The organism is Candidatus Halocynthiibacter alkanivorans, assembly GCF_003333265.1.
GTDB lineage: Bacteria > Pseudomonadota > Alphaproteobacteria > Rhodobacterales > Rhodobacteraceae > Halocyntiibacter_A > Halocyntiibacter_A alkanivorans.
This window is the reverse complement of record NZ_QOLB01000077.1, coordinates 1-57,671: the sequence shown is the minus strand read 5'-3', so window position 1 is coordinate 57,671 and position 57,671 is coordinate 1. Positions and strand designations below refer to the sequence as shown.

Annotated in this window: 46 protein-coding genes, 1 tRNA gene and 3 pseudogenes (1 of these 50 running past the window's edge); 29 read left to right on the top strand and 21 right to left on the bottom strand. The window is 57.9% G+C overall.

The window, feature by feature from the left end; genetic code table 11:
* The 5 genes from pstC to DWA01_RS08230 form a co-directional block, all read right to left on the bottom strand.
* Nucleotides 1-335 carry the beginning of a phosphate ABC transporter permease subunit PstC gene (gene pstC / locus DWA01_RS08255; protein WP_114285368.1) on the bottom strand. 616 nt of this gene lie to the left of the window's left edge, so only the first 335 of its 951 coding nucleotides appear in the window; the start codon lies at nt 333-335; the stop codon falls past the left edge of the window.
* A gap of 62 nt (nt 336-397) precedes the next feature.
* Entirely contained in the window at nt 398-1,435 is a 1,038-nt protein-coding gene (locus tag DWA01_RS08250; RefSeq protein WP_114285367.1) for a substrate-binding domain-containing protein, read from the bottom strand.
* A 111-nt stretch (nt 1,436-1,546) separates the two neighbouring features.
* A complete protein-coding gene (locus DWA01_RS08245; RefSeq protein WP_160115982.1) occupies nt 1,547-2,587 on the bottom strand; it encodes a sensor histidine kinase in 1,041 nt (346 codons plus the stop codon).
* A 206-nt stretch (nt 2,588-2,793) separates the two neighbouring features.
* Complete coding sequence (locus tag DWA01_RS08240; RefSeq protein ID WP_114285365.1) at nt 2,794-5,634, bottom strand: DUF2339 domain-containing protein; 2,841 nt, start codon at nt 5,632-5,634, stop codon at nt 2,794-2,796.
* Nucleotides 5,635-6,404: 770 nt separating this feature from the next.
* The gene (locus DWA01_RS08230) at nt 6,405-7,226 is read right to left on the bottom strand and encodes a LuxR C-terminal-related transcriptional regulator (protein WP_114285363.1); all 822 of its coding nucleotides are present in this window, start codon (nt 7,224-7,226) and stop codon (nt 6,405-6,407) included.
* A 121-nt stretch (nt 7,227-7,347) separates the two neighbouring features.
* Between DWA01_RS08230 and DWA01_RS08225 the strand changes: the two genes are divergently transcribed.
* From DWA01_RS08225 to DWA01_RS08200, 6 genes are read left to right on the top strand one after another with little or no spacing between them, the layout of a single operon-like run.
* Nucleotides 7,348-8,469, top strand: coding sequence for an ABC transporter ATP-binding protein (locus DWA01_RS08225; protein ID WP_114285362.1), 1,122 nt, complete (start codon nt 7,348-7,350; stop codon nt 8,467-8,469).
* Between the two features lie 33 nt (nt 8,470-8,502).
* Entirely contained in the window at nt 8,503-9,666 is a 1,164-nt protein-coding gene (locus DWA01_RS08220) for an ABC transporter substrate-binding protein (RefSeq protein ID WP_114285361.1), read from the top strand.
* 33 nt (nt 9,667-9,699) lie between these two features.
* Nucleotides 9,700-10,551, top strand: a complete 852-nt coding sequence (locus DWA01_RS08215; protein ID WP_114285360.1) for an ABC transporter permease — start codon at nt 9,700-9,702, stop codon at nt 10,549-10,551.
* Between the two features lie 10 nt (nt 10,552-10,561).
* Nucleotides 10,562-11,380, top strand: coding sequence for an ABC transporter permease (locus tag DWA01_RS08210; RefSeq protein ID WP_114285359.1), 819 nt, complete (start codon nt 10,562-10,564; stop codon nt 11,378-11,380).
* A 35-nt stretch (nt 11,381-11,415) separates the two neighbouring features.
* Entirely contained in the window at nt 11,416-12,195 is a 780-nt protein-coding gene (locus DWA01_RS08205; protein ID WP_114285424.1) for an SDR family NAD(P)-dependent oxidoreductase, read from the top strand.
* Nucleotides 12,196-12,217: 22 nt separating this feature from the next.
* Nucleotides 12,218-13,009 (top strand): SDR family NAD(P)-dependent oxidoreductase, encoded by a 792-nt coding sequence (locus DWA01_RS08200; protein WP_200832524.1) that lies wholly within the window; start codon nt 12,218-12,220, stop codon nt 13,007-13,009.
* A 72-nt stretch (nt 13,010-13,081) separates the two neighbouring features.
* Here DWA01_RS08200 and DWA01_RS08195 read toward each other — a convergent pair whose 3' ends face one another.
* From DWA01_RS08195 to DWA01_RS08170, 7 genes and pseudogenes are all read right to left on the bottom strand, one after another.
* A complete protein-coding gene (locus tag DWA01_RS08195; protein WP_114285423.1) occupies nt 13,082-13,387 on the bottom strand; it encodes a DUF1330 domain-containing protein in 306 nt (101 codons plus the stop codon).
* A gap of 24 nt (nt 13,388-13,411) precedes the next feature.
* Nucleotides 13,412-14,767 (bottom strand): TRAP transporter large permease, encoded by a 1,356-nt coding sequence (locus DWA01_RS08190; protein ID WP_235008471.1) that lies wholly within the window; start codon nt 14,765-14,767, stop codon nt 13,412-13,414.
* 15 nt (nt 14,768-14,782) lie between these two features.
* The gene (locus DWA01_RS08185) at nt 14,783-15,283 is read right to left on the bottom strand and encodes a TRAP transporter small permease (RefSeq protein ID WP_114285357.1); all 501 of its coding nucleotides are present in this window, start codon (nt 15,281-15,283) and stop codon (nt 14,783-14,785) included.
* 56 nt (nt 15,284-15,339) lie between these two features.
* Nucleotides 15,340-16,404 (bottom strand): type 2 periplasmic-binding domain-containing protein, encoded by a 1,065-nt coding sequence (locus tag DWA01_RS08180; RefSeq protein ID WP_160115981.1) that lies wholly within the window; start codon nt 16,402-16,404, stop codon nt 15,340-15,342.
* 921 nt (nt 16,405-17,325) lie between these two features.
* Nucleotides 17,326-17,616 (bottom strand): annotated as a pseudogene (locus DWA01_RS08175) (substrate-binding domain-containing protein); the annotation flags it as partial.
* Nucleotides 17,617-17,807: 191 nt separating this feature from the next.
* Entirely contained in the window at nt 17,808-17,951 is a 144-nt protein-coding gene (locus DWA01_RS23095) for a hypothetical protein (RefSeq protein ID WP_160115980.1), read from the bottom strand.
* 179 nt (nt 17,952-18,130) lie between these two features.
* The gene (locus DWA01_RS08170; protein ID WP_114285354.1) at nt 18,131-18,793 is read right to left on the bottom strand and encodes a GntR family transcriptional regulator; all 663 of its coding nucleotides are present in this window, start codon (nt 18,791-18,793) and stop codon (nt 18,131-18,133) included.
* Between the two features lie 143 nt (nt 18,794-18,936).
* Here DWA01_RS08170 and dctP point away from each other — a divergent pair, with 143 nt between their 5' ends.
* The 3 genes from dctP (at nt 18,937) to DWA01_RS08155 (ending at nt 21,865) form a co-directional block, all read left to right on the top strand.
* Nucleotides 18,937-19,932: a TRAP transporter substrate-binding protein DctP gene (gene dctP / locus DWA01_RS08165; RefSeq protein ID WP_114285353.1), complete on the top strand. Its 996-nt coding sequence runs from the start codon at nt 18,937-18,939 to the stop codon at nt 19,930-19,932.
* Nucleotides 19,933-20,000: 68 nt separating this feature from the next.
* Nucleotides 20,001-20,549 (top strand): TRAP transporter small permease, encoded by a 549-nt coding sequence (locus tag DWA01_RS08160; RefSeq protein ID WP_114285352.1) that lies wholly within the window; start codon nt 20,001-20,003, stop codon nt 20,547-20,549.
* On the top strand, nt 20,549-21,865 hold the full coding sequence (locus DWA01_RS08155) for a TRAP transporter large permease (protein ID WP_114285351.1): 1,317 nt from the start codon (nt 20,549-20,551) through the stop codon (nt 21,863-21,865). Before DWA01_RS08160 ends, DWA01_RS08155 begins: the two co-directional genes overlap by 1 nt.
* Nucleotides 21,866-21,947: 82 nt before the next feature.
* On the opposite strand, the gene DWA01_RS08150 is transcribed toward DWA01_RS08155, so the two are convergent.
* The 4 genes and pseudogenes from DWA01_RS08150 to DWA01_RS08135 form a co-directional block, all read right to left on the bottom strand.
* Complete coding sequence (locus tag DWA01_RS08150; protein WP_114285350.1) at nt 21,948-22,373, bottom strand: universal stress protein; 426 nt, start codon at nt 22,371-22,373, stop codon at nt 21,948-21,950.
* Nucleotides 22,370-24,973 carry a TRAP transporter permease gene (locus DWA01_RS08145; protein ID WP_419186989.1) on the bottom strand — a complete coding sequence of 868 codons (2,604 nt, stop codon included), beginning with the start codon at nt 24,971-24,973 and terminating at the stop codon, nt 22,370-22,372. The genes DWA01_RS08150 and DWA01_RS08145 overlap by 4 nt, the downstream gene beginning before the upstream one ends.
* Nucleotides 24,974-25,068: 95 nt before the next feature.
* Nucleotides 25,069-26,018: pseudogene (locus tag DWA01_RS08140) on the bottom strand (TAXI family TRAP transporter solute-binding subunit).
* 96 nt (nt 26,019-26,114) lie between these two features.
* The gene (locus DWA01_RS08135; RefSeq protein WP_114285348.1) at nt 26,115-27,002 is read right to left on the bottom strand and encodes a MurR/RpiR family transcriptional regulator; all 888 of its coding nucleotides are present in this window, start codon (nt 27,000-27,002) and stop codon (nt 26,115-26,117) included.
* Between the two features lie 229 nt (nt 27,003-27,231).
* On the opposite strand from DWA01_RS08135, the gene DWA01_RS08130 reads away from it, so the two are divergent.
* The 3 genes from DWA01_RS08130 to DWA01_RS08120 are packed head-to-tail and all read left to right on the top strand — an operon-like array spanning nt 27,232 to nt 31,787.
* Entirely contained in the window at nt 27,232-29,646 is a 2,415-nt protein-coding gene (locus DWA01_RS08130; protein WP_114285347.1) for a GcvT family protein, read from the top strand.
* A gap of 4 nt (nt 29,647-29,650) precedes the next feature.
* On the top strand, nt 29,651-30,466 hold the full coding sequence (locus DWA01_RS08125; protein ID WP_114285346.1) for a 3-keto-5-aminohexanoate cleavage protein: 816 nt from the start codon (nt 29,651-29,653) through the stop codon (nt 30,464-30,466).
* Nucleotide 30,467: 1 nt separating this feature from the next.
* Nucleotides 30,468-31,787: an aspartate aminotransferase family protein gene (locus DWA01_RS08120; protein ID WP_114285345.1), complete on the top strand. Its 1,320-nt coding sequence runs from the start codon at nt 30,468-30,470 to the stop codon at nt 31,785-31,787.
* Between the two features lie 406 nt (nt 31,788-32,193).
* Here DWA01_RS08120 and DWA01_RS08115 read toward each other — a convergent pair whose 3' ends face one another.
* Together DWA01_RS08115 and DWA01_RS08110 are read right to left on the bottom strand one after the other, a co-directional pair.
* Nucleotides 32,194-32,901 (bottom strand): SDR family NAD(P)-dependent oxidoreductase, encoded by a 708-nt coding sequence (locus tag DWA01_RS08115; protein ID WP_114285344.1) that lies wholly within the window; start codon nt 32,899-32,901, stop codon nt 32,194-32,196.
* Nucleotides 32,902-33,631: 730 nt separating this feature from the next.
* Complete coding sequence (locus DWA01_RS08110) at nt 33,632-34,570, bottom strand: carbon-nitrogen hydrolase family protein (protein WP_114285343.1); 939 nt, start codon at nt 34,568-34,570, stop codon at nt 33,632-33,634.
* A gap of 654 nt (nt 34,571-35,224) precedes the next feature.
* On the opposite strand from DWA01_RS08110, the gene dusA reads away from it, so the two are divergent.
* Entirely contained in the window at nt 35,225-36,232 is a 1,008-nt protein-coding gene (gene dusA / locus DWA01_RS08105) for a tRNA dihydrouridine(20/20a) synthase DusA (protein ID WP_114285342.1), read from the top strand.
* A 198-nt stretch (nt 36,233-36,430) separates the two neighbouring features.
* Nucleotides 36,431-37,255, top strand: a complete 825-nt coding sequence (locus DWA01_RS08100) for a sulfite exporter TauE/SafE family protein (protein ID WP_114285341.1) — start codon at nt 36,431-36,433, stop codon at nt 37,253-37,255.
* 4 nt (nt 37,256-37,259) lie between these two features.
* Here DWA01_RS08100 and DWA01_RS08095 read toward each other — a convergent pair whose 3' ends face one another.
* Together DWA01_RS08095 and ruvX are read right to left on the bottom strand one after the other, a co-directional pair.
* Entirely contained in the window at nt 37,260-37,484 is a 225-nt protein-coding gene (locus tag DWA01_RS08095) for a DUF1289 domain-containing protein (protein ID WP_114285340.1), read from the bottom strand.
* Nucleotides 37,481-37,957 (bottom strand): Holliday junction resolvase RuvX, encoded by a 477-nt coding sequence (ruvX, locus tag DWA01_RS08090; protein WP_114285339.1) that lies wholly within the window; start codon nt 37,955-37,957, stop codon nt 37,481-37,483. The genes DWA01_RS08095 and ruvX overlap by 4 nt, the downstream gene beginning before the upstream one ends.
* 583 nt (nt 37,958-38,540) lie before the next feature.
* Here ruvX and DWA01_RS08085 point away from each other — a divergent pair.
* From DWA01_RS08085 to rarD, 7 genes are all read left to right on the top strand, one after another.
* On the top strand, nt 38,541-39,788 hold the full coding sequence (locus DWA01_RS08085) for a sarcosine oxidase subunit beta family protein (protein WP_114285338.1): 1,248 nt from the start codon (nt 38,541-38,543) through the stop codon (nt 39,786-39,788).
* A 118-nt stretch (nt 39,789-39,906) separates the two neighbouring features.
* Nucleotides 39,907-40,230 (top strand): sarcosine oxidase subunit delta, encoded by a 324-nt coding sequence (locus DWA01_RS08080; RefSeq protein ID WP_114285337.1) that lies wholly within the window; start codon nt 39,907-39,909, stop codon nt 40,228-40,230.
* Nucleotides 40,227-43,244, top strand: a complete 3,018-nt coding sequence (locus DWA01_RS08075) for a sarcosine oxidase subunit alpha family protein (RefSeq protein ID WP_114285336.1) — start codon at nt 40,227-40,229, stop codon at nt 43,242-43,244. Before DWA01_RS08080 ends, DWA01_RS08075 begins: the two co-directional genes overlap by 4 nt.
* Nucleotides 43,237-43,800 carry a sarcosine oxidase subunit gamma gene (locus DWA01_RS08070; protein ID WP_114285335.1) on the top strand — a complete coding sequence of 188 codons (564 nt, stop codon included), beginning with the start codon at nt 43,237-43,239 and terminating at the stop codon, nt 43,798-43,800. Before DWA01_RS08075 ends, DWA01_RS08070 begins: the two co-directional genes overlap by 8 nt.
* Before the next feature lie 198 nt (nt 43,801-43,998).
* Nucleotides 43,999-44,601 (top strand): superoxide dismutase, encoded by a 603-nt coding sequence (locus DWA01_RS08065; protein ID WP_114285334.1) that lies wholly within the window; start codon nt 43,999-44,001, stop codon nt 44,599-44,601.
* Nucleotides 44,602-44,721: 120 nt separating this feature from the next.
* A complete protein-coding gene (locus DWA01_RS08060) occupies nt 44,722-45,468 on the top strand; it encodes an SDR family NAD(P)-dependent oxidoreductase (protein ID WP_114285333.1) in 747 nt (248 codons plus the stop codon).
* A 48-nt stretch (nt 45,469-45,516) separates the two neighbouring features.
* Nucleotides 45,517-46,437, top strand: coding sequence for an EamA family transporter RarD (gene rarD / locus DWA01_RS08055; protein ID WP_114285332.1), 921 nt, complete (start codon nt 45,517-45,519; stop codon nt 46,435-46,437).
* Here rarD and DWA01_RS08050 read toward each other — a convergent pair.
* Nucleotides 46,407-46,964 (bottom strand): TIGR00730 family Rossman fold protein, encoded by a 558-nt coding sequence (locus DWA01_RS08050; protein ID WP_114285331.1) that lies wholly within the window; start codon nt 46,962-46,964, stop codon nt 46,407-46,409. The genes rarD and DWA01_RS08050 overlap by 31 nt on opposite strands.
* Before the next feature lie 286 nt (nt 46,965-47,250).
* Here DWA01_RS08050 and DWA01_RS08045 point away from each other — a divergent pair, with 286 nt between their 5' ends.
* From DWA01_RS08045 to DWA01_RS08005, 8 genes and pseudogenes are all read left to right on the top strand, one after another.
* Complete coding sequence (locus DWA01_RS08045; RefSeq protein WP_160115979.1) at nt 47,251-49,038, top strand: LysM peptidoglycan-binding domain-containing protein; 1,788 nt, start codon at nt 47,251-47,253, stop codon at nt 49,036-49,038.
* Nucleotides 49,039-49,146: 108 nt separating this feature from the next.
* On the top strand, nt 49,147-50,970 hold the full coding sequence (locus tag DWA01_RS08040) for an ABCB family ABC transporter ATP-binding protein/permease (protein WP_114285329.1): 1,824 nt from the start codon (nt 49,147-49,149) through the stop codon (nt 50,968-50,970).
* A 110-nt stretch (nt 50,971-51,080) separates the two neighbouring features.
* The gene (locus DWA01_RS08035) at nt 51,081-51,530 is read left to right on the top strand and encodes a TrgA family protein (RefSeq protein ID WP_136057694.1); all 450 of its coding nucleotides are present in this window, start codon (nt 51,081-51,083) and stop codon (nt 51,528-51,530) included.
* A gap of 252 nt (nt 51,531-51,782) precedes the next feature.
* Nucleotides 51,783-52,814: a cysteine synthase A gene (locus DWA01_RS08030; protein ID WP_114285327.1), complete on the top strand. Its 1,032-nt coding sequence runs from the start codon at nt 51,783-51,785 to the stop codon at nt 52,812-52,814.
* Nucleotides 52,814-55,297: a DUF3772 domain-containing protein gene (locus DWA01_RS08025; protein WP_114285326.1), complete on the top strand. Its 2,484-nt coding sequence runs from the start codon at nt 52,814-52,816 to the stop codon at nt 55,295-55,297. Before DWA01_RS08030 ends, DWA01_RS08025 begins: the two co-directional genes overlap by 1 nt.
* Complete coding sequence (locus DWA01_RS08020) at nt 55,294-56,013, top strand: alanyl-tRNA editing protein (RefSeq protein ID WP_114285325.1); 720 nt, start codon at nt 55,294-55,296, stop codon at nt 56,011-56,013. Before DWA01_RS08025 ends, DWA01_RS08020 begins: the two co-directional genes overlap by 4 nt.
* A gap of 459 nt (nt 56,014-56,472) precedes the next feature.
* Nucleotides 56,473-56,562, top strand: a tRNA-Ser gene (locus DWA01_RS08010).
* A gap of 55 nt (nt 56,563-56,617) precedes the next feature.
* Nucleotides 56,618-57,538 (top strand): annotated as a pseudogene (locus tag DWA01_RS08005) (tyrosine-type recombinase/integrase); the annotation flags it as partial.
* Nucleotides 57,539-57,671 lie beyond the last annotated feature (133 nt).

The window sequence follows — 57,671 nt, the reverse complement described above, 5'->3', positions numbered from 1 at the left end:
TAGACAGCCGAGGCGAGGCCAAGCGGCGTCGCCACCGCCATCGCAATCGCGCTGATCAACAGCGTGCCATTGATCAGAGGGATGGCGCCAAAACTACCTGCAGCGCCGACCTGATCCGCCCGGATCGCGGTTTGCGGGCTCCAGTTCAGTCCAAACAGAAAATCCGCGACCGGGACCTTTTTGAAAAACTGAATTGTTTCAAATACCAGCGATAATACAATGCCGCCGGTCACCAGAATGGCCACCCCGGCGGCTGCCGCCAGCAGCGAAACAACCATCCGGTCCCGCCAGCCGCTGCGTGCCGGTCTTGTCAGAATTAGTGTTTGATCAGCCATCGGCCTGATCTTCCTTCAAATGGTGTCCCGACCCGGCGGGTGCCGGACCGGGTCTGCAGCAGTTACATGTTGAGCAGGCTGAGGCCGTTGATCCGGTTCGCCTGGATCTTCCGTTCTTCTGCGCTCAGCGGGATCAGCCCCTTGTCGGCCAGATACCCGTCGTCACCCCAGGCGTCTTCTGAGGTGAATTCCCTCAGAAACGCTTTGAGGCCGGGCACCACGCCGACATGCGCCTTTTTGATGTAGAAATAGAGCGAGCGGGCGATCGGATAATTGCCGACGGCGATCTCTTCAAATTCGGGCTCCACATCGTTTACAACAGAGCCCTGAAGCACATCGCTGTTCTGCTCCAGAAAACTGTAGCCAAAGATGCCCATAGCGTCAGGGTTTGCCAGCAGCTTCAAAACGATCAGATTGTCGTTCTCGCCGGCCTCAATATAGGCGCCGTCTTCGCGGATGGTGTGGCACAGCGATTTATAGGTGGGCTTGTCCGATTTTTTCAGCGCCTTGACCCAGTCAAATGTCTTGCATCCACCTTCCATCGCCAGTTCAGCGAAGGCGTCACGTGTTCCCGAGGTCGGCGGTGGCCCAAGGACCTCGATTTTGATCTCGGGCAGGGCAGGATTGACCTGGTTCCAGGTCTCATAAGGGTTGGGACGGGTGCCGCCATCCTCATCGGGCACATCCCTGGCCAGAGCGAGGAAAATATCACGCAGGGACAGGTCCAACTGCGTCGCGGTCATGGAATTGGCCATCACGATGCCGTCAAAGCCGATCATGGCTTCGACAATCTCGCTCACCCCATTTTCCGCGCAGAGCGCGACTTCTGAGGCTTTGATCCGGCGCGAGGCATTGGCAATATCAGGCGTGTTGCTGCCGGTGCCGGCGCAGAACAGTTTCAGCCCGCCACCGGAGCCGGTGCTTTCCACAATCGGTGTCTTGAAGTCGGTGGATTTGCCGAACCGTTCAGCAACCGTTGTTGCAAAGGGAAACACGGTGGAGGATCCCACGATGTTGATTTGTTCCTGCGCCATCGCGGGCGTTGTGGCGGCAACAACAAGCAGCGCGGCGGCTGCGGTGGACATTAAGCGAACAGGCATTTCAGAGTGTCTCCTTAAGTGTCTTATGGGTTCCGGATGGAACAAGACTTCAATCACCCGGGATTGATTCAGGAGTACGACAGCTCTGTAACAGTTGTGTGACAGCTTAATTTAATTGGAATTTACCAGTGGCAGACAGACTTTGAACGTTGAGCCATGGCCAGGGGTGCTGTCGATCAGCAGGTGGCCGCGGTGACGCACCAGAATGTGTTTCACAATGGCCAGCCCCAGGCCGGTGCCGCCCACATTGCGCGACCGGCTCTTGTCGACACGGTAAAATCGTTCTGTCAGGCGCGGTATTTCATCCGCAGGGATGCCAATGCCTTCGTCCCGGATGCAGATGCATACCGCCGGCTTGCCCAGCGGATTACCGGTTTGTTCAACGCAGGTGCTGAGCGTCACTTTGCTGCCGTCGCGGCTGTAGTTTATCGCGTTTTCAAGCAGGTTTATGAACATTCGCACCAGATCATCATGTTTGCCCAGCAGGCCGGGCAGGCGCTGTACCGCCCCCGTATCTACCGTCATACGCCGTTTTTGCGCCAAAGGGACCACCGCTTCCCGGGCCTGATCCAGGATCAGGTTCATATCCACAATCTTCTTTATTGCACGCTGCTCTTTGACTTCGACCTGAGACAGCGACAGAAGACCGGTCACCAGGTTGGTCATCCGCGCCACTTCTTTCGCCATCAATTCCAAAAACAGTTCGCGCGCTTCAGCGTCCTCACTGGCCGGACCCTGCAATGTCTCTACAAACCCCGAAATCGAGGTCAGCGGCGAGCGGATCTCATGGCTGACATTGGCGACAAAATCGCTGCGCATGGTCTTGGCGTCGCGCAGCGGCGAGCGGTCCTCAAATGTCAGCACAAGCGAGGCTACACGGCTGTTATCTGCGGGTTCGATCTCCCTGGCGGTAACAAGATACTCCTGTCGGAATCCGTCTTTGGCCTTGAAACTGGTGGTCGTTTCACGAGATGTGTGCAGGGTCTCTTGCAGATGATTAATAAATTTGCGTTTTTCTGAAACAGCCTTTTCGACGCTGAGGCCGATATCCAGATCAGGAAAGGCTTGTCGGGCCTTCCGGTTCGCAAAGCGAACTTTCAGGTCCTTATCCAACCCGATCACCGGAACAGACACGCCATCCATAATATTCATCAGGTTTCTCATCTGTGTTTTGGCCAGCTGCGGTTGCCAGGTTTTGGATTGCAATCGCTGGCTTTTACACCGCTGACCACATCCCGTGAAGAAAAATGTCTTACTGGCTCAGTGCTGCTCAGAGGCGATGGTCCATCCGCCGGAAACGGGTAGACCGTCGCCAATATTGGCGACGGTCAGTTCCTGTCAGGGAACGGGTCTGGCGCTCAGACTTCACTGTCCACTGGAGCCGCGCTGCCAGGCCCGCCCCTGTTCCATTGCTCCGTCATCACCCGGTTCAGCCAGGCCAGGGCAACCAGGGTCAGCCCCAGTCCCATAAAGGAAAACACCCGTGTCAGCCCCGACAACCCGTTCATATCAATCAAAAAGACCTTGGCGATTGTCAGAGCAACACCCGCCATCGCCAGTTTGCGCAAAACCAGGGCGCGCCGTGAGAACGCCAGGAACAAAATGACGACCGATGTGATCAGCATGGCAAGCGTGTAGGAATACAGTTCGGGATCGGTCACGCCAGGAACCGACAGATCATTGCCGCGCCAAAGGCGGCGAATTTCCTGTGTTACATACCAGGCCGTCAACGCACTTGCCAAACCTGCAAAGAAAATGCGGAGCCAGCGGGTAAAATGCGCCAGTTTCCACGCCGCCACTGCAAAGACAACTGCCAGCGGCAGATAGGCCACCGCAAGCGTGTCCAGTATCAGCGGGCCGACAACCAGTTCGGAGCGGTTGATCAGCGGGTTTGAAAAGAGAAACAGAACCGCCAGCAGTGCCAATACCATCAGCGTGAACAGTGTCGCCAGAGCGCCACGAAGCAGCAAAGTGAACCGGTTGCTGGCCTGCATCCGGTAGAGCTGGTTCGCCAATGACGCCGCCCAGACAGTTGCCAGCAGCCCGACAGACCAGTGCGAGCCAAGATTGGCCTCTGGCACGGCGCGGAAGATTAAAACACAGATGAATACGGCGGCGATGGTCCATATGCCACTTTCCAGGATCAGCGCGGTTTTGGTTCTGTTGTCCCGCGCCAGACGCCAGGCACCGGCCAGCAGCAACAACGTGCCGCCATAGGCCAGCACCACCTGTAAGATCTGAGGCTGCAGTGACAGAGAAAAGCTGAAACCGGTGGCCCAGATAAATCCGGGATCAACCACCAGACGATAGGTGATCACCGCGACTCCCAGTTGCACAAACCAGCTCAGGGCTGACAGATCGTACCTGCGGTCCAGCACCACCACCAACAACGTCATCACTGCCAGCGCCAGTGTCAGTGCGGTTTCGCTCAGCAGCAAAAAGAACGCCAGCGCGATCAGCGTCAGGGCTGCAACCGCAAAAAGCCCGACACGCAGGCGGCGTTGCGCGACATTTTCGCCCCGTGCCGTACGCTCAGCCAACACCGTCATCAATCCGGCAACCGCGATGGTGGCAAGCGCCCAGGGGTAGGCGCCGACAACCGAACCCGGATCCCAGAAAAACTCAAGCAACAGCACCAGGACCGGTGCATAGACCGCCGCCGCCAAGGCCCAGAAGACCGGGGTGTTGTCTTGTTCGTCACCGGCCGGAAGCGACAGTTTCATCCGATAAAAGGCCAGTACGGAGCCAAGCGCGCCGATCGCGGTCAGAACCCAGGCGGTTATTGGTGCCGCTGTTTCCGGTGCGCGCAGGGCACCGGCGCGAAACGCACTGTACAGCGGGCCGTTGAAATCCGCCTCGATCAGCAACACCGTCAAAATGGCCAGCCCGGGCAATAAAGCATGATCATAAAGCGCCGGTGCCTGCCGCATCCAGACCAGCGTTGCGATAAGCAGCAAGACCAGCGTGAACAAGCCAAGATACACCGTGTCAGACGTGGCCGCATCCGACACCACAAGCAGTGCCGCCCCGGTAACAACACCGGTGACAGCGACAGACAACCGGGTGGGGAACTCCGGAAACAGCGTTTTCCCACGTTTGGCGCGCAGCAGATCCAGCACGGCGGTACCTCCGTGGCGCGGGATCAGACTGCGCTCGGGAATGATGATCGCTGCCGCTGCAATCAGCAGCACAGCCACCAGGAAATGTTGTGCAGCAGCGCCAGAAAGATACAGCAGTCCGCTTGCGGACAGGGTGGCGATCAGCACCAAAACCGACATCCATGCCCAGCGTTTAACCGCATCCACTGCAAGCCCCGCCACCGCAATCAGGGTGAAATAATAATACAGAATCCACGGGTCCTGTGCGCTGCCGCCGACCAGAAAAGGGGCGCCGCTGGCCCCGATAATCCCAACCGCACTGAGCAATGGCCCGTAGAACCAGCCCAGGATCATCGCAACTGCCGAGACAAAGCTAAGCCCCGCCAGTGCCGCTCCGGGTCCGATAAGATCGTACATCACCCGCGCCGACAGCACGCCGGCGAACAGCACGATCAGACCTGCGCCGGCCAGAGCTGAGGGCAGGTATTGCATGCTCCCGGTGGTTTCATCGCCAAACCGGCGGCGGATCACTTCTCCACCTCCGATCAGAGCCGAGCCAAACCCCAGCGTGGCCATTACCCGCCAGAACGGGGTTAAAAAACCGCGTTCTGCCCCGTATTGCACCATGAAAATGCCTGCCAAAGCCAGTGATGCCGCCCCGGCTACCAGCACCCAGTTTTCGCGTGCCCACTGGATCAGCCTGTCCACGCTGTCCCGTCTGAACACAAATGCGCGGGGCGCAATCCGGGGCGCCCCTGCCGGTGCAGCGGTCGGCCCGGTGTCGGGTTCAGTGTCAGCTCCGATGTCAGCTCCGATGTCTGCACCGGTGTCTGCTCCGCTGTCTGGCGGCGGGGCCGGACTAACGTCCCCGGTTATGTCAGCTTTGCGAATGGTGGATGTTGCCTGTCGCGCCGCTTTCGCAATCTGCCTGTAGGGAGGGCGCCCGGTCTCATCCTCAACTGCTGTATCTTCAGCCGGGCCTTGCAGGTTTTTAAGATTGCTTTCCAGTGCCAGCACCCGCGCCTTCAGCCGCGTGTGAGACACCAACAAATACGGCACCCCAAGCACGATGACCAGGCCGATAAGTCCAAGAAATACCATAATGAAAATTGCCCTAAACACATATTCTGTAAACTTTCCCAAAGGCTAGGGGCATTCATAAGGTCTGGCAAGCGTCGCGTCTTTGCCGTCAACAGGGCTTTTCCCCGAATGTCCGGTGTCCGCGCTGACGCCGGCGTGGGTATTTGTCACCCCGGGATGCATTGCTTTAACCGGGCAATTCTCGCCGACGTCGCAACCGATTCTCCCGGGGCAAATCCTTGGCGATTCCGGCGCTTTCATCCGACTCCGGATCACAAGACTGGAAACGCCGGCGGGGAGCGTCGCGTGTTTGCTCGTGAGTATATTCTGACGTTTCATAGGAAATTCGTTTAACAGTTGTCGCAACGTTGCGTCCTTGCGAGCTCGATGCCGACAAATCGGTTGCGGTCAGGGCGACCTGGTGCAACTGGCGATCAGAGCGCCAGGCTGTCGGCTGTCTGGCGCGTGCGGCAACACCCCGTTGGTCTCTCCGCACCGGATGGCAGGCAGCTGAACGTCATTTCCCGCAGCCAGGAGCTGAAAAACCTGCCCGAAAGCGGTGCGCTGAGGCTGAACAGGGCCGCTGAGCAGCCGGTTTCGCCCGATGCCTGAGTGATCGCACCCTAAGAACACTTCAGTGCGGATGATGCTCCGGCGGGTTGATCAGATTGCCGCCGGCTTGTGCGGCGCAAGATGTTGTTGTCGTGAGGGAATATCCGCACAGCGACCACGTCGGGGGTAATTCGTCCAAAACAGCAGGTGTTTGCGCAGGATGAGTGTTTCAAGTGCAGTCAGATATCTGACACACCCGGTGTTTCGGTGTCATCGTTCTCCTCCGTCAGAGTCCGCATGAATTTTGAAAACAATTCCCCCTGCGAGCGGATGCGCAGTTTGGAATAGATGTTGCGGCGGTGAATTCTGACGGTGCCCTGAGAAATTTTCATGATCCGGCCAACCGCTTCTGCCGAATGCCCTTTCAGAGTAAATTCAACCACCTCACGCTCGCGAGGGGTCAGAACACCCTCGCCAAACTTCAGCAGCGCCAGTTCGACCGTCTGATGCATGTTGGCATCCGTATTGCTGTTGCCTGGCTGGTCGGAATAGGGCGAAAGGTCCTGCCAGTGCTGGCGGCAGGCCTCGCGCACAATGGGCCAGTACTGTTTCAGTTCCCGGATTTCCCGGGCGGAAAATGGTTTTGAGGTTCTCATCAGAGAGACGGTGATCACGGCATCGCCACGAAGTTCAATAAAATAGGCGATTTCCTCGGCCAGGCCGGTTTGCTGGTAATAGTTGCGGTAATATTCGCCCTGATAGAACCGGTCCGGAGCGAGGTCGCGCAGCCGGTACAACCCGGGTTTCACCTCGTTGGCACAGGCCTGATAAAACGGATCAAGAAGATAGGGGCCCGCCTGATAGTCTTCAACGAATATTTTGCGTTTCTGTTCGGGAAAATTGTCAAACAGGTCCTGTGGCCGCGCCGCGCCCTGGTAGCCAAAAACCACCGTATAGTCAAAAGGAACGATCTGTTTCAGCGCGTCCGAAAGCCGGCCGGCAAAATGTTCACTGCCAATTGCGCCAATCAACGTTCCGGTCGGTTCCAGCCAGGTCTTCATTTGTTCTCTCTGCCCAACTCCATTTGTCTACCCAAAACGTGGTATATACAGCGGATTGGATTTTTCTTACAGTTTTCTCGATTGCGGTAGTATGCACCATATATAAAAAAGAATCTATGCTATGAACAGCGCGGGATACATTCAGCCAGAGGCAAACGTTCGCCAAACGGCGATTGCGGAGTTGAAAGGCGTCTCCAAACATTTTGGCGATGTTATCGCCGCACAGGATCTGAACCTTGCGATTGGCGAGGGGGAATTCCTGTCCCTGCTTGGCCCGTCGGGCTGTGGCAAAACAACGGCTTTGCGCATGCTGGCTGGGTTTGAAGCGCCGACCAGCGGCGAAGTGCTGCTGGACGGCGAGGATGTGAGCGCGCTTGAGCCCTATCACCGGCCCGTCAATATGGTGTTTCAACACTACGCATTGTTTCCCCATATGACCGTGGCGCAGAATATTGCCTATGGGTTGAAACAGCGCCGGCCGCGCCTGCCAAAAGCAGTGATCGCTGAAAAAGTAAGCCACGCTTTGGAAGTTGTGCGGCTTGATGGCTATGACCGCCGCCGGGTCTGGGAGTTGTCGGGGGGGCAGCAGCAACGTGTGGCGCTTGCCCGTGCCATCGTCAATGAACCAAAACTGCTTCTTCTGGATGAACCGATGGCGGCGCTGGACCGGAAACTGCGCAAGGAAATGCAACTCGAATTGAAAACCTTGCAGCGGAAACTGGGTATTACTTTTGTGCTGGTGACACATGATCAGGAAGAGGCGCTCTCGATGAGTGACCGCATTTGTATCATGCGGGACGGCAGGATCGTTCAGGTGGGCAGCCCGCAGGACCTCTATGATCACCCGAGCAGCCGCTATGTTGCGGGTTTTGTGGGCACCTCCAATTTCTTTGACGGTACGGTTACAGCCAGGTCCGGAAATCTGGTGTCTGTCCGGCTTGAGAACGGGATGTCGGTTGAGACATCACGGGCGGATGGCATTGATCAGGGCCAGGAGGTCTGCATCAGTTTGCGCCCGGAACAGATCCGGTTGAAGCGCTCCGGCGAGGGCGTGCCTGTTTCGGTCACGAACCGGATTTTCCTCGGCGAACACACTGAATATATTGTGAACCATCAAACGCTTGGCGAATTTTTAGTGTTGTCGCCAAGACAATCAGAATTGAACGAGGGACAGTTCGATACCGGCGACTTGCTGGTGGCATCCTGGGAGGCCACTGCCGCGCTGGCCCTGGACCGCACATAATCTTGGTGACGACAATCGACAGGGAGCAAAGACATGAGCAATAACAACAACTACATTAGCAAACAGAAATTCATGGAAGAGCTGTACCGATATAAAAAGGGCTCGGTTACACGACGGCATTTCATGAATGTCACCGGTCTGGGGGCCGCATCTGCGGTGATGGGCGCTGCGATGCCCGGGTTGCTGCCGCGCCCGGCATTTGCCGCCGGTGATATCGGCGACCGGGTGATCCTGGCAACCTGGCCAAACTATCACGACCCGGCCAATTTTGACGCCTTTTCTGAGGCCACCGGCGCCCGTGTTCAGGTCAATGTTTTTGGCTCGAACGAGGAAATGCTGGCGAAACTCCAGGCTGGAGGCAGTGGCTGGGACGTCTATGTGCCCACCAATTACACGATCACCACTTATGTAGACCTGGACCTGATTGAGCCGCTGGATACCTCCAGGCTGCCCAATTACAATGCGCCGTCCTATGATCCGCGTTATGCAGAAGCCGGCTCCGTCGGTGGCAAGCTGTATGCGGTGCCCAAAAACTGGGGCTCCACCGGATTTGTGGTGAACACCAAACATACCGATGGCGGTCAGCCACTGACCACCTGGAAAGAATTCTGGGACATTACGATGAACCAGTTCTCCGGTCGTACCACGGTGCATGACTATCAGCTGACCACGATTGGCAACGCGCTGAAATACTTCGGGTATTCCTTTAATTCTATCGATGAGAAGGAACTGGCGGACGCCGAACAGCTGCTGCTGGATGTGAAACCACACCTGTTTGCGATTTCGTCGGACATCCAGCCGTCGATGCGCAGCGGGGATTCCTGGCTGGCCATGGCCTGGTCGGGTGACGGCAAACAGCTGAACACCGATATGCCGGAAATCGCCTATGTTCTTGGTGCTGAAGGCGGCGAGTTGTGGAGCGACTATTACGCCATTCCCAAAGGGGCGCCGCATATGGATGCCGCTTATGCTCTGATCAATTTCATGCTCGATCCGGCGGTGAATACCAAAGAAGTGCTGGCACACGGATACCCAACTGCGGACGCGACCACGACGGCCATGTTGCCTGTGGCGCTGCAGAACGATCCGATCCTCTATCCGGCACAGGATTTGCTGGACGCGCTTGAGTTTGGCGCTGCTGCAACTCTGACCGATCCAAACCGCGCCGAGTTGATGGCACGGTTCAAATCGGCCTGAGCAAGTCTCGGGTAAAACACAGGTGAGAACGACATGAAGCAACGCACGCGCAACTGGTTGTTATTGGCACCGGCCGGAACCTGGTTTCTGGTCATGCTGATCGTGCCGCTGACGGTCGTTCTCATCTTCAGCTTTGGAGAGCGGGGTGCCTCCGGCGGCTATGTCCCCGCTCTCACACTTGAACAATATGCCAATCTTCCGGCCCGCTGGACGGCGTTCAAAAACACCATGGTGCTGGCCCCTGCCGGCACCATGGCGGCGCTGCTGATTGCCTATCCGCTGGCCTATTTTCTGGCGGTGCGCGCCAGTCCCAGGTGGAAAACCATCCTGCTTGTGCTGGTCATCGTGCCGTTCTGGACTTCGATCCTGATCCGCAGTTACGCGTGGATATTCTTGCTGGGCGGGCGGGGTATTCCCGCATTGCTGGGCTGGGCCGGGCTTGAAGATATTCGCCTGATCAACACGCCGTTCGCTGTTTTGATCGGGATTATTTATGGCTATCTGCCGCTGATGGTCTTTCCGATCTTTGTCAGTCTTGACCGGCTCGACAAACGCCTGCTGGAGGCGTCCTCAGATTTGGGTGCAAGGCCGTGGCACACCTTTGTGCATGTCACTTTGCCATTGTCCATTCCTGGTATCGCCACCGGTTGTATGCTGGTGTTTATCCTGCTGATGGGGGAATTTCTGATCCCGGCTATGCTGGGCGGCGGCAAGGTCTTCTTTGTCGGCAATGCGCTGGTTGACCTGTTCCTGCAGTCGCGAAACTGGGCCTATGGCTCTGCGGTGGCGGTCACTCTTGTTGTGGTCATGCTGGTGACTGTCACCGCTTATATGCGGCTCATTAAACGTCTGGGCGCGCAGCGCGAAGACGTTGCGATCATGTGAGGCGGGAAACATGAAACTCTATGCCATCGTCGTCTATCTGTTCCTCTATATCCCGATCGGAGTGATTGCGCTGTTCAGCTTCAATGCTGGACGCCACGCAAGCCAGCTGCAGGGCTTTTCGGTCAAATGGTATGCTATCGCCCTGGACAATCCGTTCGTGATGGACGCGCTGAAAACCAGCCTGATCGTGGCGTTCATTTCGGCAACCTGCGCCAGTGTCTTTGGCACCATGGCGGCGATTTCCCTGCAAGGTATCAAAGGACCGTTGCGCACGATTTTTGACATGATGATCTACGTGGCACTGATGATCCCCGGCATTGTGATTGGCATTGCCACGCTGATCGGGCTGGTCACGCTGTTCAATCAACTGAACCCGCTTTTGGAGGCGCTCTGGCCCGCAGGGCTGCAGCCGCCAAAATTCAGCATGGGTTTTGGCTCGCTCATCGCGGCCCACACCCTGTTCACCATGGCCGTTGTCATCATCATCATCAGGGCCCGCCTGGCTGGCATGGACCGCGCCCTGACCGAAGCGTCCTCCGATCTCTATGCAACACCACTCGCAACCTTCCGACAGGTCACGCTGCCGCTGATTTTTCCGGCGATACTGGCGGGGTTTCTCTTGAGTTTCACCTTTAGCTTTGACGACTTTATCGTCGCCTTCTTTGTTGCGGGCTCTGAAACCACCCTGCCGGTCTATGTCTTTTCTTCGATCCGGCGCGGCGTCACCCCTGAAGTCAATGCCATCGGCACCATGGTGTTGGCGGCGTCTCTGACCATGTTGGTTTCAGCACAGGTTCTCCTCAGGCGCGGAGAGGGAAAGAACAAATGACACGCGCAAATCCTGACAAAATTGAGGACCCGGATATGCTGCTGTCGGACCAGGTATTATTATTGGACCAGGTTGCTTTTGTCACCGGTGCCGGATCAGGCATTGGCCGCGCGGGCGCGATCGCCATGGCCAGAAGCGGTGCGCGGGTGGTGGTCTCCGATCTTGACGGCGACAAGGCCGCTGCGGTTGTTGCAGAGATCACCGCTGAAGGGCACAGAGCTACGTCGCTGGCTCTGGACGTCACTTATGACGCCGCGCTGAATTCCGCGATTGACCAGACTGTTGCAGAGTACGGGCGTCTGGACATTCTGCATTCCCATGCCGGCATTCAAATTGAGGGCAGTCTGGAACAGGTCACTGCTGCAGATATGGACGCCTCCTGGGCGCTGAATGTGCGCGCGCATTTTGTCGCCTCAAAGGCGGCTGTGGCGCATATGAAAAACCAGGGCAGGGGCAGTATCATCATCACCGCATCCAATTCGGGCGTTCAGTACGACCGCGAGATGATCAGTTACGCCACAACCAAACACGCGGTGGTGGCGATGACCCGGCAAATGGCCGCCGACTATGCCAGGTACAACATCCGTTTCAACACGCTCTGCCCTGGTTTTGTCGACACACCGTTCAATGCCGGGTTTGAGAAGCAAATGGGCGGCCGGGGCAATCTTGAATCTTACATTTCTGAGAACATTCCGATGGGACGCTGGGCAACGGTCGACGAAATCGCGGACGCTGTCCTGTTCCTTGCCTCTCACCGCTCCTCCTTCATGACCGGGCACGCCCTGGTCATAGATGGCGGCGAATGCATTGCCTGAACGCGCAAAAGGGAGAAGACCAGTGTCAGATACTCCAATATCCCCGGCGGGCCGGCTTGCTGGAAAAATTGCCGTCATTACCGGCGGCGCAACTGGAATAGGACGGGCTACGGCCCTGTTGTTTGCGGCGCAGGGCGCAAAGGTCAGCATCTTTGACATCCAGCAGGATGAGGGCGAAAAAACGGCGCAGATGATCCGCGATACCGGCGGGGAAGCGGCGTTTTTCAAGGTGGATGTCACCAAATCGGATGAAATTGACAAGGGATTTGATGCGGCCATCGACAGGTTTGGCCCTTACAATGTGTTGTTCAACCATGCCGGCACAATCATCGTAAAACCCCTGCATGAAACCACCGAAGCCGAGTATGATTCTTTGATGGATATCAACGTGAAGTCGGCGTTTCTGGTCTGTCGCCGTGCGGTCCGGGAGATGAGTGAAAACGGCGGTGGGTCCATCGTCATTACCTCCTCAATTGCGGCCGAACTGGGCTACGCGCTGGAGGCGGTCTATTGCATGAGCAAAGGTGCCGTTTTGCAGCTGTCCCGCGCCATTTCGACTGAGTACCGGGACCAGGGCATTCGCTGCAATGCGGTCTGCCCCGGATTTGTGGAAACCGCGCACGGGTTGAAAGAAATTGCGGCACTGGATGCTGCGGGACAAACGTGGGAAGCCTCCGGCATGGCCGAAACCCAGGGCCGGATATGTACCCCGGAAGAAGTGGCCAATGCCGTTCTGTTTCTGTGCTCGGGTGAAGCAAGTTTCGTCAACGGAACAGCCACTTACGTCGACAATGGCTGGTATGCAAAAGGCTGAAACCGGGCGCCAGAGGGCACCCGGTCAGTTCAGTTGGGAGTGCGGCAGTGTCTTTCCCCCAGCCTTGTGTGGTCAGACCGTGGCGTCGCCACTTTCCACCATAATAGTTTCAACTTCTCCGGCGCCGTTTTCCCGACGATGTACGGCCGCCGCATCATATTCAGCGGACTGAAAACAGTTGACCCCGTCTGCCATGGTTGCAAATTCAATGACGATGAACCGGTGGAACTTTTTAGGGCCTTCCATGATCTGAAAGTTTCCGCCGCGCGCCAGAACCTTCCCGCCGTATTTCTTGATGATGGCCGGAACCTGATCGGTGTATTTTTTATAGGCGACAGGGTCGTTTATTTTAGATCGTGCAATCCAGTAGGCGGGCATTGGGTATTCCATTCTTTCAGTCAGTTACATCAGGGAGTCGGGTAAAAAGTTTGCAATTCCTGGGAAGGCCACGACCAGCAACACAGCAAGCAACATGATCGCCCAGTAGGGGATCGAGGCCATGAATATGTGTTGCACTCCGACGTCGTCATCCTGAATCGCGGCTTTGACCGTATAGACAAGCAGCCCGAACGGCGGCGTCAGTAAGCCAGCTTCAATGGCAATGATGCCGGTGATCGCAAAGCTCAGCTGGTCAAAGCCAAAGGACATTGCTACCGGCTCTACAATCGGCACGGTCAGCAACATGATCGAGATGGAATCGATGATCATGCCCAGCACAAACCAGATCATTACGATGATCGCCAACACGCTCCAGGGCTGCAGTCCGGACTCAATGAAAAACGACCGGATAGCTGAGGTGATACCGGTCATCGCCAGGGTACGGGAATAGAGCGCGGCGGTCAGCAGCAACACCATTATCGGAGCTGCCGTTTTACCGACGGAATAGACGGCGTTGATAAACCCGCGCAGGTTCATGCCTTTGAAAAAGGCCAGGATCAACGCAAGCGCCGCGCCAGCGCCGGCGCCCTCGGTGGGGGTGAACACTCCCCACCAGATGCCGCCCAGCACCGCGGCGATGATGCCACCCACGCCGGCAAACGAGGTGAATACCCCAACTTCAGTACTTGTCGAAGAGACCGCGTTGCCCGGATTGTCAGCGGCCTCTGATACCGCGGGGAACTGGTCCCGGCCCGCACCGACCTTTTCCGGGCGCAGATACGCTGTCGCCAGAATATAGAGTATAAACATGCTTGCCAGCAACGCCCCGGGTAGTACACCGGCCAGGAACAGGCGGCCAATCGACTGCTCGGTCAGAATTCCCCAGACGATCATCAGAACCGAGGGCGGGATTAACATGCCCAGACAGCTGGACCCGGCAATGGCACCCAGCGCAAAACCGGGGTTGTAACCGTGTTTTTTCATCTCCGGATAAGAGATCCTGGAGAAGGCGGCGGCAGATGCGATTGAAACCCCGGTGACAAATGAAAACACGGTATTGCCAAGCACGGTCGCAATCGCCAGCCGTGCCGGAATGCGCCGCAACCCCCGGTTGATCGCCACATAAATGTCGCCGATCGCCCCGGATCGCCCAATAAACTCGCCCATCAGCATGAACAGGGGAATGACGGCAAAGGTGAAATCCCGCAGCGCTTCCGCCGCTGTGGAGGCCATTGTGGCCTCAACGATTCTCAGCTTGCCGGTGACCATGTAGATGCCGACAGCACTGGCAATGCCAAGCGCAACCACAACATGAACCCCCATGAAAACCAGACCAAAGAGCAGCGCGATAATAAGAAGTGCGGTGGAGAAATCAAACACAGGCTATTCCGTTCATCAAAGGTCCAGTCGCTCGACCTGCAGGTCAAGAAATTCGATCACCATCAGAATGAGGTAATTGACGCCCGCGAGGCCGGCGCCGAGCAATATGGCAAAACGTGTGGGCCAGACCGGCACCCGCAACGCGCCTTCACCGTCAAATTCGCCATTGGCGAACGAACGCAAAGCCGGTTTGATGCCCGCTTTAAGCAGGTAAAGAAAAAACAGCGCGCCGAGCAAATAGCTCAGGATCAGCAACGCCTTCTGAAGTTTCGGCGGAAACATCACCACCAGAAAGTCGGCACGCAGCATAGACTTACTGCGCACCGCGAAACCGACCTGCAGGAACAGGATCATTACGACCGAATTTGCAACGATCTCTTTGGTGCCATAAAGCGGCACGTTCAAAGCGCGGAAAATGATGTCGGCAAGGATAAAAAAACAAAGGATAAAGGCCCAGGCCGCACCAAGGATCATCATCAATTTTGTCAGCCTGTCAGCGGTGCGTATCAGGAACATTCAACCCTCCCGGAAATCAAAAAGGGGCGCACGAACGTGCCGTGCGCCCGCATAAGTCACTCGATTTGGTAGCGCACCGGCCAGTCGTAGCCATTGGCCTCTGCCCGATCCAGCACCAGGTTCAGAACCTGTTTCGCAGGCAACCCCTGGGCTTCCAGATCATCGGCCAGGGTCTGTGGCCAGCCCGCAAGCGATTCAGCCCAGGCTGCCCGGACCTCCGGCGAAATCTCATTGACGGTGATAATCTCATTCAGCGTCGAAATTTGCTTGTCATATTCCGAAAGATTGACGCTGCCGGTGATCTGCTCAAAATCCTTGCCGACTTCCAGCAGGATCGCCTGCACGTCAGCTGGCAATTCGTTATAGGTGTCTTTGTTGATCGTCAGCCCGTGCCAGGTCATCGAGCCAAACCCGATCAAGGTGTAAAACGGACCGGGCTCATACAGTTTCAGGTTCACCCAGGCAGAGGGGAACATGATCCAGCCCTCATAGACATTGGTTTTCATCTCGGTATAGGCCGTCGCAAGCGAGGATTGCACCGGCGAGACACCGCCGTATTCCAGCCAGTTGAGGTTTAGCCCGGCGCCGGCGATTTTCTGGTCTTTCAGATCCGAAAGTTCGTCCCAGGCAAAGGAGGTGCCCAGGTTGTAGCCGCCGTCAGCGATCCGGGAGAGCAGGATCTGGTTGAATTTATCCGGGAAAACGTCGGTCAGATACGGCACTTCGTCATAGACTTCCTGGGCAATCTTCAGCGAGGTTACCGGGTCCATCGTGCCAAAGGGCAACATCACCTGAAACGCGTGCAGCGGCAGGTTGGAGGGCTCAAAACAGAAACAAAATCCGCCGATGTCCAGAATGCCGTCCTGAACCCCTTCCAGAACTTCGGTCACTTTTACGATCGAGCCGGAATACCCTTCGACAAAGTTGATCTTGTGGGGGGTTTGGGCTTCGACGCGACTTTTCAGCTCGGTTTGGAAATAGTCGATCATTAGCCCGGCATAAACGACGCCTGGCGGATGGCCGGACCCAATGCGCAACGTGATGGTGTGATCCGCCCAGGCAGACGTCGCGAGCGTCGAGACGGTGGCTGCGGCGGCGGCCAGAATTGAAAGTTTTTTCATGCGTAATTTCCCTGTGTCATTTTCTGTATGCATCTGCTGCGCCACGGTTTTGCTCCTGTGCGGGCGTCGGGATTGAAAATGTTGTGGTCAATCATTGGTGTCGGCGCGGAAATTCCCGCCGCAAACTATCACTTCAGTATCCGGGCCCTGGCTTTAGCAAACGTTGGCGGCCCCGGGATCACATTTTCTGCCTGTGCTTGTTTTGGCCTCTCGGTGTTCCTGTTGTTATGCGGAGTATGGGTTCATCAGGTTCTCAGTCCAGTTCTGGCGTGCGGCAGAAGCGGTTTTCAGACGTCGCTCGTGCCGCTGGTACACATGTTTCAGCGGGTGTCCTGACGCTTTGCAACGTGAATGCACGATCAGACTGAAACCAGTAAAAATCCCCCCTCTGACTGCTGTGAAGCATTATTGGTCGACCAATAATCTGGGAGCTGAAACCGAAAAGAGGCTCAAACTAATCCATTTTTAGAGAGATTCGGTATTTTTTGACAGACAAAATTGCATATGCGGCATTTTGTATAATTGAGGTTCAATGGTCAGTCAGGGAGGTTTTGATTGGTCGCCCAATTTCGCTGTTGGTTCGTCCCGGGCTTGCTAAACTGCACAACACTGCGATGAGCGACCACCAGGCGGGCCTCAAAACCCGGTTGTCCTGCACATGTGGCGCCCGGGCATTGGTGAAAAAATCACTGGTTTTGACAACACCGTGAGGGGGGATGGCCCGTGTCATCACCCGGAAGCACTTGGCGCTATTTTGACGCCTGGTTTTCGGCTGCGGGGTTGCCACGAGTTTGTGTTTGCACAATTAGCGGCGCGAGGGCGTCATCGGGACTCCGGTGAGGAAAACAGTGGGGACGGGCGGACCAGCCGGGCGATCCGGTTGAACGCTTTCAGCGAGCCGTCGACAGCGCCGCGCTGTCCTCAGCCGGTGCCGGCGGGCTTTTCGCCAACACTTTCGCGGATTATCAACTGCGGATCCCGGACAGTTTCGGACGGCGGCTGTTGCTGTTTTTCCAGGTGACCGGTCAACGGTGTAGCCGACTGATAGCCGAATTCGATTCCCGGCTGCCGCAAGGAGGTCAGCGACGGCGTCATATAGGATGCCAGTTCGATATCATCGTCGCCAATATCGGACATATGCCCGGGCACGTCTGCGACACGCGCCGGCAAATAATGGGTCGCACTGATGGCCATCAGTTCGTTAATGGCAAAGACCGCGTTGGGCCATTCGACATCACCAGAATACGGTCACTGATGCCCGGAATTTCCGGCAGGTCTGAGGGCTTCGTCAGGACGCATTTGCTCTGTTCTTTCGGGTTCAGGATCAACGCGGAAATTTCGCGTTTGGCGCAGGCATCTACGCCGCGCGTGGGCTTCTGCAGGAACCGTATGTTCGCTGGCGCCTACGGGGAATGACGGGGCAATTTGCGCCCGGCCATGACGCTGACATCCGCATCGATCGACAGCGCTTTGGTCAACTCCTCCAACTTCTGCTGCGCAACGGAAAGCGAGGCTTCGCTGGTGTCCGGCGCACCCGCCTGTTTCACCGGGTCAACTGGCCACGGGCAGGGTCCGCGACCAGAGCAACAGGTGGGCTGGGGCCGGGGGCAGCGCCTGATGCCCCGGACGCAATAGCTCCGGGTCGGAGATCATCTCCATCAGCGAGCTGCGCGACCGGCGTCACCTGGCTCAAAATCAACAAAAAGACTCTGGCGGCGGTCGGGACTCAGACCTCGTTCGCCTCAGGCTTCAGGCGTGACATCAGAAGGTGAAACTTCTCGCCCTGTATCGCCACATGCTCGCGCAAAGCTTTGGCGGCGCGCTCAGCGTCCCCGGCTTTCAGCGCTGCAACGATGGCCTGATGTTCGCGCATGGATTGCGCCATCCGCCCGCGCAGACGCAACTGAATTCTGCGAAAGGGTTTGAGGCGGCGATGCAGGCGAAGCGCCTCTTGCTCAAGAAAGGAATTACCCGCCTGCTGGTAGATAACATGATGGAATCGCTCGTTTTCACGATAATACCCATCCGCGTCATTGCTCTCAACGGCTGCCTGACAACGGGTGTTTGCCGCTTCAAGCCTGCCAAGCGCCTGCTCCGAAATCCGGAGCGTGGCCAGCCGGCCGCAGACGCCTTCGATTTCGGCCATGGTCTCGAACATTTCCATCAGTTCAACCGGGCCGGGCTGGCGTACAAACACGCCCCGGCGCGGCAGATGTCTGGCCATGCCGGAGGCCACCAGCCTTTGAAGCGCCTCTCTGACCGGGGTGCGGGACACGCCGAACTCCGTCGCCAGCCGGATTTCATCCAACCGTTCTCCGTCGCCGAATTCACCGGTAAATATCCGCTCTTCCAACGCGTCTGCAATTGTATCGGCACGTTTTACATTCATAGCGAAGTCCTATCATCGCGACATTCTGCGTGCAAGACAGGCGATATTGTATACAAAATCGTTGACTTTGAATTCTTGGAACGGAAAAGTTGGCGCCGTAGCCCGGACGCAAATTGACCCGGGCATGAATTTTGGAGGAAGATATGAGACGGAATTTGCTTACTGCAGCGGCCACGATCGCGCTGATGGTGATGTCCGGCGCCGCCAATGCCGCTGCTTCGGTCGAGCTGCGCCTGTCGCACCAATGGTCAAACAAAGACATCCGCAACCAGGTCGCGCAAATGGTCGCCGATGAGGTTGCCGCTGCAGATGTTGACATGGAAATCAAGATATTCGGCTCAAAATCGCTGTTTAAGCCGCGTGAACAGTACAAACCGTTGAGCCGGGGCCAGCTCGACATGACCATTCTGCCGCTGAGCTATGCCGGTGGCCAGCAACCGGCCTATAACCTCACCCTGATGCCTGGCCTGGTGAAAAACCTCGACCATGCCGCGCGGCTGAGCAGGTCGCCCTTCATGCAGGCGCTTGAAGAAAAAATGGCCGAAGATGACGTGATCACGCTGGTGCGCGGTTATCTGGCCGGGGGATTTGTCGGCAAAGACAAATGCATCACCAGCCCGGAAGATGTCGCCGGCTTGCAAATCCGCGCAGCAGGCAAGTCGTTCGAACAGATGCTCGCCGGGGCGGGCGCTTCGATCGCCTCAATGGCGTCGTCAGAAATCTACAACGCGATGCAGACCGGCGTGCTGAACGCGGCCAATACGTCGTCTTCTTCCTTTGTGTCCTATCGCATCTATGAGCAGGCCAGCTGTTACACCCCTGCAGCGGATGTGGCGTTGTGGTTCATGTATCAGCCCCTGCTGATGAACAAATCCACCTTTGAAGGCCTGAATGCGGCGCAGCAGGACGCGCTTATGGCCGCTTCTGCCAAGGCTGAAGCTTTCTATCTGGAAGAGGCCAAGAAACAGGACGCGGCTTCAGTTGCGGTTTACCGCGAGGCCGGTGTGGAAATCGCCGAGATGACAGCGGCGGATTTTGAAGCCTGGCGTGCGATTGCTCAGGAAACGTCCTACAAATCCTTTGTCGAGGATGTGCCGGACGGTCAGATGTTGCTGGATATGGCACTGGCGGTCGAATAATTCTTCCGCAGGCGACGCCAGCAACGTGTCGCCTGCACCCAATTTTCTGAACATTGAAGGAAGACACGATGGCTGGCCATAGTGCTGCCGTCATGGCGCCTGCAGGGAACAACCCGCTGCTGCGCGCCGTGGCTGCTATTTCTACTCTCGCCGGATGGTGCTCGGCGGCGATGATCGTGGCGGCAGTCGCCATCACCTGCGAAATGATATTTGTCCGTTTTGTGCTGAATGGTTCGACCATCTGGCAAACCGAAGCGGTGGTCTATCTGGTGGTCGCGGCCACCCTGATCGGTCTGCCCTATGTGCAGCGACTGCGCGGCCATGTGAATGTCGATCTGATCCCGATTTCCCTGCCGCGCCGCGCCCGTAAGCTGCTGGCTATTGTGACGCTGACAGTGTCCTGCGCCATCGTCGCACTGATGTTCTGGTATGGGTTTGACTACTGGTTATACGCCTGGGAAAAGGGCTGGCGTTCGGACACCATCTGGGGCGTGCGCCTGTGGATCCCCTATCTGGCGCTGCCGGTTGGGTTTGGCCTCTACCTGTTGCAGCTGATCGCCGATCTGGTGGCCGTGGTGCTGAATATCGATCACCCTTTTGATCTGGAGGACAGCTGATGGATCCGCTGATACTGGGCGCCCTTGTTGCGGCGGCCACCATCTTTGTGCTGTTCTCCGGCGTCTCAGTTGCCCTTGGGCTGCTGATTGTGTCCGCAGGGTTTCTGATGGTGTTTGACGGCATGCGCTCGCTCGAGCTGATGCCCGAGATCCTGTTTGGCAAACTCGACAATTTCGCCCTGCTGTCCATTCCGATGTTTATCATTATGGGCTCCTCCATCGCGTCGACCCGGGCCGGAGCCGATCTTTACGAGGCGCTGGAACGCTGGCTGACGAGAATTCCCGGCGGCCTGGTGATATCAAACCTGGGCGCCTGTGCCCTGTTTGCCGCCATGTCCGGATCCAGCCCGGCAACCTGTGCCGCCATTGGCAAAATGGGCATCCCGGAAATGCGCAAACGGGGGTACCCCGATGGTGTCGCCGCCGGCTCCATTGCCGCAGGCGGCACGCTGGGCATTCTGATCCCGCCCTCAGTGACCATGATTGTCTACGGCATCGCCACTGAAACCTCGATTGGCCGCCTGTTCCTTGCCGGGGTAATCCCGGGGTTCATGCTGGTCAGTCTGTTTATGGCCTGGTCGCTCTATTCAACCTGGAAATCGGGCAACAGCGCGCTTCTCAACGCCAGCAGCTACAGCTGGAAAGAACGCTTCGAAATCCTGCCCCGGGTGCTGCCCTTTCTCGCCATCATCCTTGGGGTGCTCTACGCCATGTATGGTGGCATCGCCACGCCGTCCGAAACGGCTGCCGTCGGCGCGCTTTTAACCCTGTTGGTCGCGGTGGTGATCTACAAACTGTGGCACCCGCGGGACCTGTGGCTGGTGCTGCGCGACAGCACCAAAGAAAGCGTAATGATCCTGTTCATCATCGCCGCCGCCGGGGTGTTCTCCTATATGTTGTCCAGCCTCTATATCACCCAGTCGATTGCGGAATGGATCGGTACGCTGGATGTGAACCGCTGGGTCTTGATGCTGGCGGTGAACATCTTCCTGCTGATTGCCGGATTTTTTCTGCCGCCGGTCGCAGTGATCCTGATGGCGGCGCCGATCCTGCTGCCGATCATCGTGACCGCCGGATTTGACCCGATCTGGTTTGCGGTGGTGCTGACCATCAATATGGAGATCGGGCTGATCTCGCCGCCGGTGGGGCTCAACCTCTATGTGATCAACGGTATCGCGCCGGACATTTCACTAAAAACCATCCTCACCGGCTCGCTGCCCTATGTGGGCTGTATGGTGCTGGCGATCATTCTGCTCAGCCTGTTCCCCGGACTGGCCACCTGGCTGCCCGACTATGTCATGGGGCCGGGCTTTTAGGTGATTTCGCCCCGCGCTGTATGGGCGGGGCGAAACTATGGTTCTGAGCGTTTAGACGCCTGAACACAGGGTGTTCATGGGCTCAGCGTGCGATATAGACTGAAGCTTCGGTATGGCGGGCAATACGCGCGGCATTCGGCCCCAGCAGATACTCTTTCAAACCCGGCTTGCCAGCCCCCATAATCACCAGGTCGGCGCCGGTTTCACGGATCGCGTCAAGCACCTCCTCATAGATGCTGCCGACGCTGACGATATGACGGACCCTGATCCCGCCCTCGGCGTTCTGGGACACAAACTCATGCAATTGCACATTGACCGCGTTCACCGCCTTTTTCAGCGTGCCCGCCTCAAAAAAAGAACCGACGATCGACATGCCATAGTCCGGAACCACGGTGATGACGTTCAGCACCGCGTCATCCAGCTTTGCAAGTTCCTGCGCCCGCTTCAGCACCGCTTTGCTGACGTCCGGGTGTCCCAGATCCACAGCACAAAGGATTGAATTGCTCATGCCACTTCCTCCAGCGCTTCAGGGTGTTTCCGGCGCCGCGTCTGCGCCAGGTAAATCAGTGCCAGAAGCGCAAGCGCAGGCAGATAGAAGACCTCCTTGCGGACACGTTCAGTCTTCACATCCAACTCAATGACTTCCCAATCAAAATCCAGACCCAACTGTTCAGCGACACCGGCAAATTCCAGATTGTCGATGAACAGCTTGCCATCCTCATTGCGCAGCTCAAGCCCCGCGCCGTTCAGCAGGCGGTCCGCTCCAGCGGCACCTTTGGGCCCCAGCGGCAACAGGTACTTGGCATCCACCGGATCGCCGTTCAGGTTTTCACCAGCCAGGCGCACCCGGATACTCGCGTCGTCACCAAGGTCTTCCGCCATCTGGAATATCGCGCTGGCCTCTCTGGCCTCAAATTCAGGCGCGATCTGATCGAGGAAAAATCCGGGCCGGAACAGCGTGAATGCCACAAGGATCAGGGCGACACTTTCCCACAGGCGCGAACGGGTCATAAACCAACCCATGGTGCCGGCCGCAAATAACAACATGGCGACCATCGCGACAAGAAAGACAAAGACCGCCTGTACCGGCCCGACGTTGATCAGCAACAGGTCGGTGTTGAAGATGAACAAGAACGGCAAAGCGGCGGTCCGTATCGAATAGAAAAACGCCTGAAACCCGGTTTTGAGCGGGTCGCCCTTGCTGATCGCCGCAGCAGCAAATGAGGCAAGCCCCACCGGCGGTGTCACATCGGCCATGATGCCAAAATAGAAGACGAACATGTGAACCGCGACCAGTGGTACGATCAATCCGGATTGTGCACCCAGTTCAACGACTACGCCAGCCATCAGCGAAGACACCACGATATAGTTGGCTGTGGTTGGCAGACCCATGCCCAGAATGATCGAAATAAGCGCCACGAAGAACAGCATTGCCAGCAGGTTGCCGCCAGAGAGGAATTCCACAAACTCGGCCATCACCTGGCCCACGCCTGTCAGCGTCACCGCGCCAACAATGATCCCTGCCACGCCCATGGCCGCGGCCAGCCCGATCATATTGCGCGCGCCGGTTACCAGACCTTCGCCGATCTCACGCAGCCCCTGATCCAGCGCCCCGGCGATATTGCCCAGTTTGCGGAAATAATTTTTCAGCGGGTTTTGCGTCAGCAAGATCAGCAACATGAAGGAGGTCGACCAGAAGGCGGACAGGGCAGGGGATTTGCGCTCGATCATCAGAAGATACATCAGCAGCAGGATTGGCAGCAGATAATGCACCCCGGTTTTGAAAATCTCTTTGGTCGGTGGCAAATGCTGCAGGGAGTCACTGCTCATTTCCAGGTCAGGACCACTGGCGGCGAAACGGACCGCAAGCACATAGATCAGCATCAGCCCGGCCACCAGGATGCCCGTTGCCGCACCGCCAAAGGCGGCCTCGACCGCATCAACCAGTTGCCCGGTCAGAAACAGGGTGCCGCCGGCGATGACAATGCAGGAGGCGATGATAAAAATGGCGCCCAGCATGAACTTGACCGGATGCATCTTTGACGTGCCGGTCATGCCCATTTTCAGCGCTTCAAGATGCACGATATAGACCAGAGCGATATAGGAAATTGCCGCCGGGACGATCGCCGTTTTCACCACTTCCACATAAGAAATGCCGACATATTCGGTCATCAGAAACGCCACAGCACCCATCACCGGTGGTGTCAGCACGCCATTGATCGACGAGGACACTTCAATCGCGCCGGCTTTGGTGGCCGAGAACCCGACCTTTTTCATCAGCGGAATGGTGAAAGTGCCGGTGGTGACAACATTGGCAATTGAAGAGCCCGAAATCAGCCCGGTGGCCGCGGAAGCAATCACTGCCGCTTTGGCCGGACCGCCACGCAGATGGCCCAGTGTCGCAAATGCCAGTTTGAGGAAATAGTTGCCCGCACCCGCCTGATTGAGCAGTGCGCCAAACAGAACGAACAGAAAGACAAAGCCCGAGGATACGCCGAGCGCAACGCCAAAGACGCCCTCAGTGGTCAACCACATATGGCTCATGGCTTTCTGGAACGAGGCGCCTTTCCAGCGCACAACGTCGGGCAGCATATCGCTGGAGCCAAAAAAGACATAACCGAGGAAGAACAGCGCCACCCCCATCAGCGGGAAGCCCAGCGAACGCCGTGCGGCTTCCATCAGCGTGACAATGCCGATTCCGGCCATCACCAGATCTGTGCTGTTGGGCGCGCCGGTGCGGTTCGCCACGCCGGTATAGGCGTAATAGAGATAAGAGGCCGCCGCCGCACCGATTGCTGCGGTGATCCAGGTGGCCCGCGGAATGCGGTGGCGCGGGCTGGATTTCAGCCCCGGAAAGGCCAGAAAGGCCAGCAGCACCGCAAACGCCAGGTGAATGGAGCGTGTCTGGGTATCATTCAATACGCCAAAGCGCAGCAGAAACGGCAGTGGCGAGGCGATCCAGAGCTGGAACAGCGACCAGACAAGAGGGATATACCAAAGCGCGTTGATCGAAAACGTATCGTGTGGCACCCGTCCGCCGGTATCTGAATCGGCGACGATGTCCTGAAGATCATTGTCCGCGGTCATTGTGGTCTCTGTCTGGCTCATAACCATCCCTCTGTTTCCGGCTTTTTACCGGTGCCTAAACATAAATGCCTCCCTGACGGATCAGGGAGGCACATTCACTAATTATGGACGTGGACTTACATCCAGCCTTGTTCTTTGTAGTATTTCACCGCACCAGGGTGCAATTCAGCAGACAGACCGTCTTTGATCATTTCTTCTGGTTTCAGGCGGGAGAAAGCCGGGTGCAGTTTCTTGAAGGCTTCAAAGTTGTCAAACACCGCAGAAACTAACGCGTAAACGACTTCATCAGGTGTACTTGCCGAGGTTACAAAGGTCGCTTTCGGGCCCCAGGACGCGATGTCGTCGGCGTTGTCGGGATACATGCCGCCGGGGATCGTCGCCGCTGCATAGGCCGGGTTGGAGGCCAGAACCTTATCCAGACCGGATGTGGTCAGGTCGAGGTTGCTTCCATGGAAGACCCGTTTGGCAGGCCTGCAGCCCAGATTGTCGCCTGAATCTTGCCGTCACAAAGCGCTGCAGACTGTTCTGAGGATTTCAGCTCAGCAGCCAGGGCAAAATCGTCTGTAGAAACACCGGCGGCATCCATCAGCGCTTCTGCCAGAACACGTGTGCCTGAACCAGGGTTGCCAATGTTGACACGTTTGCCCGCAAAATCGGCAACCGAATTGATGCCAGCATCCGCGCGGACCATCACGTGAAGCGGCTCAGGGTGCACGGAGAATACAGCGCGCAGTTCCGGATATGCACCGTCGTCTGCAAATTTGCCGGTGCCGGTTACAGCTGCGGCCTGCACGTCAGACTGCACGATACCAAAGTCCAGCTCGCCCTGGCGGATCGTGCGGGTGTTGTAAACAGAACCACCGGTTGATTCCACAGAACAGCGGATGCCGGTTTCTTTGCGGTTTTTGTTGACCAGACGACAGATCGCGCCGCCTGTGGGGTAATACACCCCGGTGACACCTCCAGTGCCGATGGTGATGAATTGCTGCTCTTGTGCTGCGGCCATCGAGCCGACTGACAGCGTCGCCGCTGTGGCGAGGCCCAGCATAAACTTCATTGGTTTCATATATTTCTCCCGTTGGTGTTATCGGCGAACAGAATTTTCGCACCTCTTCAAGTTGCTGCATTGGTGAAGAATGGTTCAGCGATTGTCATCCAAAAACTAATGTTTTTTTGGTTTGCGCCAGTAGGCGTCAATATCGCTGCGCAAATCCTCATAGGATTCGATTCGACGCTCCGCCGCGGTGCCGCCCCGTTCCACCAGCAGCGCAAGGATGTTTTCGATTGTGGCCATGGCCCCGGAAAAACATGCAAAAAAATGGGTGGTGATGGTTGAAACCACGATCACTTCTGAGGGTCTGAGATCGGGCGCAATTACATCAGAGTCCGCGATCAGGATCAGTTTTAACCCGCGGGACTGGGCAAATTGACAGGCCTGAATCGTCTCTTTGGAATAGGGGTTAAAAGTGATCGCAATCAGGATGTCCTGATCATCTGCATAGTTCAGTTCATCGATGGCACTGTTCATGTGGCGCGGGATTAATTGCAATGTTGGCAAGGCCATTCGCCCTACATAATGAAAGTAATATGCCAGGCCATAGCTCGCCCTCACTCCGGTCAGATAGACATTGCGAGCCGCGAACATCATGTCCACCACGCGCTTGGCTTTGGCGGGATCCAGCTGATGTAGCGACCGCTGCACGATCGACAACGTGTTCAGTGTTGCTTCGGCTTGCGCCGGACCGGTGTCTTGATAACCGGCGACGGCTTCAAGCCAGTCCATGTTCGCGGTCAGTTCTGAGCCTGAGACCAGGGCAGACCTGAACGGTGCCCGCAGGTCTTCAAACCGGTCCAGGCCGAGGTGTTTGGCCATGCGCACCAGCGTGTAAGTGCTGACGCCGGATTTACGCGCGGTTTCGCGTATCGGGTCCAGGCCAAAGTCGGACGGATTGTCGACAATGTATTTCGCTACCAGCTTCAGCCGCGGTGCGAGCGTCTCAAAATCGGCCTTAAGCTTTGAAATCAATTTGGTTTTTTGTGTCGGGTCCATTGGGCGTTCCACGTGATTCGAATTAGATAGGTAATAACTTATGTTATTTTTTGGGTCGATTGACTAATTTTGTGTTTCCTGCCGAAACTAAGGACGTACTGAAAACGGACGGATCGGTGGCATCTGGCGCCGTGGGGAATTCCCCACAACATGGCTGCGAAATTCAATTGTAGAATAGAATTCGCCGGTTGGCTGATCCATCAGATTTCACCTGGAATAAGAGAAACCAATGCCAAACCCTCTCCCTTCTCATGCCTCTGTCGTCGTCATTGGCGGCGGCATCATGGGCTGCTCCACGCTGTATCACCTGGCCAAAATGGGCGTGGGTGACGCGATTCTTCTGGAGCGCAACAAATTGACCAGCGGCACCACCTGGCATTCAGCCGCTCAGGTCCGTGCTCTGCGCCATTCGCAAAACCTGACGCGCATGATCCAGTATTCGGTGGACCTCTACAGTCAGCTCGAACAGGAAACCGGCCAGAACGTTGGCTGGATCCAGAAAGGCTCGCTGTCGATTGCCACCACGCCGGACCGGCTGATGCACGTCAAACGGCAAGAAGCCCTGGCCCATGCCTGGGGCATCGACGCCAGATCGGTCAGTGCCGCTGAAGCAAAAGAGCGCTGGCCGCTGATGAATGCTGAGGATGTGCTTGGTGCGGCCTGGTCGCCGGATGACGGTCGTGTGTCGCCCTCAGACGTTTGCGCCGCGCTGGTCAAAGGGGCCAAATCTCTTGGCGCCCGGATATTTGAAAACACCGGTGTCACCGGCATCCTGACCGAACGCGGTAAAATTGTTGGCGTGGAAACCACCCAGGGCACGGTGATGTGCGATGCCATTGCGCTCTGCGCCGGGCTCTGGTCGCGCGAAATCGCCGAGATGGCCGACAGCGAAGCCCCGGTGCAGCCCTGTGAACATTTCTACCTGCTGACCAAACCGATCGACGGTATCACCGGCAACATGCCGACCCTGTCGGATCACGACAACCACCTCTATATCCGCGATGACAGCGGTGGGCTGCTGGTGGGTTGTTTTGAACCGATGGGAAAAGCCATCCCGCCCGGCATTCTGGACGAGAACTTTGAATTTGGCCTGCTGGCGGAAGACTGGGATCACTTTGAGCCGATGATGATGAATGCACTTCATCGTCTGCCGGCGCTGGAAACCGCCGAAGTCAAAATGTTGTTGAACGGTCCCGAAAGTTTCACGCCTGATGGCACCTTCATGCTGGGCGAAGCCGCAGAAACCAAAGGGTTATTTTACGGCTGCGGCATGAACTCGGTCGGAATCGCGTCCGGCGGCGGGGCAGGGATGAATCTCGCCCATTGCATTGTGCATGGCCACACCGCTTATGATCTGGGCGAAACCGATGCCAAACGTTTTGCACCGGTGTTCAACCGGGTGGAACACCTGATGGCGCGGGCGCCGGAAATCCTCGGTACCCATTATGAAATCGCCTACCCTGGCCGTCAGCTGCGCACAGCACGTGATCTGAAACGCCTGCCGCTTGATGCGGAATACCGTGCTGCTGACGCCTTTATGGGGCAGACCTTCGGCTGGGAACGCCCGCTGTATTTCGGCAAAACCGCAGACACGACGATGACCTTTGGCAAGCCCGCCTGGTTTGACAATGTGCGCCGCGAAGTGATGGCAGCACATGAGGCGGCTGCGATTTTTGACGCCTCGCCCTTTGGCAAAATCGAAGTCACCGGCCCGGACGCCGAAGCGTTCCTGCAAAAAACCTGCGCCGGCAATATGGCCAAAGCTCCCGGATCTGTCGTCTATACTGCGGTGCTGAACGAACGTGGCACCTATGAAAGCGATATCACAGGTCAGCGCATTTCGCAGGACCACTATCGCCTGTTTGTCGGCACCAACGCGATCAAACGCGATCTGGCATGGTTCCGGCGGCATTCTGAAGGCTTTGATGTTACGCTTTCCGACAGCACTCAGGACTACGCAGTTCTGGGGCTGATGGGCCCCGAGGCGGCTCGCATTGCCACAGAGACCGGCGCGCCCGAGTTGAATGACATCGGTTATTTCAAGGTCGGCACCGCCCATATCGCCGGCCACCATGTGCGCGCCATGCGTATGTCTTATGTCGGCGAAGCCAGCTGGGAGATCACCTGTAAATCTGAAAACGTGCGTTCGATATACGCGGCCCTGGTGGCGGCGGGCGCCACACCGGCGGGGCTTTATGCACAAAGCGCGATGCGGATAGAAAAAGGCTTTTGTGCCATGGGGCATGAGCTGGACGGTGATGCCACCCCGGTTGAGGCCGGTATGGCGGCGCTGACCTCAATGAAAAAGGACTTTATCGGTCGGGACGCCCTGCGGGAGCGGATGAAAAAGGGGCCGCGAGCCCGTCTGGTCACGTTGATCCTGGAAGACGAAAACGCGGTGCCTCTCGGCCATGAGCCGATCTACTTAGAGGGCAAGGCCATCGGTCACACAACTTCGGCCGCCTTTGGCTATCGTATCGGTAAACCTGTTGCGCTCGGCTACGTGCATCTCCCGGACCCGACCCAAAATCCGGATGGCATGCAGGTCGAGCTCGACATTGCCCGCACGATGTTCAAAGGCAAGCTTCAGGTCGGTCCGGCTTTTGACGCCAGTGGCGCGCGCATGCGTGTGAAACGAGATTGAGCCGATGACAAGAACCTTCACTGTTACAGTAGCTCCAAACGGCGCCCGACGCAGCAAAGCGGACCATCCGGCCCTGCCAGCCACCAGCGCTGAGATTGCGGAAACCGCTGCAGCCTGTTTTGCTGCGGGGGCCGGCACTATTCACCTGCATGTGCGGGACCAAGAGGGCCGCCACTCACTGGACGCAGGGCGCTACCGCGATGCGATTGCGGCTGTCTTAGAAGTCGTACCGCAGATGGCGGTCCAGGTCACGACCGAGGCCGCGGGTCTGTATCAGGTGGCCGAACAATATACCTGCCTGCAACAGGTGCAGCCCAAAGCGGCCTCTGTCTCCGTGCGGGAAATGGCACGTGATGTGCCCATTGCCAAGCGGCTCTATGCTTTTGCCAGTGAGACTGGGGTCGAAGTGCAGCATATTCTCTATAACGCCCAGGATGTCGCTCTGCTGCGCAGCTGGTTGGACCAGGGCATCATCGCGCCGCATCTGCGCTCGGCTATTTTCGTGTTGGGGCAATATTCGCCGCCTGTCCTGGCCCGGCCCGGTGATCTGTCAGTGTTTCTGAACGCGACGGCTGGCATGGATCTGGACTGGTCGCTTTGCGCATTCGGTCAACAAGAACTTGCCTGCGCGCGCGCCGCTCTGCTGGCTGGGGGCAATGTGCGTATCGGCTTTGAAAACAACATCCAGCGTCCCGATGGCGCTCTCTTGCGCGAAAACACAGAGAGTGTCGCGCTTATTGTCAAAGAGGGCCTTTCCCAGGGTCTTACACCGGCTCCGCAACTGAGCTTGTCTTCCTCTATTTCCCAAAAGGTCTCCTGATATGAGCCACGTCTTTCCGCGTCATTGCAAACACACCGTCCCCACCGCTGTCAGCGGCGAGGGCTGTTACCTGACCGATTCTGACGGCAAACGCTATTTTGACGGCTCCGGTGGTGCCGCGGTTTCCTGCCTGGGTCACGGCGATACTGAGGTGACTGAAGCGATCAAAACCCAGCTCGACCGGCTTGCTTTCGCCCATACCAGCTTTTTGACGTCAGAACCGGCGGAAGAGCTGGCTGATCTGCTGATCGAACACGCGCCGGACGGCATTGAAAAAGTGTATTTTGTATCCGGAGGGTCTGAGGCGACAGAGGCGGCGATCAAACTGGCCCGCCAGTATCACGTTGAACGCGGCGCACCCCAGCGCCGCCACCTGATTGCGCGCAAACAAAGCTATCACGGCAATACCATCGGCGCCCTGTCGGCCGGGGGCAACGCCTGGCGCCGTGAACAGTTTGCGCCTTTGTTGATTGACGTCAGCCATATCGCGCCTTGCTATGAATACGCGCTGCGCGGTGCGGCTGAATCCTCAGAAACTTATGCTCTGCGCGCCGCCCAGGAACTGGAGGATGAAATTCTGCGTCTTGGCTCAGATACGGTGATGGCCTTTATGGCGGAACCGGTGGTGGGAGCGACGCTCGGCGCAGTTCCGGCGGCAGAGGGCTATTTCAAACGCATTCGCGAGATCTGTGACCAGTACGGTGTCTTGCTGATCCTGGATGAGGTGATGTGCGGTATGGGGCGCACCGGCCATTTGTTTGCCTGCGATGCCGACGGGGTAACGCCGGATATCCTCTGCATTGCCAAAGGTCTGGGTGCTGGTTATCAGCCGATCGGCGCCATGCTCTGCAATGGTGAGATCTATGACACGATAGCCAATGGCAGCGGATTTTTCCAACATGGCCACACCTATCTCGGGCATCCGGTGGCCACTGCCGCAGGGCTCGCTGTGGTAAAGGCCATTCTGGACCGCGACTTGCTGCCCCGGGTCCGGGACATGGGCGCAAAACTGCAGTCAGCTCTGGTCGACGCCTTCGGACAGCATCCCCATATCGGTGATATCCGCGGCCGCGGCCTGTTCATCGGTCTGGAAATTGTAGCTGACCGGGAAAGCAAAGCACCTTTTGATCCGGCGCTGTCCGTTGCCGCCAGGTTGAAAAAGGCCTCCTTTGCCGAAGGTTTGATTTGTTATCCCATGTCAGGCACGCGGGACGGCAAACTCGGCGACCACATCCTGCTGGCGCCGCCTTTCATTCTCACCGAGGAACAGATTCCCGAAATTGTCCGACCGCTTCAGGCCGCGCTCGCACAAGCGTTGTAAGCTAGGGGCACTGCGGCACTGGCAATCCAGGCAGTGCCGCGTTCTGAAGTGCTTGGAGGGCGCCGATTCCAGCGATCCCCGCTGGCTTGCCTCATGTCACCAGCGCGCTCAAACAGCCCGCCGGTGGGGAATGCAGCGCTGGAGACGGCCGCTCACTGCCGGGCAACCTGTTGGAGCGCTCTGAACTAGTTATCTCATTACTGTCTCTGGTCTTAGAGCCATCTTGCGCGAAGCATGAAATGACCGCCCGCGATGTTTTTAAAACCCCGCATCGCCGGGCGCTGAGAAATTTGTCCACGCCGGCAATTGCTGTTGCTCTGGTCCTGTAACGTCATGGTTCAGCCGAGAGAATGAAGTAGGGATCTGCTGCGCAGGCCTTCGCCATTCGTCATTTTTAATCAGCTGGTTACAACTCGATCCGAACGTCATGCATCCACAGTTTAGGCGGTCGCGACAGCATAAAGACCACCACATCGGCCAGATCGTCAGGCTCGGTAAATATATGGTTGGGCACCTCTTCGCCGGCCTTGGCGAACATGCCGGTGTTGGTGCCGCTCTGATAGAGCCCTGCAACCCGTACCCCGGTGCCGGCCTCGTCTTCTTTCAACACGTCGGTAAAACCGCGCACGCCGTATTTGGTGGCGGTATAAACCGATTGCCCCGCCTGGGCGACAACACCGGATTTTGACACCACGTTGAGAATGGCGGCCTCACCCCGTGCGCGCAGGCTGGGCAACAGATGCCGGGTCAGCTGCATCACTGCGGTCAGATTGGTCTGCACCGTGGTCAGCAGCACATCTGCATCAATCGTGTCAAGTGGCCCGGCCTTGTGCCAGACGCCGGCATTGTTGATCAGGATATCCACCGCGCCAAAATCACTCAGAATGACCTGCGTCACCGCTTTCAGTGCAACTGACTGCGTCAGATCGACAGAATAGCTGCGCACTTCAGCCGCACCCCGCTCCAGCGCCTCGGTCGCCACGGCATCAAGACGATCGTGATTGCGCCCCAGAATGGCCAGCCGGCAGCCTTCAGAGGCCAGTTTCAGGCAGATATGCTTGCCAATTCCATCGCTGCCACCGGTGATGAGAACGACTTTATCCTTAAGCTGCATGTCGGTATTTCCTTGTCTGATGCCAGACATTGCACCTAGCACGGTTTGAAAGGTGAGGACAGGGCGCAGAGGCAAGGCACAGGGCGCAAACGTTGAGGAACCGAAAAACGATTACAGGAGGGGACCCGGGCAACAGCCTGCCTTTGCGGTGGAGTGATATCCAGCAAGCAGTTGATGCAGCCGGTGTTTTCGGCACCGGTGCCCGGAGATCCAGTGCCACCTGTGGGCCGTCGTGCGGGGTGCAATGGCGCAGGCGGGATAAGAGGATCCGTTGGCGGTCAGGGCGGGTGCGCAGGGCCGCCCGGACTGAGGTCCCCGCGCGTGAAACTGCCGCTCATGCGCACGACCGGATCACGCGGCGCGGGTCTTGGTATTCCTGCTGGCTTTTGAACGAAGCACAGCTTGCGCAATCGGCTTGGTAAACACTGTATGCGCGTCGGGGCAGCCCGGATCAAAGCGGGGTAATCTGCCGGAGCACCGGACAAGCAGGCGTGTTGACCGCAAGCGAGCGCTGTTAGTTGTGATCGATCCGAACCGGTGCCCTGTGGGCGGGGATCAGGCTCCCCAAAATCACGCGTTTTCCCGACGCATTCAGGCGGGCCATGGACGCGGGGGCACAGTGGGAACAGCGGTAAAGTAATCTCAGCTGCGCGCGAGGCCTGGCGGGCGGTGGCAGTTACCGGCCCTGTGCCATTTTCCCGGGCCTCACAGATACTGAGTGTATCGGGGCTTACGGGGTGAAATGCACGGGTTCCTGACGCGCGCGGTTGACGCTGAGCGTGAACACATCAGGGCGCGCATAATGGCCGCTAACGTCAAATTTCCGCCGCGAGACTTGCACGGCGTCCAGATCAAGCTCCGCCATCAGCAACCCCTTTTCCTGATGCATCGGACCGGCGGCAAGCCCGCCAAACGGCTTATAGACCACCGCATCGCCCGGGTTCACCCACTCCTCCGGTTCGGGAAAAAGATCCTCCCGGAACGGAATGTCTTCGGGGATGTCAGAAGCCTCCAGCGCGGTGGCGCAGCCGATGACCCAACAGCCCCCTTCGCGCGCGATATGCTGCATGGTGGCCTGCCAGCTGTCGCCACTGTCCCAGGTTGGTGCCACATAGATGTCGATGTTCTGGGCATAAAGCGCATAGCGCGCCAGCGGCATATAGTTTTCCCAGCAGATCAGACTGCCAATGCGCCCCGCCGCGGTTTCCACCACATTCAGCCCCGCGCCATCGCCAAAACCCCAGACCATACGTTCCGGATTGGTCGGCATCAGTTTGCGGTGATTGTTGGCCAGTGTGCCGTCCGCGTCGATTATGGCGCAACTGTTATAGATGGTGCCGCCACTGACCGCGCCAGCGACCTCCTGGTAGCCGACCACAACCACAACGCCATGTGCGCGCGCCGCCTCCCGCAACGGCGCCAGCCCGTCTTTTCCCAGGTCAACGCAATTGTCCAGAAGCCGCGCATACAAAGCATCAGTCTTGCCCATGTCCTGGCCTGGTTTCAGCCGCCAGACGAACGTCGGGTAGCCGGGCAGCCAGGCCTCCGGGAATACCACAAGATTGCAGCCCTTCGCCGCGCAATTTGCGATCAGCCCGACAGCGCGCTCCATCGATTTTCCGAGATTCAGATAGACGGGAGGTTCCTGAACGACAGCAACGATGGTCATGGCAATACTCCTTTCGAACAAATTGCAATGGCAGGCAGGTGCCGGAGGCGGTCCGCCGGGCCCGTTAGGACAGGCCTGCGCGGATGCGGTCAGAGTGGGGCCTCTCAGACCCGATGTACGTCCGCACCAAAATTCGCGCCTGGAAATTCGTCCCCCCATACTACACCAACTCTGACCAGAACCGGGAATTTTCAATTTCCCCTCAGACACCAGCGGACGACAGACTAAGGTCATTTGCCGTCAGGGCCCTGGTACACGAGATTTGAAGGGCTGGACCTGACAAATACTCATCCGGCCTGGCATTTAGTCTCTGGCCAGGGAAAGTCAGACCCGCGCTTGATAAATTAACAGATCAGACGCCAGTGAAATGATCGCATCACAGGCGCCGAACAGCGCGGGGCGCGCAGGATACTACACTGCGCGATGTCTTTGTGTGGCATTTGCAAGTCGTGTTAATCCGGGGGAGACAAAAGGGGCTTGAATTCCGTTGTCCCCATTTCCCTTTCCTATTGAACCGGATCTGTGCAAGGAAGGCGGCCGAACCATATTGTCTGTTGCGTTCAGAACAACCGGCCATGCCAGAACAGCTTTGTTGTTCCGAAAGCATGAAATGGGCGGAAACAGGCAAGAACCAACTTACAATGAGCCACTTCAATGCGCGACCAAGCTTCGGAAACTAATGGAAAATCAGCGGTAATACGCGCTTCCCGCCTCAGCGTGGCACCTATGATGGACTGGACCGACCGGCATTGTCGTTATTTCCATCGCCTGATGTCGCGTGAAAGCCTGCTGTACACCGAAATGGTCACCGCGCCGGCGCTGGTGCGCGGTGGGGCGCGTCATTTGCTGACCTACTCGCCGGAAGAGCACCCGATTGCGGTACAGCTTGGCGGGTCCGATCCGCGCGAGTTGGCACAAGCCACCCGCATCTGCTGCGAAGAGGGTTATGATGAGGTCAATCTGAACGTCGGCTGCCCCTCTGACCGGGTTCAGTCCGGTTCATTTGGGGCGGTGTTGATGGAAAATGCTGATCTTGTCGCTGACTGTATGGCGGCGATGGCGGCGGTTTCAAATGTTGAAGTTACAGTCAAATGCCGTATCGGAGTGGACGACCAGGACCCGGAAGCTGTGCTGCCTGACTTTCTGGAAAAAGTGTCCGCCGCCGGTGTCAGTCGTTTTACCATCCATGCGCGCAAGGCCTGGCTCAAAGGACTCAGCCCCAAGGAAAACCGGGATATTCCGCCGCTGGATTATGAACTGGTCTATCGCATGAAGGCAGAATTCCCCCAATTGCACCTGTCGCTGAACGGCGGCGTCAGCACGCTGGCCGAGGCGCGGGAACATCTGGCGCGCGGCATGGACGGTGTCATGGTCGGGCGGGCGGCTTATCATAACCCGGCAGAAGTTATGCTCGGCGCTGACCAGGAGATCTTTGGCACTGGCCACCGGCTGACGGCCCATGAGGCAGTGGCGGAGATGGAACCCTATATCGCCGCGCATCTGCAAAGTGGCGGACGGCTCAATCAGATCACCCGTCATATGCTGGGGCTGTTTGTGGGCCGGCCGGGGGCGCGGCTGTGGCGCCGCACTCTGTCTGAAAAAAGCAGCAAAGAAGGTGCCGGGCTTGAAGTATTGCGCGAAGCGCTGGCGCAGGTCGGCTAGGCGCTTATGGCCGGTCTGGCGTGGGGCAGGCGGCATTAAATTCGCGTGAAAGGGCGGCAGAGAACCAGTGCTGGTTGATTAGCATGAACAAGCTGCAACCGCGGAATTGACCGATCACGCAATTGGTTGTCAAAAGCTCTTTTGCCGGTCGCAAACCTCGTCTATCTCTTTGCAAAAGACTTTAGCCTGGGGATGGGAATGCCTGAAATATCTGAACTTTTGCCGATGGTTGCTTTGCTGACCGTGATCGGTGCATTTGCCGGAGTCATTGCCGGACTGCTGGGGGTTGGTGGAGGCATCATCCTTGTACCGGCGTTTTATTATGCGTTTTCTGCGCTGGGGTATGAAAGCGCTCAGCTGATGCAGATCTGTCTTGCCACTTCGCTGGCGACGATCACGGTCACTTCTTTGCGCTCGGTGCACAGTCATCACAAAAAAGGCGCGGTCGACTGGGACATTTTGCGGAGCTGGGCCATTGGCATCGTGCTGGGGGCTTTTGTCGGTGTGCTGGTGGCTTCTTCTCTGCGCTCGACTGTGCTGCAGGGGATATTTGGCAGCCTGGCCACGGTGGTTGCGATTTATATGCTGTTTGGCCGTGCGGACTGGCGGCTGGGTGCCATGATGCCCACCGGCGTGCTGCGGGCGGTCCTGTCCCCGGCGGTTGGATTTCTGTCGGTGTTGATGGGGATTGGTGGCGGCTCGTTCGGGGTGCCGTTGATGAGCCTCTATGCCTCGCCGATCCACCGCGCCGTTGCCACAGCTGCAGGCTTTGGCGTGATCATCGCGGTGCCTGGCGTGGCGGGTTTCCTGCTGGTGGATATCGACCCGGCGGTACGGCCGCCCTTTACGATCGGCGCGGTCAATATACCGGCGTTTCTGCTGGTGATCGCAATGACGCTGATCACGGCACCCTGGGGCGTGAAGCTGGCGCATGCGATGGATCCGAAGCCACTGAAGCGCGTATTTGGTGGTTTTCTGGTGCTGGTGGCGCTGAACATGTTGCGCAAAGCGGTTGGTTTGTAACCGCTCACACCCGGGCGGCGCGTCCACCCCGGCGTTTGGAAATCAGAGATTTTCGGTCGGGCAGGGTGGCGGTGATCGCCGCCCTGTCCTCGTGGCTCAAATCCGACCAGGCCGCGATTTCCTCAAGGCTGCGCAAACAGCCGACGCAGAGCCCGGCGCGCGGATGCACGACGCAAATATTGACACAGGGGCTGTCCACTTCATTGCGTTTCCAGACCTGATGTTTCACTTAGCGCTCCGCAGGTGGCTTAGCCGGTCCAGCGCGCCTTGCAGGATGAAACCCGCTGCGACATGGTCGATCACCTCAGCGCGGCGCGCCCGGCTGGTATCGGCCGCCAGCAGCACCCGCTCAGCGGCGACGGTGGACAGGCGTTCATCCCAATAGCCGATCGGCAGATCGGTCAACGCGCTCAGATTGCGGGCAAAGGCGCGGGTGGCCTGGCAGCGCGGTCCTTCTGATCCGTCCATATTGCGCGGCAATCCCAGCACAAAACCGGCCAGGTCACGCGCGCCGGCGATCTCAAGCAGACGGGCGGCATCCACACCAAATTTCTTACGCCGTACGGTTTCAAGTGGCGTTGCCACGCTCAGCAACCTGTCGGAGACCGAAACACCGATGGTTTTAGTGCCCAGATCCAGCCCCGCGACAGCGCGCATCGGCGGCAGGGCAGCGGCAAATTCTTCGATGGTCTCACAAATCATTCTGCAACTCCTGCCGCATCTGCGGTTGTACATTCCGGTGCCAGACCCGTCGGGGGTGGCGAATTTTCCTGGCGCATCCTGCCGTGTCGCCCTTGTTGGCAGCAGTTGCCAGACACTGGCTGCCGGGACCTCAGGGCACACGGGTCAGACCGGCCATTCCTGGGCGGTCCCGCCTCGATTGTCCAGCCGCTTCATCGCCCCGACCACATGGCGGCGATCCTTTTTGCGACCGTTCCCCTCTCAGCCCCGGTTACACCTCAAAACCGGGAGAGCAAGCGCGCGGACCGAGCGTCCGGCACGATGTACTGAGCCAATATGGTCCTGTCGGTTTGTGTTGCTGCGAAACGTCACCGGGCAAGACTAACAGTAAGCCTGAATAATCCGGTAAACGTTCCATCGATTCACATCAAATTCTCCTCGCCAGCTGCTTTGTCTGCTGCGGAAAATCCCGAGATATGTCGCAAAAAATTTCCAATGTCGCAATCCCGGCGCTAATTGCCGCTCACAGCCCTGGAGCATGGCGAGCCTCATTTAGTGTGATCCTCGGGCCAACAGCCCCGTGACGACAACGAGGGATTCGCCCATGAAACGTTATTCTGCCTTTGCCATTGCCCGTGAAGCGGCGCGCTATCATCAGGGATGGGAACGCGCCTGGGCCGCACCCACGCCTAAAGCCCATTATGATGTGGTGATCGTTGGCGCTGGTGGCCACGGTCTGGCCACCGCCTATTACCTGGGCAAAAACTTCGGCATCACCAATGTGGCGGTGATCGAAAAAGGCTGGCTTGGTGGCGGCAACACCGGCCGCAATACCACCATTATCCGCTCCAACTACCTGCAGGATCCCTCCGCAGCGATCTATGAAAAAGCGCGCTCTCTGTATGAGACCATGTCGCAGGATCTGAACTATAACGTCATGTTCTCGCCCCGGGGTGTGATGATGCTGGCGCAGACCGAACATGAGGTCCGCGGCTATCAGCGTACCGCCTTTGCCAACGCGCTGCAGGGCGTGGAAACCAAATTCATCGGCCCGGAAAAAGTCAAAGAGCTTTGCCCGATCATTTCGCTTGATGGGCCGCGCTACCCGGTTCTGGGCGCGCTGTACCAGGCGCGTGGCGGCACTGCGCGTCACGACGCGGTGGCCTGGGGTTATGCCCGTGCCTGTTCCGATATGGGCATGGATATCATTCAGCAATGCGAAGTGACTGGCGTACGTTCCGAGGCCGGTCAGGTCACCGGCGTAGAGACCTCCAAAGGTCACATCGGCTGTGGCAAACTTTCGATCGTGGTTGCCGGTCATTCGGGTCAGCTGGCTGAGATGGCAGGTTTCCGTCTTCCGATGGAGGCCATTGCGCTGCAGGCGCTGGTGTCTGAGCCAATCAAACCCTGCATGGATGTGGTCATCATGGCCAATACGGTGCACGGCTATATGTCCCAGTCGGACAAGGGCGAAATGGTGATCGGCGGCGGCACCGACGGGTTCAATAACTACACCCAGCGTGGCTCCTTCCATCATGTGGAAGAAACCGTGCGCGCGTTGGTGGAAACCTTCCCGATTATCTCGCGCCTGAAAATGCTGCGCCAGTGGGGCGGTATCGTGGATATGACCGGGGACCGATCCCCGATCATTACCAAAACACCGCTGGGCAATTGCTTTCTCAACGGCGGTTGGGGCACGGGCGGCTTTAAAGCCATTCCGGGCTCAGGCTGGGCGATGGCGGAACTGGTGGCCAAGGGTGAGCCCGGACCACTGGCGGCCGCCTTTGGTATGGACCGCTTTGTCGAGGGGCGCTTTATCGATGAAAGCGTCGCTGCCGGCGTGGCACACTAATCCGGCACTCGCGCCGGTCACGATTTAAAAGGTGTTCTGAACACCACTTCCGCAGAGAGACTGGTGTTTGTTTCTCTGCAGTTCATGAAACAAACGCGAAGGTCAGAGGTAAACGTCAATGCTGATCCTTGAATGCCCCTATTGCGGTGTCGCCGCAGATGAAACCGAACTCAGCCCGGGTGGCGAAGCCCATCTGGTGCGCCAGGGTCCCGGATCCAGCGATCAGGAACTTGAGTCCTATCTGTTTGGCCGCAAGAACCCCAAAGGCGTGCATTTTGAACGCTGGCGCCACAGCTATGGCTGCGGCAAGTGGTTCCATGCTGCGCGCTGCACCATGACACTGGAAGTGTTTGCGACCTATAGCGCGCAGACGCCGGTGCCCCCGAAAAACGTGATCAATGCGATCAAGGCGAAACGACCCGACTGGGAGGGCTGGACATGAGCACACGTCTGGCAAATGGCGGCCGGCTTCTGAACAAGTCGCGCGCGCTGAGCTTTAAATTCAACGGCCGCAATATGATGGGCTATGAGGGCGATACGCTTGCCTCCGCACTGTTGGCCAATGGCCAGGTGATGATGGGTCGTTCGTTCAAATACCACCGGCCACGCGGCGTCGTAGCCTCGGGCGGTGAAGAGCCCAATGCGCTTCTCGGTCTGGGTGAAGGCGGTCGTTTTGAGCCCAACCAGCGCGCCACCACCACTGAACTGTTTGACGGGCTGGTGTCTGCCAGCCAGAACCACTGGCCCAGCCTTGAATTTGATGTCGGTGCAATCAACTCGAAACTGTCGCGTTTCATGCCGGCTGGTTTCTATTACAAAACCTTCATCCATCCCCGGGCGGCGTGGAAACACCTGTTTGAACCGATCATCCGCAAAGCGGCCGGTCTGGGTGCGGCGCCAAAAGACCGCGACGCAGACCGCTATGAATACACCTATCACCACGTTGATGTTCTGATCATCGGTGGCGGTATCGCGGGTCTTGCGGCGGCGAAATCGGCTGCGGCTGGTGGTGTCAAAGTCATGCTGGTTGAGCAGAACGCCCATTGGGGCGGTCGTGCGCCTGTAGACGGCGCTGTCATTGACGACATGCCGGCTCAGGACTGGATCGACGCCACCGTTGATGAACTGTCGGCGCTGGACAATGTTACTCTGCGCACCCGTATGATGGGTGCCGGTGTCTATGACCACGGCTATGTGACCTGTTATGAGCGTATCGCCGATCACACACCAGGCGACGGGCGTCCGCGTCACCGTCTCTGGCGCATTCGTGCCGGTCACACAGTCACCGCGACCGGTGCGATTGAACGGCCGCTGTCTTTTGCTGGCAACGATATCCCTGGCGTTATGCTGGCGGCTGCTGTGCGTGATTATGCGGTGAACTGGGGTGTCTCAGTCGGCGACCGCACTGTGGTTGTCACCAATAATGACGACGCTTACCGCACCGCGATTGCGATGAAAAAAGCCGGTCTTGATGTGCCGGCGATTGTGGACGCGCGTCCTTCGGTTACCTCCGCCCTGGCGCAGGAGGCCCGCGATCTGGGCATCCGCATCGCTGAGGGTTCCGGTGTTGCCAAAGTGCTTGGTGGCAAATGTGTTGTCGGCGTTGAGATCACTTCTCAGGCTGGCGAAGGTGCTGCACGCGAGACTATCGCCTGTGACGCGGTTGCGATGTCCGGCGGCTGGTCGCCGGTCGTGCACCTGTGGTCCCATTGTGGCGGCAAACTGATCTGGGACGAGACGCATTCGCATTTCCGCCCCGATCCTGACCGTGCGCCTCTGGGAGACAAGGGCCAGGCTTTTGTCACCACTGCCGGTATCGCTTCTGGCGCGATGAGCACGGTTGATGTGCTTACTGACGCTTACGCTGCGGGCAAAACCGCTGCCAAAGCCGTTGGTGGCAAAGCGACCCGCAAGGGCGCACCAAAAGCTGCGGCCGAAGACGAACAGGACATGGCTGCAGTCTGGCTGATGCCCCAGGGTGCTGGTTATGATCTGCGCTCCAAAACATGGCTCGACTTCCAGAATGACGTCAAAGTGTCTGACGTCCAGCTGGCGGCGCGCGAAGGTTATGAGAGCGTAGAGCATACCAAGCGTTACACCACACTGGGCATGGCGACTGATCAGGGTAAACTGTCCAATATCAACGGCTTGGCAGTACTTGCTGATGCGTTGGATAAAGAGATCCCGCAGGTCGGTACCACCACATTCCGCCCGCCTTATACACCCATCTCACTTGGTGCCATTACGGGTGAAGCCCGGGGTGAGTTGTTCATGCCGATCCGTCAGACACCGATGCACGACTGGCATGTGGATCAGGGCGCTTATATGGAACCTGTCGGTGCCTGGCGCCGGGCCTATACCTATCCGCTCAAAGGCGAGAGCCACGAAGAAGCCGTGAACCGCGAAGTGAAAAACACCCGCGAAAACCTCGGCTTGCTCGACGCGTCTACCCTTGGCAAAATCATCGTCAAAGGCCCGGACGCCGGCAAGTTCCTCAACATGATGTATACCAACATGATGTCGACGCTGAAGCCGGGCAAATGCCGCTATGGTCTGATGTGTAACGAGAACGGCTTCCTGATTGATGACGGCGTTGTTGCCCGCATCGATGAGGACACTTTCCTCTGCCACACCACCACTGGCGGTGCAGATACGATCCACGCCCATATGGAAGACTGGCTGCAATGCGAATGGTATGACTGGAAGGTCTACACCGCCAATGTGACCGAGCAATATGCTCAGATCGCAGTGGTTGGGCCGAACGCACGCAAACTGCTGGAAAAACTCGGCGGTATGGACGTGTCCAAAGACGCGCTGGCGTTTATGGAATGGAAAGACGGCACGCTCGGCGGTATCACAGCCCGCGCCTACCGGATTTCGTTCTCTGGCGAACTGTCTTACGAGATTGCCGTGCCCGCCAATCAGGGCCGCGCTTTCTGGGATATGTGCCTTGAAGCCGGTGAAGAGTTTGGCCTGATGCCCTATGGCACCGAAGGGCTGCATGTCTTGCGGGCGGAAAAAGGCTTTATCATGATCGGGGACGAGAGCGACGGCACTGTGATCCCGCAGGATCTTGGGCTGCACTGGGCGATCTCGAAAAAGAAAGAAGACTTTTTGGGCAAACGCGCGCAACTGCGTGGCCATATGACCGATCCCGACCGCTGGTCGCTTGTCGGTCTGGAGACGCTGGACAGCAGTGTCATTCCGGATGGGGCCTATGCGGTTGAGGCAGGGACCAACGCTCTGGGGCAACGTTCGATGATCGGGCGGGTGACGTCGAGCTACTATTCGGCCAACCTTGATCGTGGCATTGCTATGGGTTTGATCAAACACGGTGTCGATAAGATGGGCGATGTAGTTGAATTTCCGACCATTGATGGCACAGGTTCTGTGATCAAAGCGCGGATTGTCGATCCGGTTTTCTATGACAAAGAAGGAGCAAAGGGCAATGTCTGAGGCAATAAGCGTCCTGAACGGCGCCACATTCGACGGCTTTGTCAGCATAAAAGAAGCCGGTCTTCGGGGCATGATTTCGGTGCGCGGCGATTTCGCCGCCGCCTCATTCACCAAAGCGGTGAGTGCATTGACCGGCGCAGATTTCCCGGCGGTGAACGAGGCGAAGTTTGCCGGTGATTATGCCATCCTGTGGATGTCACCTGATGAACTGCTGATCCTGTGCGCCTATGAAAACGCGCAGGCGGACGCGGATAAGCTTGCCGCGGATCTGGCTGGGGAACACGCGCTGGTGGCCAATGTGTCCGATGCACGGGCGCTGTTTGCTATGTCTGGCGAATTGCTGCGCGAAGCGTTGATGAAACTGACCCCGGCCAATGTGTCGGAAGATGCGTTTAAACCCGGTCAGGTCCGCCGTACCCGACTGGCCCAGGCCGCTGCCGCGGTGTGGATGCTGGAAGACGGTTCCGTTGAAATCATGTGTTTCCGCTCAGTCGGGGATTACATGTTTAAACTGCTGTGTAACGCAGCAAACCCAGGTGCTGAACTCGGTCTGTAAGCCAGTCAAAACCTGACGAAACAAGTTCAAAGGCGTGCCGCATCTGTGGCGCGCCTTTTGCATATCTGCGGGCGTTGTTCACGTAGTATGGACTAAATTGCATCTAATTCTCTGATCAACCGGCAAAAATACTTGACCCGCGCCGCCGGGAAGCACAGGTATGGAGCCAAGAATAAAACGCGATGAAAGGAGCCTGATATGGCTTTTCAACTTCCTGATCTTCCCTATGCACATGACGCTCTTGCTGCTCTTGGCATGTCTGCTGAGACGCTGGAATTCCACCACGATCTGCACCACAACGCTTATGTGACCAATGGCAACGCCGCCATTGCCGGCACCGAGTGGGAAGGCAAGTCGCTGGAAGACATTATTACCGGCACTTATAACAGCGCCTCCGTTGCCCAAAACGGTATTTTTAACAACATTTCGCAGTTGTGGAACCACAACCAGTTCTGGGAAATGATGGGACCAGCAGGCAATGCCATGCCCGGTGAACTGGAAAAAGCCATCATCGAGAGCTTTGGTTCGGTTGACGCGTTCAAATCCGAGTTCTCCGCAGCTGGCGCCGGTCAGTTTGGCGCTGGCTGGTGCTGGCTGGTGAAAGACTCCGACGGTGGTCTGAAAGTGACAAAAACCGAAAACGGCGTGAACCCGCTGTGTTTTGGTCAGACTGCGCTGCTGGGCTGTGATGTCTGGGAACATTCCTACTACATCGACTTCCGCAACAAACGTCCAGTCTACCTGTCCAACTTCCTCGACAAGCTGGTGAACTGGGAAAACGTGGCCTCCCGTCTTGGCTGAACCCCGTTGATTTGAGATCCTGAAAGCCGCCCTTTGGGGCGGCTTTTTGCGTTTTATCGATTGTGCTTGCCTAATCTGACCCCCTGATCAAAACTCGCCTGAGAAACAGGGGGGCTGGCCGTGTCACGTATTGTTCTGGTCACCGGCGGCAGCCGCGGCATCGGCCGCGCCACGGTGAAAACCTTTCTCGAACTGGGGGACCAGGTGGTGACCTGTGGCCGCAATCTGTCGACATGGCAAAAGGCGGTGGAGCAGGATGCAGAGCTTGCTGCGGCCGAATTCCTGACGGTGGATCTCAGCGAACAACGCGAGTTGGACGAGCTGTTTTCTCAGATCCAAAACCGGTTTGGTCAGCTGGACGTGGCGGTAAACAATGCCTCTCCGGCCAATCCGGCAACCGGGCAATATGCCAGTGTGGACACGCCGGCACTGGCTGAATCTCTGATGGCGGATTTCTGGATCCCGGCCCAATGTCTGAAACACGAGCTCAACCTGATGCGGGCAGGGGGCTCGATTGTGAATATCAGCTCGGTGAACGGGCTGCGTCCGACCCCCAATGCGGCGATGTATTCTGCGGCAAAACACGCGCTGGAAGGGCTGACCCGCTCGGTGGCGCTTGAGGCGATCCAGGATGGAATACGGGTTAATGCGGTGGCGCCTGGCCTGACATGGACAACACGCTGGCAGTTGCGCGCTGATCAGTCGGGCAACCCGGATCTGCGCAGCGAGATGAACGGGATTGTGCCTGCCGGGCGGTTTGCAGAACCGGCTGAAATCGCCAGCGCCATCGTATTTCTGTGTTCAGAACGTGCCCAATATATCGTCGGTCATACCCTGGTCATTGACGGTGGCGTTTCGCTCAAATAGAGCTTCTGCAAGCGCATTACGGCATCAGACCCGGACGGATCTCAAAACATGACTGAACCGAAAAAGGGCGTCCTTGCCATCATCGTCTGTTGCACGGTCTGGGGCCTGTCCGCGATCTATTACAAAGCGCTTTCTCATGTGCCGCCATTGGAAGTTCTCAGCCATCGCACGCTGTGGAGTTTTGTGTTTTTTGGTCTGGTTTTGCTGCTTCAACGGCGTCTCGCTCTGGTGCCAACGCTGATCCGCAAACATTTCGCAGTGGTGCTGGCGGCGGCGGTGGCAATTTCGACCAATTGGTTCCTGTTCATCCTGTCGGTCCAGATCGGCCGCGCCACCGAAGCCAGCCTGGGCTATTACATCTTCCCGCTGGTGGCGGTGCTTCTTGGCCGTTTCGTGCTGGGGGAACAGTTGTCCCGGGTCAAGTGGCTGGCGGTGGGCATGGCGGCACTGGCGGTGGTCTTGCTGACATGGGGGCTTGGTATTGCGCCGTGGATTTCGCTGGCTCTGGCGATCACTTTTGGCTTCTACGGGCTGTTCAAAAAGTCGATGGCGGCTGGCCCGGTGGTCTCCGTCGCCGCCGAAGTCACCATCTTATTGCCCCTGGCGCTGGTCTGGCTTTATGGCGCCCATTTCGCCGGCTGGCAGGGGGTGACCGGTCGCGCAGGCGGTTTCTTTGGCGGCAACCTGTCAGACACATTGCTTCTGATCGGGGCTGGTCCGCTGACCGCCGTGCCTTTGATGTTGTTCAGTTATGGTTCGCGCCGCGTGACGTTATCGACCGTTGGTCTGGTGCAATACCTCAACCCAACGCTGCAATTCGCCGTGGCAGTATTTGTTTTCAGCGAGTCTTTTACGCTATGGCACGCGATTGCCTTTGCAATTATCTGGACTGCGCTGGCGATTTATTCTTTCGACGCACTCACCGCGGACCGCCGTGTTCAGGCCAAACGGGCGCGCAGCAATTCCTGAAGCGATTCCGTATCTGCCACAACGGTGACAGAGTCGCGGGTCTCCTGGCCGGCAAAACCCTGTTCAACTACGTGGTCCAGCAGCGCCAGCAGCGGGTCCCAGTAGCCCTTTGTATTCAGCAGATAGATCGGTTTGTCATGCAGGCCCAACTGGCGCCAGGTCAGCACTTCGAAAAACTCGTCCAGCGATCCGGCGCCGCCTGGCAACACCACAATTGCGTCTGAATTCATATACATAACCTTTTTACGCTCATGCATGTTCCCGGTCACGACAAAGCTGGTCAGGTCACGTTTGCCGACTTCAAGGTTCAGCAGATGCTCCGGTATGACACCAAAAGTGGTGCCGCCGGCGGCCTGAGCGGCATTGGCCACAGCCCCCATCAAGCCAACGTCTCCGGCGCCATAAACCAGCCGCCAGTTATTTACTGCCAGAGCGGTGCCCAGGGCCTCCGCTTCGGCTTTGTATTCAGCATGTGCCCCAAGACGGGAGCCGCAATAGACACAAACAGACAGTTGCACAGGAGACATGGGCTAACTCTTTCGAAAGGTTACTTTTGACCCTTGATATAGGGCTTGATAAGGTCTGCCAAGCGCCGCTCTTGGCGCAACTACGTTAGGGGATGTGGGCATGGCTGGCTCAGACGGAATTGGAAATACGGGCGCTGTTATTGCTGGTGGCGCCGCAGCGGTAGCTTTGGCTGTCGGCGGATACTTTTTTTGGAGTGCAAAGACAGTTTATGAACCAGAAGTAAGCGTGCCGCCTGCGGCGCAACCGGTGGTACAGGCCCCGGCTGCTGCGCCCGAGAGCGAGCCAGTGAATGTACCTGTGAATACACCGGTCGCAGCTGCAACGGAAGATGCCGCCAGAGAGCCCGAAACCGCTGCGGCGGCACCGGCGCTGATCCGCCCCAGCTTTGATCTGGTGCGGGTTGACCCGGACGGGGCGGCGCTGGTTGCAGGTCTCGCCCAACCGGCAGCGCGGGTGACCGTGTTGCTGGACGGCGAAGCTATGGTGGAAACACTGGCAGATACCGGCGGCAATTTTGTTGCTATGTTTGAGGTGCTGGTATCGGACCAGCCACGCATTCTCAGCCTGAGTTCGGCATCGGGACATGCTGAAGCACTGATTTCCGACGAAACGGTCATTATCGCACCGACTCCGGTCGCGCCCGCAGTGGTTGCAGCGGCACCGGAAGCTGACAGCGACGCCGGGCAGCAGCAGGTAGCAAGCGCAGAACTGGCTGAACCAGCGGGACCTGTTGATACGGCTGAACCCGTAAATACGGCTGAACCGGTTGAAACGTCAGTCGCTGAGGTTTCTGAGCCAGCTGGTACCAATATGGCGGAGGCAGACGTTTCCGAAACCGAAAACGGTATATTGGACGATGTGCCCGCCTCCGAAACTGCTGCAAGCGAAGCCGTGGTGGCAACGGAGACAAATGCGCCTGACGCTGGGGTTCAGGCTAGCGAAAGCACGGTCGCAACCGATGGCGTAACCGGCGATACTGCAGCCGCAGGCACCACTGTCGCAGACGCCGGCGAAGAAAATGAGGTCGCCAGTGTCGCAGCTGAGGCACCTGAGCCTGCGGCCGATGTTGCCGCCGATGCAACAGACGCGGCGGATGACGCAGTGGTTGCGGACGCCAGCGCGGCCACAGCTGACGAGCCGGCAGAAGACAGCATTGTCACCGATGCCAGCGCAGCCACAGCAAATGATGCGGCAGATGTTGCCAGTGCTGAGATCACGGAACCGGATACTGAGACGGAACTTGCGCTGGTTGAACCGGACCCTGCTCCGGTAAGTGATCCGGCTGTGACAGCGGCGCCGGCCCCGGCACCTGAACCGGTGGCAACAGCACCGGTTGAGCCAGCGTCCTCGGCAACAGAGGTCGCGACGAATCCCGCCAGTGCCAGCAGTGATCCGGCTCCGGCGGCCAAGGTCACCAAAGCCACCACTCTGTCAGCGCCGGAGAATGAAATCACTGAAGTGGCCAACAAAGCTGATACGGACAGTGCGGCCAGACCTGAGCAGGTGCCTGAGCCATTGGCGCCGAAAATATTGCTGGCTGATGCCGATGGCGTGCGGGTGATCCAGGCCGGTGGGGCGGCAATTCCCGACCAGCTGGTCATTGATGCGATTTCCTATGATGCCGACGGGCAGGTGGAAATTACCGGCCGGGCGGCAACACCCTGGAACGGCGTTATCCGTTTGTATCTGAACAATAAAGTGACAACCACTGTTCCGATCAATGATCAGGACGGGCAATGGGCGGCACCGCTCGGGGATGTGGAGGCCGGGGTCTATACGCTGCGTGCAGATCAGATTGGCGCGGATGGCGAGGTGCAATCGCGTACCGAAACGCCTTTCCGTCGCGAAGATGCGGCCCAGATTGCGGCACTCGAAACGCCGGATCCGGTGAGCGGCAGCGGCGCGGTGCGGCTGTCCTCGGTGACCGTTCAGCCGGGCAATACGCTCTGGGGCATCGCATCCCGGGCTTATGGTGAGGGCATCCTCTATGTCAAAGTGTTCGAGGCCAACCGGGGCGCGATCCGGGACCCGGATCTGATTTATCCGGGCCAGATCTTTACTGTGCCGGAATAATGAAAAATCAGGGCCGCGAATTTTGTTGCTTTCGCGGCCCTGTTGCCTCTGCTAGCTGTGTGGCCTGCGGCCTGGTCCGCACCTTCAGGCAGGCAAAGGGGGCGCAGGATGCGCAAATCCACACTCACCACCACTGAGGCACCCAAAGACAGTATGCGCACCATCCGCCGGGTGTTGCCTTACCTGTGGCCCGACAGTGCGCCGTGGGTAAAACGTCGGGTCGTGGTGGCGCTGACGATATTGTTTATTGCGAAACTGGTGCTGGTACTGGCGCCGTTTTTTTACAAAGCAGCGGTGGATACGCTGGCCGGGGACAGTCCGGATGCGGGTTGGACACTGGGGCTTGGTGCCGTGGGTCTGACCGTTGTTTATGGTCTCACCCGCATGCTGAATGTCGGATTTCAGCAGTTGCGGGACGTGGTCTTTGCCAAGGTCGGCCAACGGGCGCTGCGTCTGCTGGCGCTGGAAACCTTTACCCACATCCACAATCTGTCGATGCGCTATCACATCTCCCGCAAGACCGGCGGTCTCAGCCGCATTGTGGAACGTGGGGTCAAAGGCGTCGAATTCCTGCTGCGCTTTGTGCTGTTTTCGATCGGGCCACTGATCGTCGAACTGGGTATGATTGCGCTGATCCTGTACGTCGTTTTTGACGTCTGGTATCTGGCGGTGGTGGTGGTGACGATCGCGGTCTACACCATGTTCACTTTCAGGGTGACCGAATGGCGGGTGAAAATCCGCAAGGAAATGAACGACCAGGACACCGATGCCAATCAAAAGGCGATCGACAGCCTGTTAAACTTTGAAACCGTCAAATATTTTGGTGCGGAGCGGCGTGAAGCTCAGCGCTATGACGGCGCGATGAAAGGCTATGTCGCCGCAGCGCTGAAAACCAGCTACACGCTGGCGTTTCTGAATTTCGGTCAGGCGCTGTTGCTGAATGCCGGGCTGGTTGTGGTGATGGCGATGGCGGCGGTCGCGGTTGGCAACGGCGAACTGAGCGTCGGCGATTTTGTTATGGTGAACGCCTATATGATCCAGCTGGTGCTGCCTTTGAACTTTCTCGGCACAGTCTATCGCGAAATCCGTCAGTCTCTGGTGGATATGGGCGATATGTTCACCCTGCTGGAGCAGCCGGCGGAAGTGGCAGACAAGGCTGATGCTGCGGATCTGACCGTGCCCCGGGGTGAAATCGTTTTTGACAATGTAAGTTTTGGATATGATGCCGAACGCCCCATTCTTAAGGGGGTTTCCCTGAAAGTTGCGGCCGGCGAAACTGTCGCCATTGTCGGCCCCTCCGGCTCGGGTAAATCCACCATCGGGCGGTTGTTGTTTCGCTTTTATGACGTGGTTGGCGGCGGGATTTCCATTGACGGGCAGGATCTGCGGGACGTGACCCAGGAAAGCCTGCACCACTCTGTTGGTGTGGTGCCGCAGGACACGGTGCTGTTTAACGATACGATCTATTACAACATCGCCTATGGCCGGCCCGAGGCCAGCCAGAGCGAGGTCGAAGCCGCCGCCCGTGCCGCAAAAATCGATGAGTTTATCACCAGCCTGCCGGAAGGGTATGAGACCACTGTCGGGGAGCGCGGTCTGAAACTGTCCGGCGGCGAAAAACAGCGTGTCGGTATCGCGCGCACCTTGCTGAAAGACCCGCCGATCCTGCTGCTGGACGAAGCCACGTCAGCGCTGGACACACAGACCGAAAGCGAAATTCAGGACAGTCTGCGCGATATGGGGCAGGGGCGTTCGGTGATTACGATCGCCCACCGTCTTTCGACCATTGCCGATGCCGACCAGATTGTGGTGCTCGATAAGGGCGTGATTGTTGAACAGGGCCGGCACGAAGACCTGCTGCGCCGGGGTGGGAAATACGCTGCTATGTGGAACCGGCAGGCCGCGGAAGAGGCTGAACTTGGTGTTGCCTGATGTTGCAGATTGGTTAAATGCTGTGCGAATAACTGAATTCTTCCCTTGTGTGATGCGCGCAGGCATCTGAAACTGCGGGTTACCTGTTCAATTCCAGGGGTGGAGCTCCGATGCCTACGATGCCTAAACTGATTTCTGCCATTTGGTTCGCGGCGCTGGCGTTTTTCATGGCCATGCTGGTGCCCGCGCATCTTCCTGAGAATATGGAAGGCATGTCTATGGGGTATTTTCCCCATATCATTGCGGTCATTGGTGCTCTGGTTGGCTGGCATTTTGTGGGCCCCAAAGCGCGGGACACCAGAAGCGCGATGATCGGCTTTGGCATCACCAGTTCCGGCCTGATCATTGCCTGGTCTCTCCTTGTATTTGCCGGCTATGAAATGTACCGCGGATCGCTTCGCCTGCGCTATGACGGGCCGATGGATGCGCTGGTCAATATGTTTGGGATAATCGGTGAATATGCCCTGATCATTGCAAAACCGGATTTTGTCATTGCGGCGGTGATCGGCGGTATTGTTGGCGGCTGGCTGGTCGGCGCAGTGGGCAAGCGCTGGTCTTAAAGCCGGGACATTGAATGCCTCGTGGCCCGTGTCGCAACGGTCTGCTGTAATTCACTTGCGTGCCAGCGCCATTGTTGCTGGTAGTGCTTCGTCAAATGAACAACATGCCCCGGAACAGCCTGTGGGGAAAACAAGTGTTTCGCCCCGGGCATAAAGCTGCAAAGACTGGTCTGATTGGGTTTTGACACGCTTGAGTTCCAGCGCTGCCCGACATACATAAGCGACGAAGTGCAGTTCGAGCAGGAGAATGGTATGCGCGTGAATGAGGATCTGATCCAGGCTATTGGCAACACGCCACTTATCCGGCTCAAAGCGGCGTCAGAAGCCACCGGCTGTGACATTTACGGCAAAGCCGAATTTATGAACCCGGGTCAGTCGGTCAAAGACCGCGCCGCGCTTTATATAATTCAGGAAGCCGTCAAAAGCGGCGCGCTGAAACCAGGCGGCACAATCGTTGAAGGCACGGCCGGCAATACCGGCATCGGTCTGGCGCTTGTGGGCGCTGCACTTGGGTTCAAAACGGTCATCGTCATTCCTGAGACCCAGTCTCAGGAGAAAAAAGACATGATCCGTCTGGCCGGGGCGGAACTGGTCCAGGTCCCTGCGGCGCCTTACAAAAATCCGAACAACTATGTGCGTTATTCCGGTCGTCTGGCGGCCGAACTGGCGAAAACCGAAGCCAATGGCGCCATCTGGGCCAACCAGTTTGACAATGTCGCCAACCGGCTGGCCCATCTGGAAACCACCGGCCCCGAGATTTGGGAACAGACCGCTGGTAAAGTAGACGGCTTCATCTGCGCCGTTGGCTCTGGCGGCACACTTGCCGGCGTCGGTATGGCGTTGCAGCCCAAAGGCGTAAAAATCGGTCTTGCCGATCCGATGGGCGCTGCGCTTTACAGCTATTACACCAGTGGTGAGCTGAAATCTGAGGGCACCTCGATTACTGAGGGCATCGGCCAGGGGCGTATCACCGCCAACCTGGAAGGGTTTACACCTGATTTCTCCTGCCAGGTTGCGGATGAAGAAGCGCTGCCGGTGGTCTTTGACCTGCTGCAGGACGAAGGTCTCTGCATGGGCGGCTCCACCGGGATCAACATTGCGGGCGCGATTAAAATGGCGCGTCACATGGGGCCTGGCCACACCATCGTTACGGTGCTGGCGGACTATGGCACCCGCTATCAGTCCAAACTCTTTAACCCGGAGTTCCTGAAGGAAAAGGGCTTGCCGTATCCCAAATGGCTGGCGGAAACGTCCCGTGTGGTCCCAGCCGTATTTGAGGGTTAATGTTTCATTCCGTCAAACGGCTGACACTCGCATTCCTGCTGGCGCTGTCCCTGGTGACTGTCGCCGGTGTCGGCCCGCCCGAACGCGGCAGTGCTTTTGCCCAGGAAGCTGTGGCTGCGCCGGATTATGACGGCTGGGATATTATTGCCGGACGTGCCGAACGTTCTCTGCTTGCACAACGTGCGGCGGACCACGCGTTTGAAGCGCTGCGCGATACTATGCTGGCGTGGCGTGACCGGTTTCTGAACGCCCAGGACAGCAACCAGGCCCGCATCGATACGCTGCAATCCCAGTTCGATACGTTTGGCGTGGGCCCGGAAAATGGCGGCAAAGAAGCCGTTGAAATTACCGAGCGGCGGGACGAGCTTGCCGCGCAGCTTGCCGAGGCACTGGCGCCGCAAACGCGCGCGCAGGAAGCCTGGTCCCGCGCTGACGGCCTGGTGCGGGAAATCAACGCGCTGCTGCGTCTGCGCCAGACGGATGCCTTACTACGTCTTGGTCCCACGCCGCTTAATCCGGCGTACTGGTCCGGGGCTGTCGAGGCGATCAGCGGCAGCTTATTTGAGGTTGCCTCCGAAATTTCAGAGGCTTACCGGTCGCAGACAAGGTTGGCGGAAACCCGCGAAAATCTGCCTCAGAGCATTTCGTATCTTCTGTTGGCGGCCGTGCTGCTGTGGCGGGGACGGCGATGGATGGAAGAAATCACCCAGCGCCTGCAAGGGCGGTTGGGGCGCGGCGGCAATGAACTTGCCGGCTTTGTCGCGTCGCTGGGCATGTTCCTGCTGCCGGTGATCGGGCTTTTTGCGCTGACCCGCGCGCTCAACGCTACGGCGTTGCTGGGATTCCACGGTCAGATCATTGCCAGCAACCTGCCACAAACCGGCATCTCCTTTTTCATGGCCCTTTGGGTTGCCACGCATCTTTTTGCCAAGCACCCCCATGCCAATCCCGTTCTGAACCTCAGCCAGGAAGCCCGCCGGGAAGGCCGGATCTATGCCGGGTCGCTCGGTTTGCTGTCCGGCCTGGCGATGTTACTGCGCGATATGGCGGCATTTGACGCTTACAATGACGCCTCTGTTGCCGTGCTGATGTTGCCGTTGTTTGTGCTGAGCGGATTGATTCTGCTGCGTCTCGGGCATTTGATGCGGCGCGGCTCTGAGCCCCGGGAGGCTGATGTGGCGGCGGAAGACGCGCCGCCACTGTTTCGCAACCGGATTATCGGCGGGCTGGGCCGGGTGGCGATGTTGACTGGCGTGGTCGGGCCGCTGTTGGCTTTGATCGGATATCTTGCGGCGGCCGGTGCGCTGGTAATGCCGATGGCGATCAGCCTGGCGCTGGCCGGCAGCCTGTTGATCCTGTCCCGGCTGGCCACAGATGTGTATGCTATTGTGACCGGAAAATCAGATGAGGCACTTGGCAATGCGCTGACACCCGTCTTGCTGGCCTTTGCCCTGATCCTGGTCTCGCTGCCCGGCTTTGCGCTGATCTGGGGCGCGAAACCTGCAGATCTTTATCAGATCTGGTCGACGCTGCAATCCGGCTTTTCCATCGGCGAAACCAAAGTCTCGCTGAGTGCTTTGCTGACCTTTGCGGTGGTGTTTGGCGTCGGCTATCTTCTGACCCGTCTGGTGCAGCAAACGCTGAAAACCACTGTTCTGCCCAAAACATCGCTGGACAAAGGCGGTCAGAACGCCATTTCCGCCGGGCTGGGGTATGTGGGCATCTTTCTTGCCGCAGTCATTGGCGTGACCTCTGCCGGGATCGATCTCAGTTCACTGGCGCTGGTTGCAGGCGCCCTGTCGGTCGGTATCGGCTTTGGTCTGCAGACCATCGTCTCCAATTTTGTCTCCGGCATCATCCTTCTGGTGGAACGCCCGATTTCTGAAGGCGACTGGATCGAGGTCAACGGCCAGATGGGCTATGTGCGCAAAATTTCAGTGCGCTCGACCCGGATCGAAACCTTTGACCGGACCGATGTGATTTTGCCGAACCAGGACCTGATTGCGGGCCAGGTGACCAACTATACGCGTGGCAATCTGATTGCACGCGCGGTGATCCCGGTCGGTGTCGCCTATGGCACTGATACGCGCCGGGTGGAGCGCATCCTGAATGAGATCGCCCAGGCGCAGCCACTGGTGGCGATGAACCCACCGCCATCGGTGCATTTTGTCGGTTTTGGTGCCGACAGCCTTGATTTCGAAATCCGCGCCATCTTACGCGATGTGAATTTTGTGCTGACAGTTAAATCCGAAATCAACCATGAAATAGCCCGTCGCTTCATCGAAGAAGATATTGAAATTCCGTTTGCACAGCGTGATATCTGGCTGCGCAACCCCGAAGCGCTTACGGGCGGCACCGCGGTCACAGTGAAAACCATGCCGGCTGCCTCCGGTGCAGCTGACCGTTTGTCGCCAGATAATGACGGCCTTGTCGACCTCTCTGGTGCAGAGGGCGAAGACGGAGATGCAGGAGACAGCCTTTGACCGAGTTACTTTTCCGCCAGGACGCCTATTTACAGGACCATGACGCCACTGTCACCGCCCATACCAGCGAAGGCGGTGTGGTGCTGGATGGCACTATCTTTTATCCGACCAGTGGCGGTCAGCCGGGCGATTCCGGTCGCCTCAGCTGGCCGGGCGGCGGTATTGGCATTGCCACAACGGTCAAAGGCGACGGGGATGATGTGGTGCTGGTGCCCTCAGAGCCGCTGGCGCTGCCGCCGGTTGGCAGCCGGGTGCTGCAGACGCTGGACTGGGGCCGTCGCCACCGCCATATGCGGGTCCATACGGCGCTGCACCTGCTGTCGGTGGTCATTCCACTGCCGGTGGCTGGCGGTTCCATCGGCGCGGAAAAAGGCCGGCTTGATTTTGACATGCCGGAGCCTCTGGATGACCGGGATGCGATTGAAGCTCAGATCAATGATCTGATTGAGCGGGATCTGAAGGTCACCGACGACTGGATCACGGATGAGGAGCTGCTTGCCAATCCGGGCCTGGTGAAAACCATGTCCGTGATGCCGCCGATGGGGGCAGGGCGGGTCCGGCTGGTCCGTATTGGCGAAGGCGCCTCTCAGGTGGATCTGCAACCCTGCGGCGGCACCCATGTGGCGCGCACCTCGGAAATTGGCCGGGTGCGGCTGGGCAAGATCGAAAAAAAAGGCAAACGCAACCGTCGGGTAAATCTGTTGCTCGAACTTTAAGCAGGAAATTTTTACGACGTTTTCAAGTGTGTCACTGGCCGCCTCTGTATTGTTTTTTGGGGGTTTTATCGGTCTGGTGATTGTGCACCGGAGCGGTGGTGGGGCCTCGGGGCGTCGATGTTGCGCCTGAGGCCGCTTTTGTCGGGCGCCGCCTTGCCCAGGTTTATCTCGGGGTCGCGGTGCTGTGTTTCTTGACCGGGGCGTGTCTGAACCCGCTGCCCGGCGCGCGATCGCTCTGGCGCTTATTGCGATGCGGGTGACGGTGACAGGGGTCGGTATTATTGAATTGGTGCGTGGGTTTACGGCACCCGGGCTTCTACCCGCCGTTGCGGTGGAACTGCAGTATGCCGCTTTGTTTTACCGTGTTTTGCCCCGCGCAGTGCCCTGGACGAAAAAACTTGAAAAACTTCAATTCCTGGGCTTGCATCCCCCCCTTTGATCGGGCTAATACCCCCGCACGGACAGGTGGCCGAGTGGTCGAAGGCGCACGCCTGGAAAGTGTGTAGGCGGGAGACCGTCTCCAGGGTTCGAATCCCTGTCTGTCCGCCACCATACAATTTTGATCGTTTGAACTGGGTCGCCTTGGGCGGACTTTTTCGTTTGTTTGCGTGAGCTTAGCTGGGATTTCCGTCTGTCTTGGGTTTCTTTCGATTGTGCCTATATTCATTCCTTGAGTGGTTCGGAATGTGGTAATTTTGGAAAGGCCCTGTCTGGCAAGCTGACCAAGAAGCTGGTTGAGAACCTGGGCGCCGGGCGTCATGGCGATGGCAACGGTTTGTATCTGGTGGTTGATCCATCCGGCGCACGGCGTTGGATCGTGCGGGTGGTGGTCAAAGGCCAGAAGAACAAAAAGGGCGCACCGCTGCGCACTGACTTTGGTTTGGGTGGTGCGGATATTGTGACGCTCAACCAGGCGCGTGAACGGGCGCTGGAATATCGCCGCATGGCCAAACAAGGGCTGAACCCACGTTTTAATGCGCGGCAAGAGGTGCCGAGCTTTGAAGAGGTGGCGCGTCAGGTGCATATTGACCGGATGCCCACATGGAAGAACGTCAAACATGGTCAGCAGTGGATCAATACCTTACGGGACTACGCCTTCCCCAAAATTGGACGGATGCCGATCGACAGTATTGATCAGCCGGAAGTGATGATGTGCCTTGCGCCGATCTGGACAGAGAAACATGAGACCGCGAAGCGGCTTGCTCAAAGGATCAAGACGGTGCTGGACGTTGCGCGCTCGAAAGGCTTTCGGTCGGGTGAGAACCCGGTCACCGCGATCAAGGACGCGCAGGCGCTGCCTAAAGTCAAAGCCAGGGTGAAACACCACAAGGCGATGCACTGGAAAGATGTGCCGGATTTCTGCGCTGATCTGAAATCCCGCAAAGCGATGGCAGCAAAAGCACTGATGTTCACATGTCTGACGGGATCAAGAACGGGCGAGGCCCTGGGACTGCGCTGGGAAGAGATCGATTTTGAAGAGCGCCTGTGGATCTGCCCGCCGGAACGGATGAAGACGGGCGAAGAGCTGGACTTGCCGCGCAAAAGTTCCGGTCTCTCATCTCATGTTAGGCGGCCTTTCGTTCGAAGGCCAAGGGGCTTTTTCCACCAAGCGATGAATGCCGCCGTCGAGGGTTATAGAACCCATTGATGTACCGGAA

Coding starts and splice junctions, on each gene's coding strand:
- DWA01_RS08240 (WP_114285365.1), bottom strand. CDS start 5,634: ATGGTATTTCTTGGACTTATCGGCCTGGTCATCGTGCTTGGGGTGCCG.
- DWA01_RS08075 (WP_114285336.1), top strand. CDS start 40,227: ATGAGCACACGTCTGGCAAATGGCGGCCGGCTTCTGAACAAGTCGCGC.
- DWA01_RS08110 (WP_114285343.1), bottom strand. CDS start 34,570: ATGACCATCGTTGCTGTCGTTCAGGAACCTCCCGTCTATCTGAATCTC.
- DWA01_RS08210 (WP_114285359.1), top strand. CDS start 10,562: ATGAAACTCTATGCCATCGTCGTCTATCTGTTCCTCTATATCCCGATC.
- DWA01_RS08100 (WP_114285341.1), top strand. CDS start 36,431: ATGCCTGAAATATCTGAACTTTTGCCGATGGTTGCTTTGCTGACCGTG.
- DWA01_RS08065 (WP_114285334.1), top strand. CDS start 43,999: ATGGCTTTTCAACTTCCTGATCTTCCCTATGCACATGACGCTCTTGCT.
- DWA01_RS08230 (WP_114285363.1), bottom strand. CDS start 7,226: ATGAAGACCTGGCTGGAACCGACCGGAACGTTGATTGGCGCAATTGGC.
- DWA01_RS08215 (WP_114285360.1), top strand. CDS start 9,700: ATGAAGCAACGCACGCGCAACTGGTTGTTATTGGCACCGGCCGGAACC.
- DWA01_RS08125 (WP_114285346.1), top strand. CDS start 29,651: ATGACAAGAACCTTCACTGTTACAGTAGCTCCAAACGGCGCCCGACGC.
- DWA01_RS08160 (WP_114285352.1), top strand. CDS start 20,001: ATGGCTGGCCATAGTGCTGCCGTCATGGCGCCTGCAGGGAACAACCCG.
- DWA01_RS08120 (WP_114285345.1), top strand. CDS start 30,468: ATGAGCCACGTCTTTCCGCGTCATTGCAAACACACCGTCCCCACCGCT.
- DWA01_RS08070 (WP_114285335.1), top strand. CDS start 43,237: ATGTCTGAGGCAATAAGCGTCCTGAACGGCGCCACATTCGACGGCTTT.
- DWA01_RS08205 (WP_114285424.1), top strand. CDS start 11,416: ATGCTGCTGTCGGACCAGGTATTATTATTGGACCAGGTTGCTTTTGTC.
- DWA01_RS08220 (WP_114285361.1), top strand. CDS start 8,503: ATGAGCAATAACAACAACTACATTAGCAAACAGAAATTCATGGAAGAG.
- DWA01_RS08085 (WP_114285338.1), top strand. CDS start 38,541: ATGAAACGTTATTCTGCCTTTGCCATTGCCCGTGAAGCGGCGCGCTAT.
- dusA (WP_114285342.1), top strand. CDS start 35,225: ATGCGCGACCAAGCTTCGGAAACTAATGGAAAATCAGCGGTAATACGC.
- DWA01_RS08225 (WP_114285362.1), top strand. CDS start 7,348: ATGAACAGCGCGGGATACATTCAGCCAGAGGCAAACGTTCGCCAAACG.
- DWA01_RS08080 (WP_114285337.1), top strand. CDS start 39,907: ATGCTGATCCTTGAATGCCCCTATTGCGGTGTCGCCGCAGATGAAACC.
- DWA01_RS08145 (WP_419186989.1), bottom strand. CDS start 24,973: ATGAGCCAGACAGAGACCACAATGACCGCGGACAATGATCTTCAGGAC.
- DWA01_RS08115 (WP_114285344.1), bottom strand. CDS start 32,901: ATGCAGCTTAAGGATAAAGTCGTTCTCATCACCGGTGGCAGCGATGGA.
- dctP (WP_114285353.1), top strand. CDS start 18,937: ATGAGACGGAATTTGCTTACTGCAGCGGCCACGATCGCGCTGATGGTG.
- DWA01_RS08250 (WP_114285367.1), bottom strand. CDS start 1,435: ATGCCTGTTCGCTTAATGTCCACCGCAGCCGCCGCGCTGCTTGTTGTT.
- rarD (WP_114285332.1), top strand. CDS start 45,517: ATGACTGAACCGAAAAAGGGCGTCCTTGCCATCATCGTCTGTTGCACG.
- DWA01_RS08195 (WP_114285423.1), bottom strand. CDS start 13,387: ATGCCCGCCTACTGGATTGCACGATCTAAAATAAACGACCCTGTCGCC.
- DWA01_RS08035 (WP_136057694.1), top strand. CDS start 51,081: ATGCCTACGATGCCTAAACTGATTTCTGCCATTTGGTTCGCGGCGCTG.
- DWA01_RS08180 (WP_160115981.1), bottom strand. CDS start 16,404: ATGAAAAAACTTTCAATTCTGGCCGCCGCCGCAGCCACCGTCTCGACG.
- DWA01_RS08135 (WP_114285348.1), bottom strand. CDS start 27,002: ATGGACCCGACACAAAAAACCAAATTGATTTCAAAGCTTAAGGCCGAT.
- DWA01_RS08030 (WP_114285327.1), top strand. CDS start 51,783: ATGCGCGTGAATGAGGATCTGATCCAGGCTATTGGCAACACGCCACTT.
- ruvX (WP_114285339.1), bottom strand. CDS start 37,957: ATGATTTGTGAGACCATCGAAGAATTTGCCGCTGCCCTGCCGCCGATG.
- DWA01_RS08130 (WP_114285347.1), top strand. CDS start 27,232: ATGCCAAACCCTCTCCCTTCTCATGCCTCTGTCGTCGTCATTGGCGGC.
- DWA01_RS08025 (WP_114285326.1), top strand. CDS start 52,814: ATGTTTCATTCCGTCAAACGGCTGACACTCGCATTCCTGCTGGCGCTG.
- DWA01_RS08185 (WP_114285357.1), bottom strand. CDS start 15,283: ATGTTCCTGATACGCACCGCTGACAGGCTGACAAAATTGATGATGATC.
- DWA01_RS08040 (WP_114285329.1), top strand. CDS start 49,147: ATGCGCAAATCCACACTCACCACCACTGAGGCACCCAAAGACAGTATG.
- DWA01_RS08150 (WP_114285350.1), bottom strand. CDS start 22,373: ATGAGCAATTCAATCCTTTGTGCTGTGGATCTGGGACACCCGGACGTC.
- DWA01_RS08245 (WP_160115982.1), bottom strand. CDS start 2,587: ATGAATATTATGGATGGCGTGTCTGTTCCGGTGATCGGGTTGGATAAG.
- DWA01_RS08170 (WP_114285354.1), bottom strand. CDS start 18,793: ATGAATGTAAAACGTGCCGATACAATTGCAGACGCGTTGGAAGAGCGG.
- DWA01_RS08155 (WP_114285351.1), top strand. CDS start 20,549: ATGGATCCGCTGATACTGGGCGCCCTTGTTGCGGCGGCCACCATCTTT.
- DWA01_RS08050 (WP_114285331.1), bottom strand. CDS start 46,964: ATGTCTCCTGTGCAACTGTCTGTTTGTGTCTATTGCGGCTCCCGTCTT.